This window comes from Vibrio sp. 1288 (genome assembly GCF_033344475.1).
On record NZ_JAWPOX010000032.1, the window covers coordinates 1 to 54,138 of the forward strand.

Sequence of the window (54,138 nt, forward strand, 5' to 3'; positions counted from 1 at the left end):
AGTAATGTTTGAATTGACTGTGCTGAATCTTTCGATTCAATGGTCACTTCGTTTCATTGAAACCTAATTTGATACCGAGGTATCGAATTGGATTATCATCAACGAGTGCCCACACAGATTGATAGGTTCTTATTTTTAAAGAGCTTTTCTAACATTTTCAGCAACTTAGTTGCTCGCCGTTAGGGGTGCGTATCTTACTTCACACCGTGAGAGAGTCAAGCATTTTTTTCAAATTTCTTTTCTCTCAATTCCGACTCGCTGTGTGACTTTCGTCTCACTCCGTGTCGGTGGATGCGCAGTATAGGGAGTTGAGAAATTAGTACAAGCGTTTTTTGCAAAAAAACTTTCAACAGGTCATTAGTTAGCCAAAAGCGTGATATTTGCATATTTCTTCGTCACATTTGAGACATATCACAGCAATTGGTTGGAAAAACACCAACCATATACGTAAGATTCATGTGTCTATTCTGTTAATGGACAATCGAACTCTTTATCACTATGTGTAGTAATTAAAATGACGTCTAAAAAAAATCTGATTTTATGTGTTGGGCTGGCCGTCGTTGGGGGAATCGTCTTCTCTCAAGTCACCATCCCACCAGCCTTGAGTTTTCTCATTGGTGTTATCGCTACTGCTTTTTTATTTTCATTTTCTAGCCAGACACCTTCTATTCAATCAACGGACTCGGATCCATCGACTAAAACTCTGTATGTCGGCAACCTTCCTTATAAGGCCAATGAGAGTCACGTTCGCGATTTGTTTGCTGAATATGGACAGGTCTATGCAGTACGCTTAATGAAAGATAAGCGCACTGGAAAAAGAAGAGGGTTTGGTTTTGTCGTGATGGCTGCGGCAGATGCCAAGCCAGCTATCGCTAAACTTAATGAAAAGGAATATATGGAAAGAACGCTAAAAGTTAGAATTGCGAACGATCCTAAACACCCGGATGGTGGTAAACCAGAACAGGATTAAAACCTAGCTTCTTTAAACAAATGTTCAGTGCATCTTCCTGCCAAGGAGTTGCACTGGCATAAATCGACTTACTTCCCTCTTCCGTATCCTCAATTTCATCACTTAATAGTAATGCTTTTACTCGACGTGCAATGGCTGCACCCGAATCAATTAAAGTAACGTCCCCACCCAAAGCTTGATGAATTTCCTCTTTGATTAAAGGGAAGTGAGTACAACCGAGCACCGCAACGTCTACTTTATCGCGAAGCGGAAGCAGGATTTTTGTCAGTTCGTCTAGAGAAACGCTGTTGCCTCGCAACTTCTCTTCGGCCATATCCACCAAGCGAGTTGATCCCAACAGCTCAACTGGTTTGCCTTGCGCAAAGTCTCGTATTAACTCGTGAGTATATTGGCGTGTTACTGTCGCCGGAGTGGCGATCAGCCCTACCCCTTTTGATGCTAAAAGCGATGCGGGTTTAATCGCAGGGACAACACCAACAACGGGAATCGATAAATTTTCGCGTAAGGAAGGAAGCACTATGGTGCTCGCCGTGTTGCAAGCAATGACGACAATGTCGACTTGGTGTTCTTCGACTAAAGAAGAGACCAGTTGGTTAACTCGTGAAACGAGTACAGCCTGATCGAGTTCACCATAAGGGTAAGCCTGATTATCGAATAAGTATAAGTAGTCTAGCTGGGGCAATAGGCGATGTATCTCTTGGAATACAGAAAGACCACCAACACCAGAGTCAAAAACTAGGACTTTTTTCTTACTTGCTACTCGCACGAGTCTTACCTAAAGAACAGAAACGTTGCGATCATACTGCGTAGATTTGTTTTGGCAATGCTTTAGCATGGTATCTTTGATGGCTGAATCTATCTCCAGATTCTACATCTCGCTTCGTCAACTCGATATGTCCTTGAAAAGATGGCGAAGACGTGACCAATGTGTGAAATTCACCATTTTCCCCACAGGGATCAATTTGACTTGGTAATGACTCTATTAGGGCTTTGTCATACCAGCGACCACACCATTCTGGAGGGAGAACTCTTCCGTCGATGGTGATTAACATAGTTTGAATACCACGCTCTATGATTTCCATCGCTAGTTTTTCGCTGCTCTCCCCTAATAGAGGAAAGACGCATTCCCAGCCAACAGGTTCAATATAGCTGCGTCGGTAATCGGCAATGCCATTACAAAACATATCACCAAATGCGACAGCTTCTATGTTCAGACCACTACTTTGTAATGCATTAACGATGGTCGATTGATAAATGTCGTTACTTGGAAAGATTTCAGGTAGCTCGATAGTAATGAGCGGAAGCGCAAGTAAGTCTGCTTGCATTTGTACGACTTCAAGCGGAGTTGCTTGGAAAGGGACTTCTTTCCCTACGTAAGTCGTGTACAAACCGACAACTTGATAATTTGGATTCTCGTTAAGGCGCTCAAGCGTTAATGTCGAATCTTTACCACTGGACCAACTGATCACCACTCGCTTGGGTTTCTTCATTCGATTTTCCACCACAAAATATTAAAAACCGCCCGAAGGCGGTTTGTGCTCATTCACGATTAGAATTCGTAGCCAACGTTGAGATAGTACGCTCGCTCTGCAGCAGGGTAACCTTTTGCCATCTCATACTCTTCATCAAGTAGATTATCGATACGAGCGCTAATAGAGGTCGACTCATTCGGATAGTAAGTCACCGCCGTATCAACCAACGAGTAAGAAGAAAGCGTAATATCTTGTGAAGGCCAAGTGCTGTAATCCACATCTGGACGCTTACCGACGTACTGATAGCTAACCGACCAATCCACTTTATCGAAGCTCACTAAAGCATTCCACTTATACATTTCTTTAGCGCGGCGCTGCAACTGATGCCCTTTATCGTCTTCAGCATCTTTGTAATCTGCACTCAACTGGTGCTGCACAATCCCTGTATCAAACTCAGCAACAAGCTCCACACCTTGGATATGTGTTTCACCATCGACATTCAAATATTTGTATGTGGTTGGATGGTAATCGATAAGATTCGTGATTTTATAGTCATAACCCGTGACGGACCAAAAAACGCCTTGGACATCACCGCTGAATGCTAGCTCCCAAGCATCTGACTCTTCCGGCTTCAGATCTTTCTCACCGTATGTTGGGTCATACTGTTGATATAGGTTTGGAGCCTTAAACGCAGTACCAAAAGAAGCTTTAACCCCAAACTCTGGCACAAATTGGTAACCAGCCGCTAAACTGTAAGTGAACTCACTACCGTATTCTTCGTTATCATCAAGGCGAGCACTGCCCTCAAGCATTGCTTTATCAATACTAGTCGTTGCCATACCAAACAGAGCGCCATTGGTACGATCAAACGTTTTATTCGCACTCTTGTCTTTATAAGACTCATTACGCCAATCAATACCACCAGCCAACGTCGTATTGTTGTTTAGCAAGTAACTGTTGGTCCACTGGACATTCTGCTGCTCAAGTTCATCTTTAGTACCTGAGTGTTTGCCTTTTGCTTGCTCATAGTTCCAAGACTTCTGTTTCTGTGCCGTTACTTGTAGTTCTGACATTACATTATCAGACTGATACTTACCGCCCAGAGTGACAGAAAGATCGTCTTTTTCTGCTTCGTAGTAACCGCGACTGCCGTAGCTGCTGTCATATTGATAAACATTTTCGTAAGCACGTAGGTTACCAAATGCAGACCACTGATCATTGAAGTTATGCACGTAACCTAGCAGACCATTCTTTGTATCAAAGCCATGGCGATCACCGTCATTAACTCCCGGTACAGGACGAACGTTATAACCATCATCACTTTCACTACCAAGCGCGATATTTAGCTGGCCGCTCTCTGTGACTTTAATACCAGATGCCACACTCAATTCCTGGTAATCTAAGCTGCCTAAACCCGCACTTAACTTCGTTCCTTCTTCGTCAGCACGCGCAATGGTGATGATATTGATCACGCCACCAATCGCTTCTGAGCCGTAAAGTGACGCACGCGCACCACGCACGTACTCAATACGTTGAACGTAAGTAAGTGGGATTTGGTTAAAGTCCACAGCGCCCTTCGCTGCTCGTGCAAAACGTACGCCATCAACCAGTACTAAAACTTGGTCGGAACTGGTTCCACGAACAAATAAAGACGCTAGCTGACCACGACCACCATTTTGTGAAACTTGAATCCCGGTAAGGCGACGCAATACATCTGGTAGGGTTTTCGCTTGAATGCGATCGATGTCTTGTCGAGTAACTACTTCGACATCTGCCAACGTACGGCTTTCGGCTTGCTCAAAACGGTTTGCCGTAACAACGATGGTTTCGTCAGTGGAGGTTTCTTGGGCCTGTAGATAAGAGACAGGTGAAAGCAGCGATGCCAAAGTGATCGCCAGTGCGGATTTTCTCATTGTATTGTCCTAAATCGCGTAATTCCTTCCGAGCCCTGTCATCATGACAGTCCAGTGCTGTGGCTCAGTTGTTGGCAGGTATTCGGACTCAAGAGCACGGGTGTACCGCCTACTTGCTCGACTTCCCACATAAACTAATGCAGTGTCTGATGAGCGTTCGTTCTCTTTTACCGCTGCGCGTCAGTTCTGGATTCACACCAGATTCCCATTTCAGCCATCTAGATTGCTAGATAGCACCAACTTGAGGCAAATATTATTCAGCTATTGATTATTTGTCCAGCCAATATTGCCCTTAGAAGTTGTAACGTTTTGATTGATTTTGCTTTCTACTCTGCCTGTACGCACTATCTTTAAATCAATTCCAGTACAAAACTGGACATCCTATTGAGATTGAATAAAATCTGCGCTCTTAAATTGAATGCACCATAAAAGGTAAGATCATGGCTACTCTTGATGTAAACCCACAACGCTACCAAGAACAACTGGCTGAAAAAGTCGAACGTCTCACGGATATGTTCGCGCCATACAACATGCCAGAACTGGAAGTGTTTGAATCACCAGAGCAGCACTACCGCATGCGTGCTGAGTTCCGTGTTTGGCATGAAGGCGAAGATCTTTACTACATCATGTTCAACCAAGAAACTCGTGAGAAGTACCGTGTTGACCAATTCCCTGCAGCAAGCCGTCTGATCAACGACCTGATGCCGCTATTGGTTGAAGCGATGAAAGACAACGACTCACTACGTCGTAAACTGTTCCAAGTGGATTTCCTATCGACGCTAAGTGGTGAGATTCTGGTCTCACTCCTTTACCATCGCCAACTTGATGAAGAGTGGATTGAAAACGCGAAAGCCCTTAAACAGCGTTTAAATGATGAAGGCTTTAACCTAAACATCATTGGTCGCGCTCGTAAGATGAAGATTGTCCTAGACCGAGACTACGTTATCGAGAAGCTCGATGTAAATGGTCAAAGCTACATCTACCAACAAGTAGAGAACAGCTTCACTCAGCCGAACGGCAAAGTCGCAGAGAAGATGCTGGAATGGGCGGTCGACTGTACCCAAGAAAGCACTGGCGACCTACTAGAGCTTTACTGTGGTAACGGTAACTTCTCGCTGGCGTTGGCACAGAATTTCGACCGCGTACTGGCAACTGAGCTAGCGAAGCCATCTGTGGTATCTGCACAGTACAACATCGCCGCCAATAAGATTGATAACGTACAAATCTTACGTCTATCGGCAGAGGAATTTACTCAAGCGATCGAAGGTAAGCGTGAATTCCGTCGTCTACAAGATGCAGGTGTGGATCTGAAGAGCTACAACTGCAACACGATTTTTGTCGATCCACCACGTGCTGGGATGGATGTCGATACTTGTAAAATGGTGCAAGGTTACGAGCGCATCATGTACATCTCTTGTAACCCTGAGACTCTAAAAGAGAACTTGGACATTCTATGCGAAACACACAACGTGACGCGTTTTGCTCTGTTTGACCAATTCCCTTATACCCACCACATGGAAGCTGGCGTGCTATTGGAACGTAAAGCTTAGTCCACCAGCTTCAGACAAAAAAAAGCGAGCTCAATGGCTCGCTTTTTTTAATTTGATTCGTTTGCTTATTCCGCAGAAGTCTTCTTGCTGACAAAACCTAGCTTCTTACCAATCCATGCGAGTAAGATCATTGAAACCATGATCGCGAAGAAGTTTGAGCCTGCTTCTGGGTATTGCGCTTTAATAAACGCAGAGTGACCAAACGCACCTACGAAGAAACACGCCAAGCCAACTAATGGGATATCTTCTGATACCGGATTATTTAGGTACTCTTGGTAAAGAGCTTGTACAGCCAGTACGAGTGCAATCAATGGGAAGATTGAAAAAGACACTTCACTCATGGTCAACCATGACAACAAAGCATCACCACACATACCTGCAACCAGTGCCAAAATCAGCGTTTTCTTTTCAGATTTATTTCCATTCGACATTATTCTATCCCGCCTTTTAATCGGTTACGTTCACGTTCTTTGCGATACCAATAGGCCCCTTTGGCTATCATTCGCAATTGCATGATCAATCGCTCGGCGAGTTCATCGCGCTCACGTCGATCTAAATCTAAAGCTTCAGCCCCCGAACTGAAAACCAAAGTCACAGACGCTTCTGCTTGAGTATACGCCTCTTCTCTGGTCACGCCGGTGCTCATTAAATACTCGGTTAATTCTGCCGCAAAATGCTGGATTTCTCGAGCAACAGCGGTACGAAATTCAGCAGAAGTGCCGGAGCGCTCACGCAACAACAAACGAAAAACGTTCGGACTACTTTCAATGAATTCCATAAAGGTTTCGACCGAGGTACGAATTACGCTACCTTCTTTCACAATACGTTGACGCGCCTGACGCATCAGTTGGCGTAGTAGCAAACCGCCTTCATCAACCATGGTTAAGCCTAGCTCATCCATATCTTTGAAGTGACGATAAAAAGAAGTCGGTGCAATCCCTGCCTCTCGGGCGACTTCTCGCAAGCTAAGGCTGGAAAAGCTGCGATCCGCACTTAACTGACTAAATGCCGCATCGATCAATGATCGACGTGTCTTCTCTTTTTGCTGTGCGCGGATTCCCATCGATTTCATTCTTAACTTGCTCTTTTTCTATAGGGTACAAGAGCCTCAATATAACGCAATTTGCTCCTACGGAGAAAGATATGTTGCTTCGCTCGCTCTGAGCGCCGAGAACGTTACTATTGGCATGCATCTAATTGCAATGTTCTCGATGCAATTTATAGACATACAACATACCAAATCACCCTTTTGGTCGATTCTGCGTGATCACTTCCACTCTCTAACAGGCATGACGTGTACCAATAGAGTAAATGAGTTAAAATCGCGCTAAAGCAATGTTAAGCAAATATAACAAGGAAGGCATCATGGCGCATGTTAATCACTATGACGTGATCGTAATCGGTAGTGGCCCTGGCGGAGAAGGGGCTGCAATGGGATTAACCAAAGCGGGACTGAATGTTGCCATTGTCGAGAAAGAAAGCAGTGTCGGCGGCGGTTGTACTCACTGGGGTACCATTCCATCAAAAGCACTGCGTCATGCCGTTAGCCGCATCATCGAATTTAATAGCAACCCGCTATTTTGTCGAAACAACACCAGCGTTCATGCAACATTTTCTGACATTTTAGATCATGCTAAATCGGTCATTGATAAGCAAACTCGACTTCGTCAGGGCTTTTATGACCGTAACTCATGCACACTTTTGTTCGGAACCGCGCGATTTATCGATAACTACTCAATTGCAGTGATGCAAAGCGACGGTACAGAAGAAATCTATTCTGCAGATAAGTTTGTCATCGCGACGGGTTCTCGTCCGTATCAGCCTAACGACGTAGATTTCTTGCATGAGCGCATCTACGACAGTGATTCCATTTTGAGCCTGAAACACGACCCTCGCCATATCATCATTTACGGTGCGGGCGTTATCGGTTGTGAATACGCTTCTATCTTCCGCGGACTTGGAGTGAAAACCGACCTTATCAATACCCGCGACCGCTTGTTGGAGTTTTTGGATAACGAAGTGTCAGATGCGCTGTCTTACCACTTCTGGAACAGCGGTGTGGTAATTCGTAATGATGAGACCTATGAAAAAATCGAAGGCACAGAAGATGGCGTGATTATTCACCTACAATCTGGCAAGAAGATGAAGGCAGACTGCTTGTTGTATGCGAATGGTCGAACAGGTAACACCGATAAGTTGAATTTGGGTGCAGTGGGTCTGGAAGCGGACTCTCGCGGACAACTAAAAGTAAACCGTAACTACCAAACCGATATCGAACACATTTACGCTGTAGGCGATGTCATCGGTTACCCTAGCCTTGCAAGCGCCGCTTATGACCAAGGGCGATTTGTCGCACAAGCCATTACGAAAGGTCAGGCAGAAAACTACCTGATTGATGATATTCCAACGGGTATCTACACCATCCCAGAGATTAGCTCTGTGGGTAAAACCGAGCAAGAGCTAACAGCTGCGAAAGTACCGTATGAAGTAGGACGCTCTTCGTTCAAGCATCTAGCTCGTGCACAGATCGCAGGGAAAGACATCGGTAGCTTGAAGATATTGTTCCATCGTGAAACCAAAGAAATTTTAGGGATTCACTGTTTTGGCGAACGTGCCGCGGAAATTATCCACATCGGTCAAGCCATTATGGAGCAAAAAGGCTCAGCGAATACCATCGAGTATTTCGTCAATACCACCTTCAACTATCCAACAATGGCCGAAGCGTATCGTGTCGCTGCGTTGAATGGTTTGAACCGCTTGTTCTAATCTATGCTTCTTGATAGCAGACAGAAAAACAGCAGGCTTGGACCTGCTGTTTTTTATATCAACATTGTGCTAGGAAGGTATCCTTGTGCCATTGGTAGAGAAAGATAACCCCTAAACCAATACCCCGCATCAACATAAAGCTCGTCATTGCAAACCACAGCGCGTGATTTTCCCACTCGGCGAATAAGTAAAAGACAACGAAGAAACTGCTGGTCGCGACAAACATACTATTGCGCATGTCTTTGCCTTTGGTTGCACCGACAAAAATGCCATCCAATAGAAAGCACCACATCGACGCAAGTGGCATCACCACCAGCCAAGGTAGATACACCGCTGCTTGCTGTTGGACCGTCTCAATTGAAGTGATCATGGCGATCAACTCCGATCCCGCCAAACCAAAGAGCGCGGTCAGTCCTAAGCAAATAACCAAACTCCAAAAGAAAGTGCCGACAAGCGATGCACTCAATTGTTGCCTATCTTTGGCACCAATCGCCTTCCCGACCATGGCCTCCATCGCATAAGCAAAGCCATCCATGCCATACGAGATAATCATCAGGAAGCTCATCAGAACCGCATTTGCAGCGACAACCTCATCACCCAAGCTCGCGCCTTGGAACGTCATAAAGCTAAAAGCCGCTTGCAGACACAAAGAGCGTAAGAAAATATCGCGATTCAATTTCACGAATCGCCCTAAACCGTGTTGAGTGCTGGCTAGCAACTTTTGAGGTGATGGTAATTGCCTCTCTCGCCAGGTTTTCCAGACACACATGAGACCAAAACCCATGCCAGAGTAGTCAGCAATCACCGATGCCAGCGCAGCGCCTTCTACTTTCCACCCCAAACCAATCACAAACAACAAATCGAGGGCAATATTAGTCACGTTGGTGATGATCACCATCCACATTGGTGCTTTGGAATTTTGCGTTCCGAGCAGCCACCCCAACAACACAAAGTTCATTAGCGCAGCGGGGGCACTCCACACACGGATAGAGAAATATTGCATACCGTAGTGTTTTACCTCTGCGCTGGCGTCACTCCAACCAAAGATCAAATCAGCTATCGGGGTATGGGCAATAAGGAAGACTAACGCAAACAGCAGCGCCATAAGTGAGCCTTGCATAAACACCAAGGCAAGTTGCTTTCGGTCTTCACCGCCATAGGACTGCGCCGCCAACCCAGTAGTCGACATACGCAAAAAACCAAGCAGCCAAAACGTCACGCTGATCATGGTGCTGCCCAACGCAACACCACCCAAATACCAAGCGTGGTCTAGATGACCAATCACCGCAGCATCGACCAAACCAAGCAATGGAACAGTAATATTCGACAGCACCATAGGTATAGCTAAAGCTAAGACTTGGCGATGAACTTTTGGGTTAGATAAAGGAGAGAAGATTGAATTTGTCACAGGCACCTCATCAGTAAGATCGACGAGTGTACCTGAGCGCTTAACGACTAGCCAATTACCACTTGATATGAACGAGTACTGGCGTGAGGCGATGCTTCAACATTGGAATCTTATTAAGCCAACGCTGCCAAGCTTTCCAACGAGAACAGAATCTATCGAATGGCGAGAAAGCTTTCACCCACTGTGCCCATGGTAACCATTGCAATATCTGTGCTGCAGGCGCTTCAAAGCCATGAGCATAACGATCAGAGCCAAGCTTTTGTCCCCACTTGGTTTCCGTTAAATCTCCTGCCAGCACCATACACAGTTCAGCAGAAACAAAATGTCGACCTAAGGTTTGAATAAATTTCGCGACTTGACGCTCTGTGTAATCGAGCAGTGCCATTTCACATAAAATGAGTACCGGTGCTTGCTCTGGAATGGCTAACGTCTCTAGCCACGACATTTCATCCACACTGCCACAGCGATGTTCATAACGTTCATTTTTGTGGAACAAACGCTGACGCCATACCAAATTTTCCGTCACATCCAGCTCTATCCAATGGCAGCGTCCATTATCCAAACGATAAAAGCGGGTATCCAACCCCGCTCCGACATTGATTATCCAGGCATCGGGATACTGCTGTAAGAAGTGACTAACCTGCTGGTCACAAAGCTGAGTCAGCGTCACGTGCAGCAATTGCTTCTGCGCAATATCACCACTCAAACAATCCGGCGCCATCTTACAGCTCAAACACGCTTTAGCAGCTATCGGATCGTACACCAAGCCATTGTCGACCATGCTTTCACGGCTACGCAATAACAGTGGCTTTAATAAATGGTTAGGAACTTGATGTTTAGACTGAGACATGGGCATTTCCTGCGCCAGAGAGAAAACATAGACATTAATAAAGATGATAATGAATATCAATTACATTATCAAGCTTATAAATTGGTCAAAACAAACAAGGTCAAGATGATGAGCAAGCTTTTGGAGGAAGTAGAAAAAGAGAAAAGACAAAACAGCCCAGATGAACTGGGCTGCTTAAACACACTTACATCCAATCGGTATTGCGAATAATACCAACGGCTAAGCCTTCAATCGTAAGGTGCTGAGACGTTAAGTCCACTTGGATTGGGGCAAACTCTTCATTCTCAGCATGCAGTAATATGGTTGAACCTTTGCGCTCCAAACGCTTCACAGTCACATCATCATCAACACGCGCAACGACAACTTGACCGTCTCTCACATCTTGGGTTTTATGCACCGCGAGCAAATCGCCATCCATAATCCCGATGTCTTTCATACTCTCGCCATTTACACGAAGTAAGAAATCCGCTTGCGGTTTGAACATCGCAGGATCGACTTGGTAGTGCGCCTCTACGTGCTCTTGAGCCAGAATTGGCTCACCCGCTGCGACTTGACCAATCAAAGGCAAACCCTGCTCATCATTGGCTGCGTCTTCAAGCAGGATACGAATCCCACGAGAAGCGCCTGGAATAATTTCAATTGCTTGCTTACGAGCAAGCGCTTTTAGGTGTTCCTCTGCGGCATTCGCAGAGCGGAAGCCAAGCTCACGCGCAATCTCTGCACGAGTTGGTGGCATTCCGGTGTCGTCGATTTTACTTTTAATCAAATCGAAGACTTGTTGTTGGCGTGGCGTTAACGGCTTCATGTCTCACCTGTCTTTTTATACAGTTAACTGTGAGTATATCCAGTAAATGCTCAAATGAAAACCCAATTGGTTGTTTTTTAATTTATTTGTGGGGAGCTTTCAGCTTACCAATTAAGTTCATTCTTTATTCGTTTAAAACACCGACTTTTCAGTTAATCAAGTCAAAGCAATAACTTAGGGGTTCGACTAATTTACAGCCAATAAAATTAAAAGGTTTGACCAGTTTCTGGTATCCTTGCAGCGCTTAAATTTTATCGCCTAGGCTTATTTCTATTGCCGTACTCATCTCTTTTTATAGAGAAGACATGCAAAGCGGAAACTGAAATAAGGTTAGGCCTGTTTGAATACCTATTGAGGCTGTGAACTTTATGTCTTCTGGACAATCATTTTCACGTTCATTACTAAAACTACCTTTATCGGTACTGGTAAAGGGCACCGCAATCCCGTCGAACCCGATTGAAGATCTGAACATCGACCTAACTAAACCGATTGTATATGCCCTGCCGTTCCGCTCGAACGTGGATTTGCTGACACTGCAAAAACAAGCCATGAGCCTTGGTCTACCCGACCCGCTCAGCCCGCTGGAAATCAATGGCAAAACGCTGAACCGTTTCGTCTTTATCGCTGCGCGTCCAACTGTGATGAACAACGATAATGATGTCCCAACCGATTCTGTTTCTCTGTTCACTGACTTACTGGAACTGCACAAGCTGGATAGTGAGTTGGATGTTCAAATGATCCCTGCAACCGTGCTTTGGGGTCGTAAGCCAGGTAAAGAAGAGAACCAAAAGCCTTACCTTCAACCGATGAATGGTCCGCAAAAAGCCAAAGCGGTAATGGCGGCGGGACGCGACTGCTTAGTTCGCTTTAGTCCCGTGGTATCTCTGCGTTATATGGCAGACTCCCACGGTACCGACAGCGCAATTGCGCACAAACTGGCTCGCGTGGCGCGTATCCACTTCTCACGCCAGAAACTGGCTGCTTCAGGCCCAAACCTGCCACAACGCCAAGTGTTGTTTGCTCGTTTACTAAAATCTCCAGCTATTGAACTGGCGATTGCTGACGAAGCCAAGAGCAAAAACATCTCGATTGATAAGGCACGTAAAGAAGCCCACGACATCATGGATGAAATCGCTGCCGACTTCTCCTATAGTCTGGTGAAAAACGGCGACCGCATCCTGAGTTGGTTATGGACAAAACTATACCAAGGTTTGCACATCAATAACGCCTCGACTGTGCGTCGTTTAGCGCAAGACGGCCACGAAATTGTGTACGTTCCTTGTCACCGTAGTCATATGGACTACCTGCTGTTGTCTTATGTTTTATACCATGAAGGCATGGTGCCTCCGCACATTGCGGCAGGCATTAACTTGAACTTCTTCCCGGCCGGTCCCCTTTTCCGTCGTGGTGGGGCGTTCTTTATTCGTCGTAGTTTTAAAGGCAACAAACTGTACTCAACCATTTTCCGTGAGTATCTAGCTGAGCTGTTTGCCAAAGGCTATTCAGTCGAGTACTTCAGTGAGGGTGGTCGTTCACGTACAGGTCGCTTACTGCAAGCGAAAACGGGTATGCTGGCTATGACCATCCAAGCAATGCTACGTGGTTTAAACCGCCCAGTAACGCTAGTGCCGGTCTACATAGGCTACGAGCACGTAATGGAAGTGGGCACTTACGCGAAAGAGCTGCGTGGCAAACGCAAAGAGAAAGAAAACGCAGGGCTTGTACTGCGTACTCTGCGTAAACTGCGTAACTTTGGTTTGGGCTATGTGAACTTCGGTGAGCCAATTCAGCTCAACCAATACTTGAACGAGCATGCTCCTGAGTGGACGAAAGACATCGACAGCATGGGTGGTAACAAACCACAATGGATGAATCCTGTGGTGAACGACCTTGCTAATAAGATGATGACGCACATCAACGATGCGGCGGCGGCAAACGCGTTGACCTTGTGTGCAACCGCACTGCTTGCTTCTCGTCAACGTGCACTTTCTCGTGACTCGCTGATCAATCAGATTGAGTGTTACTTAAAGCTACTCAAAAATAACCCGTACTCAAGCACCTCCACTATCCCTACCGAAAGTGCTGAGGAGTTGGTCGATCATGCAATTTCGCTTGATAAGTTCGTGATTGAAACCGATAGCATGGGTGACATCATTTCGCTGGACCGTAGCCAATCGATCCTGATGACCTACTATCGCAACAACATCATCCACTTGTTCGCTCTGCCGTCATTAATTGCCCAAATGCTCATTCGTCAGCGCAACCTTTCGGTAGCCAAGATTCAAGCGAATGTCGCGCAAATCTACCCATTCTTGAAGAAAGAGCTGTTCTTAAGTTACCAAGAAGACGAATTAGATGAATTGGTCGTTAAAACACTGCATGAATTTGCCGATCAGAAAATGATTAGTCTGGATGGTGATAAGCTAGAGATCAATCAATCGAACAACCAGCCTTTGGTTCTGTTAGGTCGAACGATAACTGAAACGCTGCAACGCTACTCTATCGCGATGAACTTGCTTGTTGCTTACCCTGAGCTGGGTAAATCGGACCTAGAGCAGAAGAGCCAAGATATTGCTCAGCGCCTAGGGCGTTTGCACGGTATTAATGCGCCAGAATTCTTCGATAAAGGTGTGTTTACCGCCATGTTCAATACGCTCAAACAGCAAAAATACCTCGATAACGATGGTAACTGTGACACGAAGAAAACGCAGCAATTTGCACGGCTACTGTTCACTCTGCTTTATCCAGAAGTGAAACTGACGATCGAAGAGAGTATTCACCAACTTCGGTCGTAACCGTTTTACCTTCTTCCAATAAGAAAAAAGGCATCCAATCGGATGCCTTTTTCTATTTCTTCGCTTACCAAAATGCGACCAGTAACCCTATCGCTATCACCATGCCAACATAATTGTTGTTAAGGAAAGCCTTAAAGCACAACTCACGCTCACGGTGACGAATTAAGTGCTGCTGATAAACAAACAACGACGCTGCAATCAAAAGGGTCCAGTAGTAACTTTGTCCCAATTGGTAGAACTGCCCTAACCAAACCAACATCGCGAGTGTAATCAGTTGCAACACACCAATAATAAGCTTGTCATGACGACCAAACAGAATTGCCGTCGATTTAATGCCAATCTTTAGATCATCATCTCGGTCTACCATCGCATATTGAGTGTCGTACGCAATGGTCCACAAAGCGTTAATGAGGAACAAAAACCAAACAATCAATGGTAATTCCCCAGTTTGTGCAGCCCACGCCATTGGAATCGCCCAGCTAAAAGCCAAGCCTAAAAATAGCTGTGGAATATGAGTGTAACGCTTCATAAATGGATAGATGAACGCCAACACAATGCCAGCGAAGGATAGCTGAATCGTCAGCGGGTTCATGGTCAGCACTAACAAAAACGAGCTGATACCCAAAACCAAAAATAATCCAATCGCTTCTTTTGCTGTCACTTTCCCTGATGGCAGTGGACGTTGCTTAGTACGCTTTACATGGCCGTCGACTTTGCGATCTGCAAAATCATTAATCACGCACCCCGCACTACGCATTAGGAAAACACCCAATACAAACACGATGAATACATCCCAACTTGGCATCCCTTGGGCTGAGATAATTAGCGCCCAAATCGTTGGCCACATCAGTAACAGTGAACCAATCGGGCGATCCATGCGCATCAGTTGCCAATATGCTTTGGCTTTTTCTGCGGACATTTACACTGTCTCCTTAGCGTAAACTGGTGAATTAGATAAGAATAACTCGGCGACTAGCATCGGTTTGTGATTCATCCACAACCTTGAGCGTCGTGCTAACAAACGTCCTTCTGGTACGGCTACCCATCCCATTTGCAAAGAGTCCCGCTCAACGTTATCTGCGCTAAACACAGTTAGTCCTAATGGGATATCCCCTTGTTGAGCCAAATCATACTGCTGATCAACTAAGGTTGAACGAGGAATCAATGTCCGCCCAATAACCCAGTTATTATTGTCACCGCACAAAATTACCTCTCTCAGTAAGCAATCTTGTTCGGACAATAACTGGCTTTCGTCCTGTTTTAATGTCGCTGCAGTGACGATCTGATTTTGTAGCAATTCTACCGTTAACGCTTGGCAGTGCTGTTTTAAACGACGTGACAAAGACCCTTGCTCTTCAAGCCAATGCTTGGCAAATTCATTTGGAAATTCGAATTCTTCGGGGTTTTGCCACTCTACTTCCAATAAAGAAGCAAGATAGAGTGATGTTGGCTGATTCATACTAGTATTCAATTGGAGGCTTTATGCGTACAATAAAGCAACAACTTACCGTCCATAGTAATGTATGTAACCGTAAGTTCCGTTATTTGTTATAGACGGCCCATTGTATCAAGACTGAAGCGATTCGAATATCGCGATCCAGAGAAAGAAAAGTTAGAAATATGTACAAACGTTATATAGCCCAAATTATTTTTGCGTTAACCATACTATTCGCCGCACCAAGTTGGGCTGAAACGGAAGAAGCTGGACCTAAGTTGGCATACTTTACCCTAGAGCCTGACCTCACTACTAACTTTTACACCAAAGGCAAAAAGTTAGGTTATGTGCAAGTGCGCATCGACATCATGGTAATGAGTCAACAAGATTTATCAGTTGTTGAGCATCACCAACCTTTGATTCGCGATGCAGTGATTGAATTATTGGGTAAGCAAACAGAAGATACGATTAAGTCCCTGTCTGGCCGAGAAGATCTGCGCAAAACCTTAGTGACGACCCTCAACGAAACGCTTTTGCCTGAAACAGGTAAAACCATCATTGCCGATTTGTTGTTTACAAAATACCTTTATCAATAAACCCAAATCCGTTTTGAACATAAAAAAAGACCGCTCTTGAGCGGTCTTTTCATTTCATCTGCTTTAGGCTTGCTGTTGGTATTTCATCTTGCCTGAATCAAACAGCGCAATCGCCATCCCCGACAGTAGCCCAACTAAGTGAGCGGTGTTTGCAATCGCCATAAATGGCTGCACAAACCCAAGAACTAACCATACCAACATAAAGACGATAATTGGCTTGGGTAACGTAAGGCCTAAATGTGGCAAGCGGTAACCCAGTATCCACAAATAACCAAGCAGTGCATAGACCACGCCAGACAAGCCGCCGAAGTTAGCCCCTTCAACATAGAACTGGCCTGCCCCTGAAAACGCTGCCGACACCACAAAGAGTTGCAATAGCTTACCGGAACCGAGACGACGTTCGATGTCGCCACCCAACTGCCACCACCATAGTAAGTTAAACACGATGTGAGTTACTGAAAAGTGCAGTAACGCATGACTTAGCCATCGCCACACTTGCCATTGTTGCCCCTCAAAAGCCGGGAAGTGCAACAACTTAAACACGCCATTGCCAAAGCCAAACATTTGTAACAAGTAGATGATGATACAGACTGTCATGATCAGCAAAGTCATGGGGCCAGCTTTCGCTTTGACCATGCTTATGATACTCGGGCTGGAATAATGAAATGTGCTCTTACGAGTATCGGCAACGTCCCACGAGGCGGCGCTGTATTTTGAATCAGACGGGTTAGCAAGGAACAGCTTAAGTTCGGCTTCCGCTTCTATTTCATGCTGGCTATCAGTCAGCCACAGCGCAAATTGCCCATCCCCTTCTGGCATCATTTCGATGTCAATTTGGCGAGAGGCCATATAATCAATAAAGGCTTGCGCCATACGTGGATTATTTAACGTTACCAATCTCTTCATTAACTTCTCACTATCGGTAGTTCTGCTCGATGCCAGGCTTCAAAGCCACCATCTACACTGTACACCTGTTCAAAGCCTTGGTTAACCAAATATTGCGCCGCACCTTGGCTACTAATGCCGTGGTAACACATCACTAGAATAGGTTGTTCGAACTCCACTTCATCCATAAACGCAACGATCGTATCGTTAGTTAAGTGATACGCGGACTCCGCATGCGCAACGGCAAACGATTGAGGGTCACGGATATCTACAAGCTTCGCATCACCCTGCTCGAGCAGCGCTTGCGCACCTTGTACATCGATATGCTTAAACTGATCCATTTACTTTCTCATTGTCTTATTAATATACCCAAGCAACCTCGAACCTAACGTACTAATCAGCACCCATGGTACAGCATAAAATCCATATTTGAAGCTGCTTGGGTATACTGCCGCTATTGTAACCTATCCAACGGCAAACTTAGACACATGGATAATCAGGGTTTTCAAAAGTGTACACATTCCAACCATTTGTGGATAAAGCTGTGAATTGCGTTGATAAAGTGTATTTGGATCTTTTGATCCACAATATGTAGTGATGATCCTGATCTAACTGTGTGTATATCTATAACTATCCCCAGATGGAAAAGTGCTTGAATCCCTTATTTTGTCCGGGTTTCGAACAGTTGATAAATAATTACTTCACAGAGTTATACACAGGTAGCACATAAAATCCGGATCGCAAACGCTATCGATTTTCGATCGACAATAAAAAAGCCGAGATCACATGATCTCGGCTTTCTATGAAAATCTTACTTTCAATTAGCAGTGAAATTAAAATTCACCCACAGCCAATTTTAGTTTCTTCATTGCATTTTTTTCTAGCTGGCGAATACGCTCGGCAGAAACACCGAACTCATCAGCTAAGTCTTGCAATGTTGCTTTCTCATCATCTAACCAACGAGAACGCACGATGCGCTGACTACGCTCATCCAAACTCGCTAATGCATGACCCAAGCGATTGTTGGTATGCATTTCCCAGTTGGCGGCTTCAATGTTGTCGGCCACATCAGACGATTTGTCTTCTAGGTATAGCATCGGCGCTGTGTAAGCGTTTGAGCTGTCGTCTTCATCAGTTGGCATATCAAAGGTTGAATCCACCGCCGCTAAGCGTGATTCCATCTCGCGAACTTCAGAAGGCTCAACACCTAACTCGCGCGCAACGGTTTCTACTTCACCGTTGTTAAACCAACCCAAGCGCTTTTTCGACTTACGCAGGTTGAAGAACAATTTACGTTGCGCTTTAGTGGTCGCAATTTTCACGATACGCCAGTTACGTAGCACGTATTCGTGGATCTCTGCTTTGATCCAGTGGACAGCAAAAGAAACCAAGCGAACCCCTACTTCTGGGTTAAAACGCTTAACGGCTTTCATTAGACCGATGTTACCCTCTTGCACAAGATCTGCCATTGGCAAACCGTAGCCAGAGTAACCACGAGCAACGTGAACAACGAATCGTAGGTGCGAAAGAATTAGACCTTTTGCAGCCTCAATCTCACCTTTATAGTGTAATCGTTCTGCCAGCTCACGCTCTTCGTCTGCAGTCAGCATTGGGTAGCTGTTTACTGAGCGAATATAGCTATCAAGGCTATCTTGCGTGACTAGAGCCATCGGATACGCTTCTTTTGTCATTCAATTCCTCATCAATCTCTGATCTGGAGCATTACATTGCAATTTAGCTTCGATATCTTGAACTCAAAATGAACAAGTTTCAAGAAGGGGAAGCAATTATCCATAAACATTTGGTCTAAGCAAGGGTTCAAAATTAGCTAGTGCTAATAAAATCCAAGTAATAAGACCGCCATCACTTAAACTGGTTCAATTTCTTTTAAATGTCGTTGCGCAGAAAAGCGCGCCGCAATACATCCCAAAAGACTCCCAATGATGATTAGTAACAAAGACTCATCCCAACTTAGACCAATCAGGCGGAACTGGCTATCGTACAACGCAGCAAGATCTTCCACCGCACTGTTCATGACAATGGTCACTAAAGCCGTTACCAACCACGCAATAGTGGCACCTAACACGCCAAACCACATACCTGTGTACAAGTAAGGGCGCAGAATAAAACTGTCCGTCGCACCGATCAGTTTCATGGTTTGAATCTCTTCTTTATTCGCCAACACATTAAATCGCAATGTATTGCCAACGATTAAAAATACCGCACCGAGCATCAGCACTGTCAGGGTAATGACAATAATACTCGCGAGAGTTTTGATGGCATCAAGACGCGCCAGCCAGTCTTCGTCAAGTCTCACGTCGGTCACATCTTGTTGCTCTCGAACGTCTTTGGCTAATGACTGAATATCACTTTTTAGCTCCGAATCTGGCGTAATCACCAACACACCAGGAAGCGCATAGCCACTTAAAAGACTGATAGCTTGGTCGAACCCTGCATATTGGCTTAAATCAGATAGACCTTGTTGCGGTGAAATATATTCTACCTCTTTTACCAAAGGCCAAGTTTCAATTTGATCTTTGAGAACCATCACTCGCGCATCCGGCATGCCTTCAACTAAGTAAGCACTAACTTGTGAAGGAGAAGCGACATCTTCCGCTGCCCCTGCAACGTTTTTCCCCAATAGATACAAACAAGCTGGCATGGCAAGTGCCATGGAGATGACCGCTAGGGTCAGAATGTTGCCTAGTGGTCGTTGCCATAAGGCGCTAAAAGAGGATTTAGCTTGTTTTGCGTGGACAGAGAAAAAACCATCGGTATTCGCACGCTTGGCACTACGGCCTTTCCCCTTCTTTTGGGAGTGCTTGTTACCTGCCATAGTCTTCTACCTCACTTAGGAAGCCTTGATTCAATTCAAAATGACGATACTGTGGGCGAGTGTTTACTAACCCCACATCGTGCGTGGCAAGTAAGATTGTCACGCCCGCACGGTTAAATTCTTCGAATAGACGCAACACACGGTTGGATAATTCTGGGTCAAGGTTACCCGTAGGCTCATCAGCCACCAGCAACGTTGGTCGATTAACCACAGCACGGGCAATACCGACGCGCTGTTGTTCACCACCAGAAAGTTGACTAGGTAGACAACGAGCTTTATCGAGTAAGCCCGTTTTATCTAACGCCGCAGAAACACGGCGTTTGATTTCGTTTTCAGAAATCGATTCGATACGCATTGGCAGAGCGACATTGTCGTACACACTGCGATCCATCAATAGGCGATGATCTTGAAAAACAATCCCAATATTGCGGCGCAAAAAAGGGATGTCTTTGCCTGGAATACGCGTGATGTCGTGGCCATTAAAATGGATTTTGCCATCGGTTGGTCGCTCTATCGCGCAGATCAATTTCAGCAAGGTACTTTTACCAGCCCCGGAATGTCCGCCTAAAAACGCCATTTCACCGCGCCTCAGGTGAAAATCGACTTTTTGCAGTGCTTGTCGACCACCTCGGTAAGCTTTGCTTACTTGCTGAAATTTGATCACCGTTGATTTCCTCTAACTCTTTTTATTCTTCACGACTAAACAGTGCGTCAATAAACTCTTGAGTTTCAAATGGACGCAAGTCTTCGATACCTTCACCCACACCAATGTAACGAATTGGAATACCGAACTGATCAGCAATAGCGAAAATTACGCCGCCCTTGGCTGTACCATCCAGCTTAGTCAAAGTAATCCCGGTTAGAGGGGCAACATCACTGAAAAGTTTCGCTTGGCTAATGGCATTTTGTCCTGTACCTGCATCAAGCGTTAGCATGATCTCATGTGGTGCAGAGTCATCAATTTTCTTCATCACACGTACAATCTTACGCAGCTCTTCCATTAGGTTCGCTTTGTTCTGTAGACGACCTGCTGTATCAGCAATCACCACATCCACACCACGTGCTTTTGCCGCTTCAATCGCATCATAGATAACAGAGGCACTGTCTGCGCCAGTATGTTGAGCAATCACAGGAACATTATTACGTTCACCCCACACTTGTAGCTGCTCAACCGCTGCGGCACGGAAAGTATCGCCCGCTGCAAGCATCACTTTTTTGCCTTGAGTTTGGAACTGCTTCGCTAGCTTACCGATGGTCGTGGTTTTACCCACGCCATTTACACCCACCATCAAGATGACGTAAGGCGTTTTGTTGCTATCGATTTCTAGTGGCTGTTCGACTTTAGAAAGAATTTCAGCCATTTCTTCTTTCAACAAACCATAAAGGGCTTCGCCGTCTTTCAGATCGCCACGTGTGGCTTTTTCTGTCAGGTTGTTGATAATTTTTGTTGTGGTATTCATGCCCACATCAGCAATAAGCAGTTGCTCTTCTAGCTCTTCAAATAAGTCTTCATCGATTTTCTTACCACTGAACAGACCGAAGAAGCCAGCACCAATATTTGCTTTTGTTCGGCTTAGGCTGCGTTTAAGACGAGCAAAAAAGCTTTCTGTTGGCTTTTCTTGTTCTTGAACACGAGGCGCGGCCGATACGACTTCTGGCTCCTCTGCCTCTGCTTCTGCTTCTGCTTCTGCTTCTGCTTCTGCTTCTGCTTCTGCTTCTGCTGGGGCAGCCTCTGATTGTTTCGCTTCTTCTTCAAGTTCTGGCGTTGCTTCCGCTTGCTCAGCAACCGCTTCGGTTTGCTGCTCTTCAGAAGGCGCTTCCACTGCTTCTTCTTTTACTGTTTCTTCAGTTTTTGGTTTTGGGCTTTGTTCTTCGTCACCAAAACCTAGCCACGAAAGTAATCCGCGCTTCTTTTTTTCCGTCATCTGGGGCTATCCTAGATTGTTCTTTTATCTATTAATGACTCTTTTTTGACAAGATTATTATCTGTCTAAAAAAGGCTAATGACAAAGTTCTGAAAACTTTCCGATTAGGTAATTCTAATCTTATTAGTGTTACACTCTGTCATCTTGAATATTCTGGGCTGTATCCAAGCTCCAAGCTTATTGCTTGGGCGATTAGATATAGTATCACTTTATTAGCGGTCAAAAAATCTATGGTAAGACGTCGCCAGCAAAACTCATCACAAAAAAAGCCAACAACGGGCTTTGTTCGCATTATTAGTGGCTTATGGAGAGGCAGAAAACTTCCTGTACACGATGCTGAAGGCTTACGCCCCACGACAGATCGCGTCAAAGAAACGCTGTTTAACTGGTTAGCTCAAGATGTACCACAGGCAAAATGTCTCGACTTGTTTGCTGGCTCTGGCGGCTTGGGATTTGAGTCAGCTTCGCGCCAAGCAGAGCAAGTGACCATGGTTGAGCTAAACCCACAAGCTTTCCAACAGTTACAAAAGAATGTTGCCTCTCTTAACGCGAACAACATCCAAGTGGTAAATACCGACGCACTGAGTTTTTTGAAGCAACCGGGTTCTGCTCACCATGTGGTGTTTATTGACCCACCGTTTCGCAAAGGTCTATTGGATGAGACCGTGGCTCTGCTAGAACAAAATGGCTGGCTCGCGGAAGATGCGATGATTTATATTGAAACAGAAAAAGAACTCAATATTGCCGACTTACCAGAAAACTGGCAATTACATCGAGAAAAAACAGCAGGCCAAGTGAGCTATCGTCTTTACGAACGTACCTCCGCATAACGCCTCGATTTAAAAGGATACTTAAATGAAAGCACTAATTATGCTGGCCAAAGCGGCTATCGCCTTTGTTTGGTTAGTATTAATCCTAAATATTTTTATGCCCTTTCCCGGCAATGCCGCGATTGCGCTTTACATCATGACCGCTTTTTTGTTCATCATGCACGGTTTACAAATGGCCATCTTCATTGGTGCATTTGGCGACAAAATAAAAATGAGCAGTTGGGAAAAATATTCAATCCTGATTTTTGGTATTTTTGCCCTACTCGATATTCGTCGTAAACACATGATGTAATCGCTAAGATACGAAAAAGCCGCTCTTGTGAGCGGCTTTTTTTCTGCGTTTCGTTCGTCACCCAATGTAACTTTTTACACCATCCAAGAACATTTGAGTGGAGATCATCACCAGTAACAAGCCCATTAAGCGTTCTACCGCCTTCAAGCCACGTTCACCCAACAAGCGATTAAAGAAGCCATAAAACATCAGTATTAAAAATGTTGCGCCCCACGCAATTACGACTGATGCTGACATTTCCAACATTTTCTCTGGATGTTGCGAAGACAGTAAAAGCAAGGCTGCAATCACTGAAGGGCCCGCGATCATAGGAATGGCCATCGGAACAATAAAGGGCTCCTCGCCTGCTGCCAGTCCAGTGATGCTGCCAGCACTCGGGAAAATCATCTTAATCGCAATAATGAAGAGAATAATGCCACCTGAAATGCTGAGCGTTTCTGGCTGGACATGCAAAAAACTTAAGATGCTTTGTCCTGCAAACAGAAACAACATCAAAATCAGTAAGGCAAACAGTAGTTCACGAATCAATACCTTACGACGACGCTTGGGATCGATATGTTTGAGAATAGACAACACAATCGGCAAGTTACCGAGAGGGTCCATGATTAGAAACAGCATGGTCGCTGCAGAAAGAATGTCCATATTCTGGCCTCACCTCAAAAATGGCGGCCAGTGTATAGCAAACTGACAACATGAGTATATGACTGAGGGCGAAAACACCATAGTCACCCTCGATCTTAGCCGCCGTTTAGTGATTGCAAACTCGCGCCATATTGACCACAAACTTACCTTCAAGCTCACGAATTTTGTCGCGCTTGAGCAAAAATGCTAGTAATGCATCTAAGTCTAGATCATTCAGTTTACAGGTGTGAAAGCGAACGCTAGCACCAAAGTGCTGTGTGAGGGCTTCGCGATCCATTGGTGTTTCTCTAAGTAGGTTTAGCAGCTCGTGAGCATGGATTTCACTCATTATTGACTCCAGTTATTAAGAACAATGCGTTCAGTTTACTGAAATCCTCAAGAGCTGCTTTGACTTAAATTAGTAAATGATTGAGGCAACAATGAGGGCATGAGCAAAAAAGTAACTGCCACTCACCCACAAATAGGCGTGTTTCATCGGTTTTCGATAACCGTGTATCGCGTATGCCAGCGCCGAATAGATGAGAACTAAGGTTCCGCTAAAGCCGATAGCATTGGCGTAACTCGGCACTTGTAACCAAACTTCACCGGCTGCCCAAGCAAGTTGAACCAGCATCATCCCCATGATCACAACAGGGAATACTAGAGAGTCGAGTTGAGGTAGCAACAAAAAGAACGCCACGATACTCGCTGCAAGCAACAGGGCCAACAGCCACCAGACAATCTCACCATTAAGCTGCACCCAAAATGACTTGCTGTAGCATACCTGGGCAACCAGATAAGCCGTAAAATAGATTAGCTTACGAGTTTTAAACGAGTGCAGCGTATCTGCCACCATAGACACAATAAGCCCACCCGCAATCCAGTAGGTATATGTTGCGGATGCACCTTGAGTTAACACCAACACAAGAAGAAGTAGCAGAGTAAAGATTTTAAACACGAGGGATTGTGTCGGGTTAGCTTGCTTTGCTCCCAACACGGAATACACACCTGATAGCCCTATCGCCAGCCAACTCCACATGCAGTATACACCTTTTACTTAAACTCGCCGCTAGTCTAGGTAGACCAGTTTTGATGTAAAGACACAATCTACGAAAGTTGGATCTCGCTAGCGATTCGAAACATTTTGTAACCCTCAGCCTACGTAATAATAAAGCCGATGAGCCTGAATGATGCCACTAAACATTGGGGCCAAGCTTTGCTCATCAGCCGAACCCATCAAATCACACGACACAATAACCAACGCTTTCTAAAACTATTTAACTGAAAAACAGATAAGTGCTCCAGGTAAGCCGCCATTTCACAAACTGACGATTAAACCACCAGGATGTATGTAATGCAGGCAACAAGAATAAATAACAGACACAAAATAGAAAATAGTCTTAGTAGCGCTCTAAGAGAGGAGAAACCACTGATGACTAGGGGTAAAAACTAAGAAAACCGACCTTAATTCAGTAAAAAAAACATCAGACAATAAAAGTAAGTCAATGATAAATAAAACCATAATTTCAATAACAGATAAAAGTGCGGACTTCATAAACCATAAAATCACTAAACACTTTTGAAGCCCATATTTTCTCATAAGGTAAGAAAATCTCACTCCATGCTTTCGATTTGACGATGCAACCTCATAGCACATTTTTTAATTTTCTCAATTTTTGAGAAATACAGACAAAATAAACACCCAACATACCATTCGAAACAAAAAACAATTACAAAGCCAACACCACAAACCATTTAACATTATAAAATCATATACTTAAAACAAAAAAGGATAGAAATAAAACAATGTGAACACTTTAAATACAGCACAAAAAACATAGTTTCATTAGTCAGAATCACGTAAAACCAGACAAGTTAAGTGTGGTTTTTGAAAAGATTAACGAGCATATGTTGATCAAACCCCAAAAACAGTGCTATATTAAATTCATCGAGTTCATCAAAGATTAAGGGGTAGTGTTATGATTTCATCTTCTCAAAAACAAGGGCTGGTTATGATTGCAGTGGTTGTGGGTTTAATGACACTGCCAATGATGTACTAACCCAATGATTTAAAATAAAAAAGGACGTAAATGCGTCCTTTTTTATTTATCTGTATAGCTCTACTGAATATGCTTAGACAAAATATCCCAGTGCATATAGTAGAAACCAAGAGCGGCCAGCGTAATCAACGTCATTAGCAAAATTGCTGTACGCCAAATAAAGCGAGAGCTTCTTGGTGTCAGCTCTTTTTCACAAGCATCACATGCCGCCATAAAGCCTTTACGATCATCCAGCTTGTAATCGTCTTCGTGCACCACTTTGTTACGCACGGTTGCGATGAATCGAAGCTTTGCTATTACGTCATGCGGTAAACGTTCTTCACAACTATTAATAAGTTGGTGCAACCCTTTCCCTTCTGCATGGTACTGAGTACGCAAAAGTTTTTCGATCGTTCGGGTACGCATGACTACTTTTTCAATATCTGACATCGTAACCCTCCTTACCAGACCCTTCCTATGTTCATTATTTTTATTCTTCTATAAATTTAGAGCTTTTTCGAGCCGTTAAGTGCAATTTTACTTTCAATTTGTGCCCTTGAGCTCATATAGCCAGACAAGTGAAAGCTGCTTAGTTCAGCTTTAGTGACGTAGCTTACAGATGAAGCAACAATTTCATCGCGTCCCCATTGAGATAAACCGTGAAGTGCGCCGAATAAAATTCATGTCCCTTTCCTTAGATTATGAATAAGTTACCTCAACTCATCGTTTCGTCAGCGAGTTCTGTAGAATGGGACCCGATAAAACATTGGAGGTTAATATGCCAATCTCACTTATTTTCGCCCTATTCGCCCTTATTGCCTTGGGCGCGTGGGTGTTTTTCCGTTTTTATAGTAAGCACTATGTGGGCGAAGACGCTCCAGAGCAAAGCGCGCAGGTAACGGTTTTAGATAAACAAGCGATAGACATACCAAACGCACCACCAGGTCAAGACGATCAAGAGTATTGGATTTACGTTCAACGTGGTTCTATCGGTCCAAAGCGTGAATTCCAAATTGGAGTGCATTACTACCATGCACTCAACCCTGGAGATAAGGGAACACTGACCTATCGCGGCAACAAGTTCCTTCACTTCGCTATCAAACGTTAAGGCAGTAACCAACGAGTCTTGGCAGAACGAGAAAAGAGATAGCTCATCGCCAAGGCTCCAGATCCACTTAGAACGATCCAGACTGGAATCACCCAAGCAGGATGTCCTGTGTACCAACCGAACTCTTTCATCGGCCATAAGAAAATAGGGTGAAGTAAGTAAATCCCCAAGCTGTGCTGACTGATCACACTGACCGCTTTTTGTACTTTTGGTGATAAGCCTTCACCAAAGTAACGCCCGATCATAAAAATCATCGAAGCCGCTAGAATCACATTCAGTGTTTTATAAGAGAGCCAGCGCCCAACCGTATACTTCTCCGCCTCTAAGCTATTTGTCACAACCATCGTAAAGGTCACTGCCAACGCCACGAGTCCTAGCCCAACAAATAAGGTCACCATAGAGCGATTCAAAGGTACCTTTTGAAATAAAGCATACCCCAGTGGAAGGTAACCCATATAAAGCCACATCTGATTACTCCAAGGGCCATCAATCTTGAACAAGAACAGAGTGCTGGTGAAAAGCCAAAATGCGAGATAGGTATACAAGACGTTGTCATCCACGTTGCGTACCATCCATTGAAACAGCGGAATCACAAAATACAGTGGTATAAAGTAATAGAAAAAGCCGAGATGGTAATACGTTGCGTGGAATGGGCTATTGCTTAATACCTCTTTTACGGTTTCAAAATCAAAGCCTTGAGAAGTCCAGCCTGAAAGGTATGCATAAAACATCGACCAAATAAGAAATGGAACTAAAACTTTGCCCAAACGCCTTTTGATATAATACTTACCGTCAAATGGTCGAGTGTCACTGAGCATTAGCGCTCCGGTGATCAAAATAAAAACTGGCACTGCCCAGCGGGTTACGCTATTCACGCCTACCGCTGTCAGCCATTGGTCAAATGGAATCACTCCTAACTCATTTCGATACGGTGCCAAGACGTGAATGGCGATCACTGCTACCGCTGCGAAGCAGCGCAATAAATCAAAAAACAGAACCCTTTCTCTCATACCTTTCCCTACTTTGAGTCGCTTATCGTTTATAGCATAGGGTAAATCTCAACCAGTGAAATAGTTAACAATCTGTTTTTGCTTATTTTTAACTCAACAATGACCTACAACGGGGATTTCATCACCACTCTAATCACTTAACGAGAACCAAAAACCAAGCATCAGTATTCACTCTCGATGCCAAACCGAAACAATCTGATTACAGCAAACGGCGCATAAGAAACAAAAATGGCTCCGATTTGGAGCCATTTATACCATCTACAGATAGCGATACTGGGGGTAGTTACGCAGTAGCAACATTAGCTTTTGGCAACTTAATTGAAATCAGCGTCGTCAGTGCCAAGAAAGCAAAAGAAACCCATAAGCACGCTGCAAGACCAGCCTCTTGGTAGATCCAACCCGATAATACCGTGCCAATCAAACGTCCCATCGCATTGGCCATGTAGTAAAAACCGACATCCAACGAGACGCCATCGCCTTTAGCGTAGCTCACTATCAAGTACGAGTGCAGCGAAGAGTTAATGGCAAACACAGCGCCAAAAATCATCAAACCTACCACAATCACCAATTCAGGCTGCCAACCGATTTGCACACCATAAGCAATACCAGCCGTAATTAACGCAAGAATTCCTGCCCATACTAATGCTGCACTACCATCAGGCACGCGACCTTGCGCTTTTCCAGTAATACGCGGCGCAAAGCCTTGCACAAACCCATAAGCAATGACCCACGTAGCGAGAAAGCTACCAACCCACAAGTGATCCCAGCCAAACACGCTACCAAGATAAATAGGCAAAGCAACGACAAACCACACATCACGCGCCCCAAACAAGAACATGCGTGCTGCGGATAAAATGTTTATCGATTCAGACTTGGAGAATATTTGGCGAAACTTAGGTTTGCTCTTTGCTTTACCCATGTCCGCTTCTAGCCAGATCATGCTGCAAACAAACACTAATGTAAGTACACCCGCCATAATAAACATCGAGTTTTGAAAACCCACCCAAGACAGCAGCAAGCCACCAACAAAAAAGCCCGCTCCTTTGAGTGCATTCTTCGAGCCAGTCAAAATCGCTACCCATTTGTAGAGCGCACCTTGCTGTTCGTCTGGTACTAGCGTTTTAATCGCGCTCTTAGCACTCATTTTGTTCAGATCTTTGGCAATCCCCGACAGAGCTTGCGCTGCCATCACCCAAGGAATGGTCAGCCATGCATTTGGTACTGCGAGCATCAGCAACGCAAACACTTGCATCGCTAAACCAATGTTCATGGTTTTATTTAGGCCTAACCTTGCGCCCAACCAACCACCAACCAGGTTTGTCACCACACCAAAAAATTCATAGAAAAGAAACAGTGAGGCAATAGCTAACGTGGAATAACCTAAGTCATGAAAATAGAGCACCACCAGCATACGCAGTGCGCCATCGGTCACCGTAAAGTTCCAATAGTTAAACGTCACTAACATGTACTGACGAATACTTTTGCTTAATTGAGAAATCATATTGACCTCATATGTACAGCGATAGAAGCATTTAGATCATCATGTTCTAAATACTTCCTAACCTGTACAGCAACATTGACCAATACAATGTTGCTGTGATTTTCAAAAAATGCCCCAACATCAATAAAAAGCAAAATACAACTTAAAAACAATGCATTAGTTAATATTAATGGCTTTTTTTGTAAACAGTCGTATCCTGAAGAAGCTCGAATTTAGCTTTTGGATCATAATGAACCAAAAGCTATTTAAGCTGATCAAGCGTCTTGAGCCACGCGTTCGATGTACTCAACTTGCACAGGTTTTGTAAATGCACCAGGGCGCAATGCCTGCACTTCTCGCACGATATCTTCTAACTGCCATTCCTTTTCTAGGAGTAGGTGAGCAGCGAACAAACCTGTGCGCCCCGAACCACCCATGCAATGCATCGCAACTTTGCCACCTTGAGCAAGAATCGCGTGCAGTTCCGGACTGGCTTGTTGCCACTTCGTCGCAAACTCTTCATTTGGTGCGCAGTCGTCTTCAATCTCGATCTGGAACCATTTCATTCCCAGTTGCTGAGTGGCTTCACCCAATGCAGAGACATTCTTCGCAGCTAATTCACTATCATCTAATGCAGTAACGACCGCTTGAACACCCTGCTCTTTCAACTGTTCTAACGACGCATGCAAATCGACACCTTTCGTTCCTGGGCACGGTGTTAAGATTAAAGCACCGGAGTCCAAATCTAATTGCCATGTAGGATGAGACATTGTGACCCCCTTTTAAGCCAAACCAACGTTACGAACCAGCTCTGCTGTGCGCGTTGCATAACCCATTTCGTTATCGTACCAAGCGTAAATCTTAACCATACGAGAACCCACAACCATGGTTGATTGCGCATCAACGATGGTTGAACGTTGGTCGCCTTTATAATCGATAGAAACTAAAGGACGCTCTTCGAAGCCAAGGATGCCTTTCAAATCACCTTCAGATGCTTCTTTTAACAGTGCATTCACTTCTTCTGCCGTGGTATCACGCTTCACATCAAAAATGATGTCTGTTAACGATGCGTTTGCTAGAGGTACGCGAACCGCATGACCATTAATTTTGTCTTTTAATTCTGGGAAAATTTCGACAATCGCCTTCGCGCTACCCGTAGTGGTTGGGATAAGGCTCATGCCGCATGCTCTTGCACGGCGTAGATCTTTGTGTGGCGCATCCAAAATAGTTTGCGTATTCGTCAGGTCGTGAATGGTCGTAAAAGAAGATTGTTCGATACCCAATTTCTCATGAATGACTTTAACCACAGGTGCGATACAGTTAGTCGTACACGAAGCCGCTGTCACGATACGATGTTTTTCAGGGTCGAAAATATGGTCGTTCACGCCCACCACAATGTTCGCGATACCTTCTTCTTTCACAGGTGCGCTTACCACGACACGTTTCACGCCTTGCTCTAGGTATTTATTCAGGAATGATGTTTTGCGATGTACGCCTGTCGCTTCAATCACAACATCACAATCAGACCAGTTCACCGCATCGATATCGCGTTGTTGAGTCGTGGCGACACGCTTGCCGTTGATGACGAGCTCACTGCCTTCGACCTGAACTCCATGATGCCAACGACCTTGCACTGAATCGAATTCTAATAAGTGACCAAGCGTAGCGGCGTCACCTGCGACATCGTTGATTAACACAAACTCCAATTCTGGCCAATCAAATGCCGCTCGCAGCGCTAAGCGACCAATTCGGCCAAAGCCATTAATTCCTACTTTAATTGTCATAGTTTTACCCTCTAATCTTCTACCTTGAATCTCTATTCGCTGTTAACAGCAAGCCTCACGACTTTTATCGTGTAAGCGTGTGATGTCGTCTTGGTATTCCTGCTTCAAACAGTTTGATGCCACTAAGTCTTCAATTAACTTTCGCATCCAACCTGGTAATTGCTGTGATAACTCGTAATACACCCATTGCCCTTGGCGTTTATCCACCAAGATGCCACTGGATCGTAACTGAGCAAGATGACGAGAAACTTTCGGCTGACTCTCTTGTAGAGCAAACGCCAAATCGCCAACGCAAGTTTCACCTTCACGGGCCACGAGCATTAAACAACGTACGCGTGTTTCATCGGATAACAGCTTAAAAAACTGATGTGGAAGCATAATGAACATACCTATATATGGATATGCGTATATGTTTATTTAATTAAGATATATCGTCAAGAGGAAACCGTCCATCGTCATAAAAGTTTCACATCTAACGAACAGCTTGATTGTAAAGAGAGAGATTCAAAGAGATAAAAGATAAGACAAGAAATTATGCAGTCGCGATGCTTTGACTCCAGCGAGCCGCTTCACCTAAGGAGAGCTTCACTTCCTCTAAAGGCAACCCCAATTGCATCGTGATTTTTTCAACCCCTGACCAATCGGCACGCTCGTAGCACTCTTCGAGGGAAATAAGTGCACCATAAACCCCTTTGCGATGTAATAGCGCTTGTTGTACTGAATGACTAAGCGGTAACTGCCTAACTAAAGATTCCACCGAAAGATCCAGCAGCGCATCTAGAATCGACAGCAAACCAACCATGAAACCTTGCTCGTTGAGGTGAGAGAATGGCTGATAGCGCGACATCAATTGGCAAAATTGAGCTCGTTGCAATGAAAGGTGATACAGCTCTCGAGGCTTGTTACTGGAGATATACGATGCCACAACCAAAGAGACAAACTGCTTAAGGTTATCCTGGCCAAGATAAATCAATGCCTGACGAAAAGAGCTGATTTCGACAGCCAAATTCGGCGCTTGCGTATTTACAAAACGCAATAATTTATATGACAACGCGACATCTTGCGTAATGATGGACTCGATACGAGTAAAGTCAGGCTCAGGAGCACAAACTTCACGAAACAGTTGCAATGCCAACACTTGCTCAGGACTGACGTATTTAGTCTGCGAGACGAGTGGCTTGCTAAAAAAATAACCTTGGAAAAATTTAAAGCCAGCCGCTTTCGCTTGCTCAAACTCTTCTGCGGTTTCAACACGTTCTGCTAAAAAGTGGTATTTGACGCGTTTGGCAAGGTGTGTTTTGACCAGTTCACAGGCCTTTTCGAGCCCCATCGCCATAATGTCGAGCTTCACAATATGCACATATGGCAAAAAACGACGCCATTCTGGTGTTAGGGTGAAGTCATCCAAAGCGATCAAGTAACCTTCTCGATAAAACTCACGAATCGCATCAAGAAGCTCATCCGTAGGTTGGCACGTTTCCAACACTTCGATGACAATTTTGTTTTTCGGCAAACTGCGCGGCAAACGTCGCACCAAGCTTTGATGAGGAAAGTTAATAAAGCATCTTGAAGAGGCAATCACTGGGTTAGTACCCAGTGATAGGAAGTTTTCGACGATCAGTCGGTATGTCGCTCGATTTGAATCAATATGTGAAGGGTATGCGTTACTCTCCCCGTCTCGAAACAACAATTCATAACCCAGCGTCTGTCTTTTTCGGTTAAAGATCGGCTGGCGAGCGACATACGTTGTATTCATGCTAAAGAAGGACCTATAAATGGCTTATGACTTTGCAGCTGCTAATAATGCACCACAACCCATGAACATTGAACCGAATACTTTGTTTATTTTTCCCATGATTTTATCGGAGCGAATAAAGCGTCCCATTTGTGCTGCCAAGCTCGTGTAACCCAACATTACACACGCATCAATCACGACCGTAGTGACGCCAAGCACCAACAGTTGCGTGATTTGGTCTTTTGCCGGGTCAATAAACTGCGGGAACAACGCCACCAGAAAAACAATCGATTTAGGGTTGGTGAGGTTAATTAACACTGCCTTGTACAACAGCGCCGTGCCTGACATCTCGTTGTGGTTTTCAGCTGCGACTAAGCTTGATGTATCGCGCCATTTCTGAATCCCCAACCAAACCAGATAAGCGGCACCAACCCATTTAATGACAGAAAATGCGGTTGCTGACTGCGCGACAAGCGCACCAATACCCGCCCCCACCAGCGCGATGTGGATAACTAAACCAATTTGTAAGCCAATAATGGCACCCAGTGATTTACGGGTACCGTAACTCAAACCATTACTGATTGAGTTCACCGTGCCAGAGCCCGGAGCCAAACTAAAAACGATTGCTGTTACTACATAAGCTAACCAGACATGGGTATCCATTGCATTTCCTCACTAATTCTTCGATGATACATCGCGTAAACAACGTATCTTCAGGTAATCAACTAATGGCGACTAACCATTCACCTTTGACTTATACTCAAGAGACATTATTTGAGCAAGCAATTGGTGGTCCGATCGCAGCACTTTGGCAAACTCGCCAAGAGGGCTTTGTTAAAGGGACTGAGAAAAAGAACATTTACTGGTGCAAGCTAACCAACCCAGAGCATAAAAAAGCCGTGCTCATCGTAAATGGACGCATTGAGTCTTCCTGGAAATACCAAGAGCTGTTTTACGATCTCTACCGCCAAGGTTTCGATGTCTATTCCTTTGACCACCGCGGACAAGGTTTATCAGATCGTTTATTATCTGACTCAGATATGGGTCACGTCTATGACTTTACTGATTATATTGATGATATGGACATCGTCGTAAAAAAACACGACCTTAGCGAATATCAACAATGCTTCATCATCGCGCACTCTATGGGCGGCGCGATCGCCACACGTTACCTGCAAACTCACCCAGAACACCCTTTTACTGGTTTGATTCTAAGTGCGCCCATGTTTGGCATTAACCTGCCATGGTACCTCTCACCAATAGCGATTCCGGTCACACAAATTATGTCAGCGGTATCGACTTTGCCACGCTATGCACCAGGACATCAGGCCTACTTCCCTAAGCCCTTTGAAGATAACCCACTTAGCCAAAGTTACGGCCGCTACCAATGGTTCCGAAACCTATATACGGAAAAACCGGAACTGCAAGTCGGTGGGCCAAGCACTCGCTGGGTTTGGCAAGGGCTCATGGCCGCTAAGCAGTGCTTTTTATTAACTCGCCAAGTCAAAATACCAGTAATCCTAATCCAAGCCGGAAACGATCGGATTGTTAGCAACCTCGCGCAAAAGCGTTTTATTGATAAATTGCGGAAAACCAACCCGCACGCGGAGCTGCTTTCTATCGAAGGCGCACAGCATGAAATCTTGTTCGAGACCGACAAGTATCGTAATCAAGCGCTCGATGCGATTTTCCGCTTTATGAATGACCCTAAATCGCCATCAAACGAACAAGCACAATAAGAACTCTAGGCGACCATTTCACGACTAAGATTAAAGAGGAAATGTCTACACATCGATTTACCCTCTTTTTCATCCTCATTTTGGCGTACACTGCTTGAACTTGGCTACTTTGACACAGTGTTTAACCGCATAGTGCTACGGGCCCAAGTTCCCCCGCATTCGGAGCAGTACGATCTAGTCAGTCTGCTGTACTCCGTTTGCAATTCACCTGTTCCACACTATCCAAACCGTTTACGAGGACTTCATGAGCACATCGCTACCTTGCAAAGAGATCACCAAAATCGTTGCCTCTGATCTGGATGGCACGTTACTCGCACCTAACCATCAGCTCAGTGCTTACTCAAAAGAGACGCTAAAAGCGCTGCATGAAAAGGGTTATACCTTTGTCTTTGCAACCGGCCGTCACCACGTAGACGTTGCGAGCATCCGTCGCCAAGTTGGCATTCCAGCTTATATGATCACGTCGAATGGTGCCCGAGTGCATGACCAGGAAGATCAGCTAATGTACAGCGAGAATGTCCCTGCGGAACTGGTACAAGGCGTGATCGACACGATCAAACATGATCAAGAAATACTTATTCACATGTATCAAAATGATAGCTGGTTGATGAACAAGGATGATGAAACGTTACGTGACTTCCACGATGAATTCACTTACGTCTTATTTGATGAAGACCACGCCCCAACTGACGGTATTGCGAAAGTTTTCTTTACTCATCCAGGAGAAGACCACGAACGTTTGGTCGTATTTGAAAACAAACTACGTGAGCAGTTTGGTGATAAGCTGAACATCGCATTTTCAACGCCTTGGTGTTTGGAAGTAATGAGCGCTGGCGTGTCTAAAGGTCATGCTCTTGAAGCGGTAGCGAAAAAACTCGACCTCACGTTAGAAAACTGCGTAGCATTTGGTGATGGCATGAATGACGTAGAAATGCTGTCGATGGCAGGTAAAGGGCTAGTTATGGGTACATCACACGAAAAAGTGATGAAAGCTCTACCAAATAATGAAGTAATTGGCAGCAATGCAGAAGATGCGGTTGCACACTACCTACAAGAACACTTGCTGTAAGCTTCAATACTCCAAATAATGAAGGGCTGCACATTCGCAGCCCTTTTCTTTTATCGCTGACTTGGCAGCTTCTCTTTGCCAAGAATCGCGTCCCATTCTTCTTCTGTCACGGGCATAATCGACAAGCGATTTCCACGTTTCACCAACGGCATGTTCTCAAGTTCTGGCATCGCTTTCATCACCGACAACGGAATCACTCGCGCCGTTTTACGTACAAACTCTACATCCACCATAATCCAACGCGGGTTGTCTGGGTCTGACTTTGGATCGTAATAATCGCTTTCGGGATCGAATTGGAAATGATCGGGATAGGCTTCTCTCACAACTTTAGCAATACCTGCCACGCCAACATGTTTACAAGAAGAGTGGTAAATCAGGACTAAATCGTCCACCTTCACTTGGTCACGCATCATATTGCGCGCCTGATAATTACGAACTCCCTCCCAACATGAAACCTTTTGGGTTCGAAGCGTGTCAATAGAAAAGGTATCTGGTTCAGTTTTAAATAACCAATATGCCATAATGCCATCCGATGCCGATTGAGTAACAATAATGAGGAAGATATAACATGAAGGCTTTGAAAAACCCAGTGGCGCTTGCCACCCTGCTGGTTCTGCAAGCATGTAGTTCACAGCCGCCACAATCTGGTGCTGCTGACCCAACCTCTCCACCAGCAACCTTAGATAAGCCTGAAACCATTCAACCTCAAACTTTTATGCTACGCGGAAAAGTGATCGTCGGTCACGAGAGCCAATACATCATGCCTTGTGGCAGCGACAAGCAATATTGGTTGCAATTATCACCACAGCAAATGCAACGAGCAATTCAGTTAAATAACGAGCCTTACCAGACTATGTATGGCGAGGTTATCGGCCACCTCAACCCACCGGGCATCGATGGGTTTTCTGCTGATTTCGATGCTAACTTTGTCGTGGAACAAGTGAACTTCCTCACAACGGAAAACCCAAACCGTTGTCAGCAACCAAACAAACCAACTCGCGTGTTTGGTAATGAGCCTTCTTGGTCGGCAAGCTTTGAGGCTAATGGACTAACATTCCAGCAAATCGGCAAACAAACCACAAAATTAGCGATTAAAAGCAGTCAGCTTCAACCTCGCCAGCGCACTTATCAACTACAAGATGGTGAGCTTCGCTTAACAGAAAACCTCTGCTCAGACACAATGAGCGATTCTTTGTATGGCTGGAAAGCAACACTAAAACATGATGGCGAGACGTATCAAGGTTGTGGTATGGCTGCAAACGTCGATGCAACGCTTGGCTGGGCTAATACCTATGTCGCGACCTCAACCCAATCACAAGGCTTTGAAGTACAAATGACCTTAAACCCAGACCACAGCGCCACAACAAAATACCGTTACGCCAATGGACAAGCACCATTAATCGAGCGTGGTTACTGGCAACAGTTAAGTCCGTCTCAGGTTCAAGTTGTTATGACGCATCATCAACAGCAAAGGCTAATGTCAGAGCGACTGTTTACTCGAGAAGGCAATCAGCTCAAAGCGACCAAAGAAAAAGTCGGTAACTTGGTCTACCCAATCGCCGATGGTGGTTTAGTCCTTTATCCTGCCACCGTTCGTGATGAAGGCATCATGCAACCAGCCGAAAAACGCACCAACAACCCCATCGGTAGTGCTGACGTACCTTCTAGTGCAGAGTTTGATTCAAAAGTAGATGCCGCGGTGCGCAACTACTTCTTTATCCATCAAACCAACCCCAACAATAACCAATACCGTTGGCTAACTTACGACCTCAACAGCGATGGTAACGAAGAGCTATTGGTACAGTTGGATTGGTGTGGTTCCGGTGGCTGTACATTGCTAATATTTGAACATCACGAAAAGGAATGGCGCTTTAATAGCCGCATTACACTAGTGCAAAGCCCGATTATGCTCGGCCAACAAACCTCTCATGGTTGGCGAGATCTGATTTTTAATGTCAGCGGTGGCGGAGCTAAAGCGGCTCAACATGTTATGCAATACACTGGGGTTAGCTACCCACTCAACCCAAGCATGGCGCCAACGGCAACGCCAAACCAAGTCAGTGGTGTGCGTCTGTTCTCTGATGGGATAAGCCCGGTGCGAGAAGGAGTTCGTCTTTAATGTCTCAACCGTGTCCAACCTGCGGTTTTCAATTCAATTGTATGTGCTCGCTGATGCCGAAACTTACCAGTGAGCACAACATCCTGCTGTTAATGCATCCGAATGAACTGAAGCGTGATACTAATACCGGCCAGCTACTAGAGCAGTGCCAACTCAACATTGAGCGAGTAATCTGGGATCGCAAACAGCCACCAGCAGAATTACTCTCTCTATTAGCTGATCCGTCGCGGTATCCGGTGTTGCTCTTCCCCTGTGAAGAAAGTATCACACTCGAAGATGTGGTACTCCAAAGCCAGCAACAAACCAAAACTCCGCTGTTTATTATTTTGGATGCCACCTGGCAAGAGGCGCGCAAGATGATCAATAAGAGCCGTTGGTTAGAAGGTATCCCTACTATGGGATTGTCCGCGTCGGCGGACTCACAATATCAGCTGCGACGCAACCAACAACAAGGTAATTTGTGTACGTTTGAAGTCGCTGCACATTTGCTCGGGCAACTTGGAGAACAAAACAACCAACAACAAATGCAGCGCTTTTTTGCCCATTACCTCGCTCTGTTCCAAGCTGAAAAGAGTGGACACGCTCTTAAGCGTTAAACATTAAGCTCAGTAGAAGGACCAAACACAAAACGCAGCCTACGCTGCGTTTTTTACGACAAGAAGTTTCACGTGAAACATCATTAAAACAGTCGAGTCGGCTCGCCAAGATAGTAACCCTGCAAATAATCCACCCCCATGTCTTGTGCGATGGTACACACCTCCTGATTGTGGACGAACTCCGCCACCGTCTCCGCGTTAAACACCTGGCACAAACGCACCAACTGGGAAGCGATCTTGCGCTGTTTTAAGTCTTTATCAATATCACGAATCAAGCTGCCATCGAGCTTTATGACTTCTGGCTCCAACTTTAGGATTTCATCGATATTCGAATAACCGGACCCAAAGTCATCAACAATGATACGCGCCCCTAAGCTTCTAAAATGACTGCACACTTCTATCATTCGGCCGTAGTCTTTGATCTGCTCAGATTCCAGCACTTCTAAACCAATTCGCCTTGGGTCATTTAGCTGGCTAATTTCATGCTCTAAAAGCATTAAAGTTTTATCACTGAGCAAATCTTGCGGCGATAAGTTTATAGAAAAGTCACCTTGCTTATCTCGCATATAATGCAACGTAGAATGAATCATGTGCCGACTTAGTCGAGTGTAAAGATGCGTATCAGAGATAATTGGCAGAAAACGCCCTGGCGCAATCACCGTTCCATCGGCTTCCAGAATACGAACCAAACATTCTTGGCTTGCCAATTTGTGGCTACCCGCATGCACAATGGGTTGGCTATAAGTGATGATGTTCTGTTTGAGAATGGCTCTACTAACGCAACTTAGCCATCCAAGTTGCTCTTTACGCACATCCTCACTGACTTCAATATCTTTCGCATTACAGATATGGGTATTACTGCGTACACCGGAGCGCCTCGCTTCGATGCCTTTGAGTAAGAGCTCATCTACTGAAGCGGATGGAAAATCTCGACGACTCACTAAGCCGCCGCATAGCGAGATAGAAAGATAATCTATTTCACGTAGGCCAATTGGCTCAAAATTAGTTTGTTCTACCGCGTCAGCAAAACGCGCAAAGTGCTGTTTGATGGTCTCGCTGCTTTGATCAGCTTTAAATATGAACGCCCATTCACCAACCCCAATACTATAAAGCTGCAAAGCCGTTGGCATGCCGAAACGCTTTCGTAGTCGATTCGTAAAGTGCATTGAGAGATCTTTGAGTAATTGATCTCCCACTCGGTAGCCGTATTTTTCGTTGATATGACTAAAGTTAAGTAGCTTTAGAGTCAACAAATGCTCATCCAAATCGATGTTACTCAGCCGCTCTTGCAATGCGACCCGGTTTTGTAATCCCGTGCGACTGTCGCGTCGATAGCTTTCTTGTAACTTGCGCGTTTGGCGATCGAGTTGATATCCCATATGCGCGTTCATATGGTTGAGATCGCCGATCGCATTTCGAATCAAGCTAAACAGCGGTGAAATAGAGGAGCTAACGGGCGACTTAGGCAAGTTCAATGTTTGCACTTCGTCTCCCTCTCGCATCGCTAAATACGTCAGGCTGTGATGAAGAATTTCGGGCTGACCAATACCACCATGCAGCTCCCCCATACAGTAACTACCAAACGTCGTCGCAATATCTTTGAATGCTTGGACTTCGTCGCTGCTGTCAATAAAGTCTAACCGTGACGCGCAGTTAAAAATCATCACGACTTCAGGTTGGTGCGTGGCTAACTCAACCACACCATGCCGCACTTGCTCGAGCGTTAACGAGGGATGGTTATAGCAAAATTGCACTTCGTCACCAAGACACCAGGGCCTGTCGAAGCTCATACTGCCATCAGCGTGTAGCTCCGTTACCGTACAAACTTCCTTTCGCCCTAAGCTTTCTCGATATAAAGGAAAGCTGAGCAGTTGACTCAGCGTCACGTCATGGCCATCCGCCAAGTAACGCTTGTATACGTCCAGCGCTTTCTTCTCACCTAAACAATACAAGCGCGTTCCTTTTGCATGAGTGACTTTGTGTGGCATGCCAATCGGGTTCCATTCCGAATACGCATCAGTCCATAGCTTCAAAGTATCACTGTGCAAAGCTACGGCAACCACGGCATTATCGTAAACTCGGTTTTGATATAGCACCCAGCAGCCATCGTCAATACTCTGCGCCAACCCTCCAGAAATCACTACTTCTTCACTGGCGAAGGTTTGAAACAAGGGATAGTCACGTCGTTCAATTTGCACAGCAAAGCTGAGGATCACCTGTGAATTATGCTGCATTAGAAGAGAGCGCTTGAGCTCCCCGCCATCAATGTCAGGGGAGTAAGAGTATGTTTGTACCGCAGAAGTCAGCGTGGTTTGCTCAAATTCAATCACACTCACTAGGCAACCAGAGGTAAATATCTCCCCTTCCAGAATCACATTACGCGTACTATGCCCCATAACATGAGCATTCGGCAGCGACGACAAAACGGCGTCTGCAAGTGTGGTCGTAATTTCGCGCGATTGCGTCGACAATATTTGTACTAAATATTGTTTATCTGAGGAAGTCGGAAAAGTGACTAAAAAGTCATTCAGTTGACTGACATCGTGAACCAGTTTTGAAAAAGCTCGCATGGACCTACCACTGCCGTAACACTATCTTCACCACGACGTGTGGCGTTACTATTTTTATTTAATAGAGAATAATTTACGTGGCTTTGCGCTGCTTTTCTAGACACAAAATGAGATTAGAATGGATTAATGCGAAAGCAATTAAAAAAGTGTGAGTAACGGCTGCAAACTATTGATTTCAATATCAGGTAAAGTACGTGTTTTTGAATGGTTAATGACATTTTTATTCATATCATTAAACCAACAGGCTGCAAAACCAGCCAACTTTGCACCATGCACATCCGTGGTTAGATGATCACCGACATGCAGAATATTCTCCGCAGGAATATCCAAGAATCGCTTCGCTTTAGTAAACATATCGGTTGCGGGTTTCGCCAATCCATCTGGTCCTGCTTTAAGTACCTGTTGGAAATAAGGCGTAAGACCGATGCGGTCTAAATCCACATTACCGTTGGTGATTGCCACCAACGGGATGTGCTGCGCGAGTTCCTCCAATACATCGAGGCTTTGCTGCGGCACTTCAAAACGGTTACGCCAGTCCAACGCAATGTCTACTGCGGCTTTCGCGGCGGCATGTGCTGCGTCTTCGTCGTAGCCTACTTGGGAGAAGGCTTGCTGAAGTTGCACTAAACGCCATAAAGTGACATCGCTCTTCAGCTCGGGTTGTTGCTGCACAACACGCTGCTTGAGAGCAAACCAATCCGCTTTGTTCATATGAGCAACCGCTGGATGATGGTGCTTGAGCCAAGATAGCAACTCACGCTCCATGCGAACTATCACAGGATAGTTGTCATAGAGGGTATCATCTAGGTCAAAGGTCATTGCCTTAATAGGCTCGATACGGCGATAAAATTTCATACTTCGGCTCACTCCCCGTTCTTTTTACGTGCGCGTGGGTGGGCTTGGTCGTAGGCTTGCGCCAAATGTTGGAAATCCAAGTGCGTGTAGATTTGGGTCGTCGAAATATTCTCGTGCCCTAAAAGCTCCTGCACCGCACGTAAGTTATTGCTTGATTCGAGCATATGTGTCGCAAATGAGTGACGCAATTTATGCGGACTAATATGGCTTGCGACAGACTGTTTCTGCCCCCATTCAGCCATGCGCTTTTGCACGCTACGATGCGAAATACGCGTTCCAAGCTTAGATACAAACAAGGCGGGCTCACCTGGAGCGGCTAAATCACCACGAACGCGTAACCACTTCCCGACCCACTCGGTTGCCATCCCAGAGAACGGCACTTTACGTTCTTTATCGCCTTTACCAATAACACGAAGCTCACCACTACGCAGTTGTACGTCACGTACATCCACACCCACCAGTTCAGCCAAACGTAAGCCGGCGCCATACATCAGCTCCATCATGGCGCGATCGCGCACAGCCAACGGGTCGTCCTCGTTGACTTCAAGTAATTGGCTCACTTCGTCAACATCGAGGTTTTTGGGCAACGGGCGTTTTTTGCGAGGTGCTGAAACCCCTTTGGCTGGGTTAGCAGAAATCTCGCCACGCAGAATAAGGAAATCGAAAAAGCTACGCAGCGATGAGAGTCGCGTTGCCAAACTGCTGGCTTTCATGCCTTCTCGCATGCCCTTACCTGCTAATTGGCGCACCCAACCAGCATCCACTTGAGACCAATCTTTGAGCCCCATTTCAGCTAGGTGCTGCGCCATTGTTTCTAGCTGCTGTTTGTAATTGCGCTGAGTATGTAGGCTAAGCCCCTTTTCGCTTCGTAAGAATTCATAGAAGCGCTCAAGAGGCTTTTGCAGACTATTTGGCAGAGGAGTGTTGGGAGTTGTCGTCATCGTAACTTTGCCATACCAGTGTTTGAGCGAGATGTGCCACTACTAATGATAGGTGACGCAAAAACAAGGTATCCATATCTGGCTGAAAATGGCCGCCATCTTCACTAGAAAAAGCAAGCACGCCCAGAGTTTGCTGTTTCACGAGCGGCAGTACCACATAGGACCCCATTTCCGGCACTTCCATGTTGCCAAACAAAGCTTCACGATCCACTTTGCGAAGACGTCCTAAGTACGCATCTTTGCCATTTAAGTGTGTGGTCGCAAAGCGTTGATAACTTTCCTTACTCAATTGAATCGATGCGTCGCATTGACTAAACAATCGAACAAACGCACGTAAGCCCAATGTTTTGGCTTTCTCTTCGATAGAATGAATGACTTGTTTAAAGTCACCACACTTTAGAATCTGCCCCTGCAAATCCATAAATTCGTAAAAGGTGCGATCATTGTTCGCCGCAAGCGACATTAGTGTAGTGATCTCTTCCTCTAACTCTTCAATGCGCTGACGTTGGCGATTCATTTGGATGTGTACCAAAGATACCGCGCCTAAGTCTGAGTGTGGGAAAGATAAACGATCCACAAGCTCCGGACGTTGCACAAAAAAGTCTGGATGATCTTTGAGGTACTCTGCCACTACTTCAGCCGTTAAGGCATCTGCTTCTACTTGAGACAAAGCGTTTCCTTTTTCTTCAACTAGCAAGACAATTGACCATCAAATACATGCGTTGTAGGTCCGGTCATAAACAACGGCTTGCCAGGGCCTTGCCATGCAATTCGCAATTCACCACCAGGTAGAGAAACCTTAACGTTTTCATCCAACAAGCCCTGCAGAATCCCAACCGCGACTGCCGCGCATGCACCACTACCACAAGCTTGTGTCTCTCCTGCGCCTCGCTCGTAAACTCGAAGACGAATATGGTCACGACTCATCACCTGCATAAAGCCAGCGTTGACGCGCTCTGGGAAACGCTCATGCGACTCGAGCAGCGGACCGAGAGTTTCCACTTCTGCCGTATCCACATCGTCGACCACGGTCACTACGTGCGGGTTACCCATGCTCACAGCACCACAAAACAAGGTATTGTCGCCTGCTCGCATGATGTAAGTTTTCTCTTTTTGCTTCGCTTTGAAAGGAATTTTGTTCGGTTCAAACTCTGGTACGCCCATGTTGACCGTCACTTCCCCATCATCTTCGATGTTGAGAATCATCTTTCCTTTCTTGGTGCTCACGCTGATGCTGTATTTATTGGTCAGCCCCTTCAAGCGAACAAAGCGGGCAAAACAGCGTGCACCGTTACCACACTGTTCAACTTCACTACCATCGGCATTAAAAATCCGATAATGGAAGTCGGTTTCAGGGTCGTAAGGGGCCTCTACCACAAGCAATTGGTCAAAACCAACGCCAGTATGACGATCCGCCAAGCGGCGGATCAGGTCTTGCGAGAAAAACACGTTCTGGGTAATACAGTCGACGACCATGAAGTCGTTGCCCAAACCGTGCATTTTGGAAAAGTGGAAATGCATTTGTTGTGTGTTACTCCGGTAGAATCTGTTCCAGCTGCCACAAACTGGTCAGCTCCTCACGCTGGCGAACTAAGTGGCTTTGTTTACCGTCCACCATCACTTCTGCCGCTCGGGTACGAGTATTGTAGTTCGAAGACATCACAAAACCATAGGCACCTGCTGAACGAACCGCGAGTAGATCACCTTCTTGCAAAACGAGTGCGCGATCTTTACCCAAGAAGTCGCCGGTTTCACAAATAGGACCAACCAAGTCGTAAGTCTGAGCTTCACCCTTTCGCGGTGAAACTGGCACAATATCTTGCCATGCTTGGTATAGCGCAGGACGCATCAAGTCGTTCATTGCAGCGTCGATAATCGCAAAGTTTTTATGCTCAGTATGTTTTAAAAACTCAACACGCGTTAGCAAGATACCTGCGTTCGCAGCAATTGCACGGCCTGGCTCAAAGATCAGCTCCAAGTCTTGGTGATTTTCAAGACGACCAAGTAACGCTTTGGCGTAATCAGAAGGCTGAGGTGGTAATTCATCACGATAGACCACACCCAAACCGCCGCCGACATCAAGGTGACGAATGTTAATGCCTTGCGCTTTTAAATCATCAATCAGGGCTAATAAACGGTCTGTCGCGTCGATAAATGGGTCTATATTGGTCAGCTGAGAACCAATGTGGCAGTCGATGCCTTGCACATTCAAGTTCGGCAGGCTTTGCGCGAATTTATAAACATCTGGCGCACGATCAAACGCAATGCCGAATTTATTGTCGCGAAGACCAGTCGAAATGTAAGGGTGTGTTTTCGCGTCGACATCTGGATTGATACGCAGAGAAATTGGCGCAATCACACCAAGCTCACCCGCAACCTTGTTCAAACGTTCTAGCTCTGGCTCAGATTCAACGTTGAAACATTTGATACCTAGCTCAAGAGCGCGCTTCATCTCTGCCGATGTTTTACCAACACCAGAGAAAACGACTTTTTTCGGATCACCGCCTGCGGCAATCACACGCTCAAGTTCACCACCCGACACGATATCAAAACCCGATCCCAAACGCGCTAGCGTGTTCAATACGCCTAAGTTTGAGTTGGCTTTCACCGCGTAGCAAACCAGGTGAGGATGCTGACCCACAGCACTATCAAACGCCTTCCAATGGCGCTCTAGCGTGGCTCGAGAATATACGTAAAGAGGAGTGCCATATTGCTCTGCAAGAGCTTGAAGTGGGACGTCTTCGGCCCAAAGCTGGCCATCATCCTGATAGTTGAAGTAATCCAAAATTCGCTTCCCTTATTTTATTCGACTGCTGAACCCTAATTTCACCCTAAGGTGCGGTTATTTATTGTGATTGCTCATTCTGTTGAGTGTCATCTGGAATGTATAGTGAGCCAGACTGACCACACCCCGCTAAGGTCGCGGCAACCATCACAAACAACACAGTAACTAATTTTTTCATTTCGCATATCGTGATTATTGAATCAATGCCCCCTATAATCGCACCACACTCAGGAAAAGCAATAGGATAGACGGATGAACGATACTGAATTTCATCAACTGGTGGATGCGCAGATGCAAATCATCGAAGAATCCATCGATGATTCAGGCGCAGACATTGATTACGAAGTCACTGGCAACGTAATGACATTGGAATTTGAAGACCGCAGCCAAATCATCATTAATCGCCAAGAGCCGATGCATGAGATCTGGCTAGCGTCCAAATCTGGTGGTTTCCACTTCAAGCTTATTGAAGGTAAATGGACCTGCTCAAAAACGGGTATGGAGCTATTTGAAATGGTGAAGAAAGAGTGTGAAAAGCACGCAGGCGAAGCCATTGATTGGGCATAATTCTGGTCAATCGTCACCAAAACAAAAAGAGCACCGAAGTGCTCTTTTTGTTTATTGATACGGGTTTAATTACGCGTTCACAGTTTTGGTCGGGCGACTCGGTGAACAACCGTCATTACGGTAAGGAATGATATACGCATTCCCCTCTTCAGGGTGAATAATTTGATAGTACTGAGGCAGGTTAAAGTTAATAAACTTCGACGCGACGCGACTATCGTCTTTTACCGACGTGTAGAAGCTGTTTACAGACGAAATCATTTCATCTTTGGAGCCACTAAATTGGTGATACACTTCCACTTGATTTGACTCATCCAAAACATAAATATTGAAGCCATCTTCGTTATCTTCAAAGAAGAACTGCACCAGACCTTCACTGGCAAACCCATCCACCGCTTCCGGCATTTGATATTCTTGCTCACGATCGAGCATTAACAGCGGCGAGCCTTTGAGTTTGTTAGTGGAAATGCTGCGGTAGAAATCGATGGAATTTTCTAGCTTCTGCACCGACACACCACGACGTTCAAAGAACAACCCATAAGTCTGGTTACCAAGACGCATCGCTTTAAAGCGGCGACGTTTCTCTTGCTCTACTGGTTTCAAGCGTAAGTCGATACATTCAGCTAAAAGCTGGTAAACCATATTACGCATCACACCACGCATGTTCTTCGCATAGCAGAACACATCCACTGATTCTGGTGGCAACGCATCTTGGTGCATTTTGCCCAAAATGGTTTTCAGTGCATCCAGCATCGCCGTTTCCCCTTTGAAATGCAGCGTACGCACTTCATGCCAAGAATTACGGTAAACAAGGTCAACACTGCCGACTAAATTTTTATGTTCTGGACCAAAGCTAAAAATATCGGTGTTCTTAACATCCACTTTCAACGAACGACCAGAAAGTTCAGACGTCGGATCATTTTCAAAGTTGATGAACATCGCAAGCTGGCTTATTTCACAAGGACTCGCTAGCGCCTGCATAGATGGACGACGCTTACGTAACGCAAAAGTATTTCGTAAGTCACTCACCATTTGGTAAAACTTATCAATATCTAGCTGCGCTTCACGTACCACGGCATGTAAACGAGTCGATTCAGTAATCAAGCCATTGAAGAATGCCCAAGCAACCAACTTACTCAAGTATTCATGATGCTCTAGATATGGTTGCCCCAAAATGCGGTGCGCAATAAGTGGTTGTTTATAGAGGTACCAACCAGACTTGTTCACTCCCCCTTTTTTCACTTCGATAAAGCTCAAGTCAGGCTCGTGCAGATCAGGTGAAATCTGTGGGTTTAGTAACGTTACTTTGCCCGGCAATACTTCAAAAGCTGCGTAAAGTTTACGGGCCAAAATACTGATGTCTTGCGGACTGATAGCAGAAGTGATGTCGTTACGACGCGCAAATTGAATCAAGTTACGGTAGCTTTGCATCAACGCATCCAGCAATGCATGATGTACCACCTTTACTTGTTCAACCTTCCAATTACGGCGGTCATCGAGCTCTGCAACGACACTGGCATCCCAATTCCATTTTGCAATCATATCGCTCAGCGCTTCACGACGCCAAGCTACTGAGCCAACATTCGGCTCACGAGATAGTTTTTCATGGGTTTTGAGATAGAAACAGCGACGCACTAAATCCAAACGTGTATCGTCTTGAATTCGCTCTAAGTAACGGGTTACTTTTTCCAACATTAAGTAGTACGCATCCATGCCATAGAGATCAGGCTCATGGGCAAAGAAACGACGTTTAGTGTCGATGCTTAACAATTGAGTATGCGGGTATTCCCACGAGTAAGCTTCTAGCAAGATGGCTTTTAATACCGATTTGTAGGGAGAGTCGATGCTTTTGTATAACTGCCACAAGTTCGAGCCGAAGTATTCTTCAGCAGGAATGCAGTTCAATTTACCAAAGTCGATCCATTCACTACAGTCGATGTAACCATCACTGCACAGTTGAGAAACGTACTCGTCGTAACACTCTTCCATTTCTGGTGGCACGATTTGCCATAACAAACGCTGTCCGGCAATACGCACCGCACTACGATAGAATTCATCTAGCAAAAGTAAGTGCTGAGATGAACCACAGTTATCACCCGTCATCTCTTCAGAATGATTGCTTCTAAAGCGCTCTTTATCCATTAAGAAAAAGTTCGCTTCCACGCCTTTGCTTTGTGCCCAATCCGTGATGAGTAAGCATTTATTGGTCAATAACTCGCGTTCGTCACAATCCATCTCTGGTGAGATACACACCCAAATATCCAAATCACTGGAAGTACTTTGACCAATCGAGGAGGTACTGCCCATGGTGTACAAACCCAATATAGCGGGCTTTTCTACCGTCTTGAGCGGCTGACCAATGGCAAGTTGAATATCATCTATGAATTGTTGCTGAATGCTATTTAGTTCAAGCCCATGCACACCAAACGGGACATCGGCATCATAATAGCCAGGAATTACAGGATGGTTGTAGTTCAACAAGGCAGGAATCAAATGGAAGACTTGCTGGCTTTGCGAATCCATAAGCGCCAGCGCGCGATCAACTCGCTGCTGATTCAAATTATCTAGTCGCTGGATGATTTTTTGGGTGTAAGCCTGCAAGGGGAATTCCTTGGTTGAACAATCACGAAAATCTGCTGACGTTTTAAACCAAAATGGCTTAAAAACGTGATCAATTTAACACTTTTATTGGTGCGGGTAAAGCTTCACGCCCGCGTATCACTCTGGATACAAAACCATACTTTAGTCACAAAATTAATCGCGCGGTAGTGTCGCTCTTATTACCTATTACTAATAATAGTCCTTAGTCTAATTGAGAATCCAGTCACACTATTTTCATAACGTCATGTAATTCCATTCATAGCCTTCAGAGATAACGAACTAACAGTAAGCATTTCTTGATGAGAATGGTAGGATAAACCCAAATCCAAACAGCATTGAGAAGATCATGACACAATCCACACCGATTCGCATTGCAACTCGAAAAAGCCCTCTTGCTTTATGGCAAGCTTACTTTGTTAAAGACGCCCTTCAAGCCGCTCACCCTGGCTTGGAAGTCGAGTTAGTAACCATGGTGACCAAAGGTGACGTGATTTTAGATACACCACTAGCAAAAGTTGGCGGCAAAGGCTTGTTCGTAAAAGAGCTTGAAATCGCGATGCTAGAAGGACGTGCAGACCTCGCCGTTCACTCAATGAAAGACGTACCCGTCGATTTCCCAGAAGGCCTTGGCCTCGTGACCATTTGTGAGCGTGAAGATCCTCGTGATGCCTTCGTCTCTAATACCTATAGCCACATTGATGATCTCCCTCAAGGTGCCGTGGTTGGTACTTGCAGTTTGCGCCGTCAATGCCAACTGAAAGAATATCGTCCGGACATCATCATCAAAGAGCTTCGCGGTAATGTGGGCACTCGCCTTGGTAAGTTAGATGCGGGTGAGTATGATGCAATCATTCTTGCTGCGGCTGGCCTCAAACGATTGAAGCTTGAAGAGCGCATTCGTAGCTTTATCGAACCAGAGCAATCACTACCAGCGGTAGGCCAAGGTGCTGTCGGTATTGAGTGCCGCCTTGACGATGAAAGACTGCTTAAGCTGCTTGAGCCACTTAACCACCAAGACACCGTAGACCGCGTTTTGTGTGAGCGCGCAATGAATCTGACCCTAGAAGGCGGCTGTCAGGTACCAATCGGCAGCTATGCCCTACTAGACGGCGACAACATTTGGTTACGCGCATTAGTTGGCGAACCAGATGGCAGCGTAATTGTTCGTGGTGAAATTCGTGGCCATCGTAAAGATGGCGAAGCATTAGGAGTGCAGCTAGCCAATGAGCTGCTAGATAACGGCGCTCGTGAAATCCTAACTAAGCTGTACGCAGATCACGAATAACCATGGCAGTGTTGGTCACTCGGCCGGGAGAGCAAGGCAACGCGCTTTGCTCTCTGCTCGAAAGGCACGGCATTTCCGCATATCACCATCCTCTGATCGACATTGTCGCCGATCTCACGGACACGCACCTCTCTAAACATCTACATCAAGCTCAAATTGTTATCGCTGTTAGTCGACATGCAGTGCAATGTGCACAGCAAATCTTAGCCAGCAACGGGATGTCATGGCCGAAACAAGCTATTTACCTTGCCGTTGGTCAAAAAACAGCACACTATTTAAGCAAATGTACCCAACAGAAAGTACACTATCCCCAAGTCAGTGATAGTGAACACTTATTGCGACTGCCAGAGCTCAACAATGTGGCACAACAACAAGTTCTTATCCTTCGTGGTAACGGCGGAAGAGAGCTGATCAAAGATGCATTGGTGAGGCGTGGCGCAAAAGTTCACTATAGTGAGACTTACAAGAGAGAATTCATCCCATTCGATCCAGTAAGCTGTATCTCACTATGGAAAAACCTACAAATTAACCAGATTATTGTCACCAGTGGTGAACAACTGGATTATTTGTGCAGCCAATTGACGTCGGAGCAATTGACTTGGCTTAATCAACAAGAGTTGTATATCCCCAGTCAGCGTATCGCTGACATCGCAATTCAAAGGGGGTTCACTCGCGTGAGATGCACGGGAAGCGCATCCAACCAAGAATTACTGGCGGCTCTCCAGCCCTAGCTACACAGGATATAGGCATGACAAGTAAAAATAACGACCAAAAAAATAACGATAAAAACCTTTCCGAAGAAACCTCATCGGCACCGCTAGTCGAAAAAACCACATCGCAGCAGGATGCGGACCTTAAAAAAGAGCAACCACAAGCGGCCGAGCCCCCAAAAACAGCAGAGCCAACCAAAGTCGAGTTTGAAGAAAAACAAGGTAAACGCGGTGTCAAACTAGGCACGGTCGCTATCATCTTATCGATTATTTTTGGCGGTGGCCTCGCGTACAAGCTGCATCAACAGCAAGCCGATTACCAAGCGCAGATCGCCCAACTAAAAAGTCAGCTAGAAAGCACTCAAGCTTCCATGAAGCAAGAGCTCAGCCGGGTACTAGAAGAAACCATCGAGAAAGCAACAACCGTGACACACAAAGCGGAAGTGGTACTTGGACAGCAACAGAAGAGCATTGAAAGCTTACAGCTCGCCGTTGCCGATGTGAAAGGTCGTCGACCAAACGACTGGCTATTGGCGGAAGCCGATTACCTCGTCAAATTAGCCGGCCGTAAATTGTTCTTAGAGCACGATGTAGAAAGCGCGACTCAACTGATGGAAAGTGCAGACCAACGCATTGCAGCGCTGAATGACCCTAGTCTCGTCAAACTACGTAAAGCAATGGCAAACGATATCACCAAACTTCGCACTATCCCGCTAATTGACCGTGATGGATTGGTACTACGCTTAACTGCCCTGCAACAGCAAGTAGACAAGCTCCCTCTCGCCAATGCACTGCTACCTGAAGCTGAAGCCGTAGAAAACACTGAAGTGTCTGAAGATATCGCAAACTGGCAAGATAACTTAATGACCTCTTTGAAGGACTTTTCGGAAAACTTCATTACCTTCCGCACGCGCGATGGTAACGTCATTCCACTGCTCTCTCCTGAGCAACACTTTTACCTGAAAGAAAACATCAAAGCCAAATTGGAAACGGCAATAAAAGCGGTGTACCAAGAACAAGGTGAAATTTACACCACATCTCTAAAAACAGCCGACAAATGGGCATTAGCTTTCTTCAACCAAGACGATAATTCTGTTAAAGAGTTCAACAAAACGGTTAACCTACTAAGTCAGCAAAATATTCAAGTGGAATACCCAACAAAACTGCAAAGTCAGTCTCAACTATCAGATGTCATCCGTGAACGCCTACGTCGTGAAGTCACAACGATGACAGGCATGGAGGATAAGTAATGTTTCGTCTTATTTTCCTATTTGTTGTACTAGGCGCAGGACTATTTGTTGGCACCCAGTTTTCTGGTCAGCAAGGCTATGTACTCATCTCCATTGCCGAGAAAACGATCGAGATGAGCGTAACGACATTAGTGGTTTTTGTTATCGCAGCACTCGCAGGTCTTTTTCTGCTTGAGTACCTGATTAAGAAGTTAGTTTATGCTAGTTCTACAACATGGAACTACTTCAGTGTTCGCAAAATGCGCCATTCCCGCCGATACACCAATGAAGGCATTATTAAACTTCTAGAAGGTGACTGGAAAGGTGCTGAGAAGAAAGTAACTCGCTGGGCAAATCATCACGATATGCCGCTGCTTTGCTACTTGGTTGCGTCTGAAGCCGCACAAGGCCAAGGTGATAAAGCAAAACGAGATCACTATCTAGAGCTAGCGAGCCAACAAGAGAACGCCCATCTCGCAGTAGAACTGACTCGAGCGAAACAATTTATCCGCGACAACGAGTTCGAGTCCGCTTTCGATACCTTGCAATCGTTAAAAAATCAGTATGCAAGTAACTCTATTGTATTGAACTTGCTGAAAACAACGTACATGCAGCTAAAGTTGTGGCAACCTCTTATTGACCTCTTGCCACAACTAACCAAAGCAAAACTCATCACGGAAGAAGAACATGCAGAGCTGATTCAAAAGGCGCAGTGCGGCTTACTCCATGAAGTAGCGCAACAACAAGGTAGCGAAGGGCTAATCTCCCATTGGAATAGTCTCTCACGTAAAGTGAAACAAGACACAAACCTCGTTGCCTGTTTTGCTCGAGAACTCATCACACGAAAAGCTGATGCAGAAGCCTTTACCGTGCTAAAAGAAGCATTAAAAAAACAACCTGCCCCAGAGCTTTATCAACTTCTGCCAGATCTAAACCTGCCAGATACCCACCCTGTCGTGGTCTTCTTAGAGGGAGTAGTGAAGAAAGAACCGGATAACGCCGCTGCCCATAGCGCATTAGCGCACTTCTATTTCCGTCAAGAGAAGTGGCAAGAAGCCCAGGATCACTTTGAGATCGCCTTAAAGCTTCGCTCTGACGTCTCTGACTATGCATTCCTAGCAGACACACTAGAGAAGCAAAATCTAACCAAAGCTGCTCACGAAGTCTCTCGTAAAGCTCTCACGCTCGTACAGAATGACTAACTTAAGATGACCTAACCAAGCCGACAGCTTACCTGTCGGCTTTTTTATTGCCTGCTATTAACCCTTCAGTCCTTAGTCATCAATATGTTTATCCAATTCATTGGCTCCCAAGTAGTTCTCAACTTCCTAGCAACTCACTATCGTTTCACTTTCCTCTTCTCTTTGACTACTCTGATCCTGTCATTCCAGCAGAATCCAAAACAATTTTAAAAAATGCAGGAATACGTAACTTTAGCCTGTTGATGTATGGTTTTAAGACGTAGCTAGATTTAGGCAATAGAGCACACGCGTCGCTAGACTGAGTAAAACAAAAAGATACATCAGTGAAACAGTGGCTATTTGAGTATGCTTATTTGTTCGGTCTATCCGGTAAAAGGGGCTAGAGAAGCAATGGTAGTGCTTTAAGAGAACGATAAGGCAATAGATGGTTCAACACCTTAACAAAGCATCTCCAACAACCTTATCGGGACAGCATGCAGTGATGAGGATGAACAGCTTTAGAGGCAACTGCACTTCTTAGCAAAAATCAAAACGTCACAACCAATACCAATACCAATACCGATACCGATACCGATGTTACTTAGTCCAAAAGTAGATCGCATATGGAATTGATTTTTGGCAAGCACAGATAGAGTAATAAAGATGTGCGGAAATGAAAAAAGCCTCGCTATTTCTAGCGAGGCTTCTTATTAGTGGCGGAGAGATAGGGATTTGAACCCTAGATACGCTATTAACGTATGCCGGTTTTCAAGACCGGTGCTTTCAACC

General features: G+C 45.3%; 53 protein-coding genes and 1 riboswitch. Of the genes, 17 read left to right on the forward strand and 36 right to left on the reverse strand.

Features of this window, described 5'->3' with window-relative positions; all coding sequences use genetic code 11:
- Nucleotides 1-514: 514 nt before the first annotated feature.
- A complete protein-coding gene (locus R8O11_RS19420; protein WP_064354401.1) occupies nucleotides 515-970 on the forward strand; it encodes an RNA-binding protein in 456 nt (151 codons plus the stop codon).
- On the opposite strand, the gene murI is transcribed toward R8O11_RS19420, so the two are convergent.
- From murI to btuB, 3 genes are read right to left on the reverse strand one after another with little or no spacing between them, the layout of a single operon-like run.
- Nucleotides 933-1,736, reverse strand: a complete 804-nt coding sequence (gene murI / locus R8O11_RS19425; protein ID WP_064354402.1) for a glutamate racemase — start codon at nucleotides 1,734-1,736, stop codon at nucleotides 933-935. The genes R8O11_RS19420 and murI overlap by 38 nt on opposite strands.
- 31 nt (nucleotides 1,737-1,767) lie before the next feature.
- Entirely contained in the window at nucleotides 1,768-2,460 is a 693-nt protein-coding gene (locus R8O11_RS19430) for an ATPase (RefSeq protein WP_005378675.1), read from the reverse strand.
- Nucleotides 2,461-2,519: 59 nt separating this feature from the next.
- Nucleotides 2,520-4,355: a TonB-dependent vitamin B12 receptor gene (btuB, locus tag R8O11_RS19435; protein WP_033907262.1), complete on the reverse strand. Its 1,836-nt coding sequence runs from the start codon at nucleotides 4,353-4,355 to the stop codon at nucleotides 2,520-2,522.
- Nucleotides 4,356-4,410: 55 nt separating this feature from the next.
- Nucleotides 4,411-4,611, reverse strand: a riboswitch (cobalamin riboswitch).
- Nucleotides 4,612-4,795: 184 nt separating this feature from the next.
- Between btuB and trmA the strand changes: the two genes are divergently transcribed.
- Nucleotides 4,796-5,905, forward strand: a complete 1,110-nt coding sequence (trmA, locus tag R8O11_RS19440) for a tRNA (uridine(54)-C5)-methyltransferase TrmA (RefSeq protein ID WP_033907263.1) — start codon at nucleotides 4,796-4,798, stop codon at nucleotides 5,903-5,905.
- A gap of 65 nt (nucleotides 5,906-5,970) precedes the next feature.
- Here the strand turns inward: trmA and R8O11_RS19445 are convergent, their stop codons facing one another.
- Entirely contained in the window at nucleotides 5,971-6,336 is a 366-nt protein-coding gene (locus tag R8O11_RS19445) for a YijD family membrane protein (RefSeq protein ID WP_005378634.1), read from the reverse strand.
- Nucleotides 6,336-6,977, reverse strand: coding sequence for an HTH-type transcriptional repressor FabR (gene fabR / locus R8O11_RS19450; RefSeq protein WP_005378632.1), 642 nt, complete (start codon nucleotides 6,975-6,977; stop codon nucleotides 6,336-6,338). The genes R8O11_RS19445 and fabR overlap by 1 nt, the downstream gene beginning before the upstream one ends.
- 263 nt (nucleotides 6,978-7,240) lie before the next feature.
- Between fabR and sthA the strand changes: the two genes are divergently transcribed.
- The gene (sthA, locus tag R8O11_RS19455) at nucleotides 7,241-8,671 is read left to right on the forward strand and encodes a Si-specific NAD(P)(+) transhydrogenase (protein WP_006742759.1); all 1,431 of its coding nucleotides are present in this window, start codon (nucleotides 7,241-7,243) and stop codon (nucleotides 8,669-8,671) included.
- A gap of 58 nt (nucleotides 8,672-8,729) precedes the next feature.
- Here sthA and dinF read toward each other — a convergent pair whose 3' ends face one another.
- From dinF to lexA, 3 genes are all read right to left on the reverse strand, one after another.
- Nucleotides 8,730-10,079, reverse strand: a complete 1,350-nt coding sequence (gene dinF, locus R8O11_RS19460) for an MATE family efflux transporter DinF (protein ID WP_017636071.1) — start codon at nucleotides 10,077-10,079, stop codon at nucleotides 8,730-8,732.
- A 55-nt stretch (nucleotides 10,080-10,134) separates the two neighbouring features.
- Entirely contained in the window at nucleotides 10,135-10,929 is a 795-nt protein-coding gene (locus tag R8O11_RS19465) for a class I SAM-dependent methyltransferase (RefSeq protein ID WP_318194352.1), read from the reverse strand.
- A 184-nt stretch (nucleotides 10,930-11,113) separates the two neighbouring features.
- Nucleotides 11,114-11,734: a transcriptional repressor LexA gene (gene lexA, locus R8O11_RS19470; RefSeq protein WP_005378682.1), complete on the reverse strand. Its 621-nt coding sequence runs from the start codon at nucleotides 11,732-11,734 to the stop codon at nucleotides 11,114-11,116.
- 368 nt (nucleotides 11,735-12,102) lie between these two features.
- Here lexA and plsB point away from each other — a divergent pair, with 368 nt between their 5' ends.
- On the forward strand, nucleotides 12,103-14,529 hold the full coding sequence (gene plsB, locus R8O11_RS19475; protein WP_033907264.1) for a glycerol-3-phosphate 1-O-acyltransferase PlsB: 2,427 nt from the start codon (nucleotides 12,103-12,105) through the stop codon (nucleotides 14,527-14,529).
- 64 nt (nucleotides 14,530-14,593) lie between these two features.
- On the opposite strand, the gene ubiA is transcribed toward plsB, so the two are convergent.
- Nucleotides 14,594-15,448: a 4-hydroxybenzoate octaprenyltransferase gene (ubiA, locus tag R8O11_RS19480; RefSeq protein WP_005378684.1), complete on the reverse strand. Its 855-nt coding sequence runs from the start codon at nucleotides 15,446-15,448 to the stop codon at nucleotides 14,594-14,596.
- Nucleotides 15,449-15,988 carry a chorismate lyase gene (locus R8O11_RS19485; RefSeq protein ID WP_005378686.1) on the reverse strand — a complete coding sequence of 180 codons (540 nt, stop codon included), beginning with the start codon at nucleotides 15,986-15,988 and terminating at the stop codon, nucleotides 15,449-15,451.
- Between the two features lie 161 nt (nucleotides 15,989-16,149).
- Here R8O11_RS19485 and R8O11_RS19490 point away from each other — a divergent pair, with 161 nt between their 5' ends.
- Complete coding sequence (locus R8O11_RS19490; RefSeq protein ID WP_005378687.1) at nucleotides 16,150-16,560, forward strand: flagellar basal body-associated protein FliL; 411 nt, start codon at nucleotides 16,150-16,152, stop codon at nucleotides 16,558-16,560.
- Between the two features lie 63 nt (nucleotides 16,561-16,623).
- Here the strand turns inward: R8O11_RS19490 and glpG are convergent, their stop codons facing one another.
- From glpG to ftsY, 6 genes are all read right to left on the reverse strand, one after another.
- The gene (gene glpG / locus R8O11_RS19495; protein WP_047103977.1) at nucleotides 16,624-17,466 is read right to left on the reverse strand and encodes a rhomboid family intramembrane serine protease GlpG; all 843 of its coding nucleotides are present in this window, start codon (nucleotides 17,464-17,466) and stop codon (nucleotides 16,624-16,626) included.
- Nucleotides 17,466-17,786 carry a thiosulfate sulfurtransferase GlpE gene (gene glpE / locus R8O11_RS19500; RefSeq protein ID WP_005378691.1) on the reverse strand — a complete coding sequence of 107 codons (321 nt, stop codon included), beginning with the start codon at nucleotides 17,784-17,786 and terminating at the stop codon, nucleotides 17,466-17,468. Before glpE ends, glpG begins: the two co-directional genes overlap by 1 nt.
- A 492-nt stretch (nucleotides 17,787-18,278) precedes the next feature.
- Nucleotides 18,279-19,136: an RNA polymerase sigma factor RpoH gene (rpoH, locus tag R8O11_RS19505; protein WP_005378693.1), complete on the reverse strand. Its 858-nt coding sequence runs from the start codon at nucleotides 19,134-19,136 to the stop codon at nucleotides 18,279-18,281.
- A gap of 176 nt (nucleotides 19,137-19,312) precedes the next feature.
- Nucleotides 19,313-20,281, reverse strand: coding sequence for a permease-like cell division protein FtsX (gene ftsX, locus R8O11_RS19510; protein WP_005378695.1), 969 nt, complete (start codon nucleotides 20,279-20,281; stop codon nucleotides 19,313-19,315).
- Entirely contained in the window at nucleotides 20,271-20,945 is a 675-nt protein-coding gene (gene ftsE, locus R8O11_RS19515) for a cell division ATP-binding protein FtsE (RefSeq protein ID WP_005378697.1), read from the reverse strand. The genes ftsX and ftsE overlap by 11 nt, the downstream gene beginning before the upstream one ends.
- A 22-nt stretch (nucleotides 20,946-20,967) precedes the next feature.
- Complete coding sequence (gene ftsY / locus R8O11_RS19520) at nucleotides 20,968-22,206, reverse strand: signal recognition particle-docking protein FtsY (RefSeq protein WP_086047095.1); 1,239 nt, start codon at nucleotides 22,204-22,206, stop codon at nucleotides 20,968-20,970.
- Nucleotides 22,207-22,436: 230 nt separating this feature from the next.
- Here ftsY and rsmD point away from each other — a divergent pair, with 230 nt between their 5' ends.
- The gene (rsmD, locus tag R8O11_RS19525; RefSeq protein WP_005378702.1) at nucleotides 22,437-23,036 is read left to right on the forward strand and encodes a 16S rRNA (guanine(966)-N(2))-methyltransferase RsmD; all 600 of its coding nucleotides are present in this window, start codon (nucleotides 22,437-22,439) and stop codon (nucleotides 23,034-23,036) included.
- 25 nt (nucleotides 23,037-23,061) lie between these two features.
- Nucleotides 23,062-23,328: a DUF1145 domain-containing protein gene (locus R8O11_RS19530; RefSeq protein ID WP_005378704.1), complete on the forward strand. Its 267-nt coding sequence runs from the start codon at nucleotides 23,062-23,064 to the stop codon at nucleotides 23,326-23,328.
- A gap of 57 nt (nucleotides 23,329-23,385) precedes the next feature.
- Here the strand turns inward: R8O11_RS19530 and R8O11_RS19535 are convergent, their stop codons facing one another.
- From R8O11_RS19535 to R8O11_RS19550, 4 genes are all read right to left on the reverse strand, one after another.
- On the reverse strand, nucleotides 23,386-23,970 hold the full coding sequence (locus R8O11_RS19535; RefSeq protein WP_258497446.1) for a YhgN family NAAT transporter: 585 nt from the start codon (nucleotides 23,968-23,970) through the stop codon (nucleotides 23,386-23,388).
- 106 nt (nucleotides 23,971-24,076) lie between these two features.
- On the reverse strand, nucleotides 24,077-24,298 hold the full coding sequence (locus R8O11_RS19540) for a YecH family metal-binding protein (RefSeq protein ID WP_005378711.1): 222 nt from the start codon (nucleotides 24,296-24,298) through the stop codon (nucleotides 24,077-24,079).
- A gap of 69 nt (nucleotides 24,299-24,367) precedes the next feature.
- Nucleotides 24,368-24,988, reverse strand: a complete 621-nt coding sequence (locus R8O11_RS19545; RefSeq protein WP_005389670.1) for a lysoplasmalogenase — start codon at nucleotides 24,986-24,988, stop codon at nucleotides 24,368-24,370.
- Between the two features lie 1,081 nt (nucleotides 24,989-26,069).
- Nucleotides 26,070-26,438, reverse strand: coding sequence for a hypothetical protein (locus tag R8O11_RS19550; RefSeq protein WP_005378717.1), 369 nt, complete (start codon nucleotides 26,436-26,438; stop codon nucleotides 26,070-26,072).
- A gap of 328 nt (nucleotides 26,439-26,766) precedes the next feature.
- Between R8O11_RS19550 and R8O11_RS19555 the strand changes: the two genes are divergently transcribed.
- Entirely contained in the window at nucleotides 26,767-27,096 is a 330-nt protein-coding gene (locus R8O11_RS19555) for a DUF2500 domain-containing protein (RefSeq protein ID WP_005378719.1), read from the forward strand.
- On the opposite strand, the gene R8O11_RS19560 is transcribed toward R8O11_RS19555, so the two are convergent.
- From R8O11_RS19560 to rhtB, 7 genes are all read right to left on the reverse strand, one after another.
- Nucleotides 27,093-28,106: an acyltransferase gene (locus R8O11_RS19560; RefSeq protein ID WP_258669000.1), complete on the reverse strand. Its 1,014-nt coding sequence runs from the start codon at nucleotides 28,104-28,106 to the stop codon at nucleotides 27,093-27,095. The two genes, R8O11_RS19555 and R8O11_RS19560, sit on opposite strands and share 4 nt — an antisense overlap.
- 283 nt (nucleotides 28,107-28,389) lie before the next feature.
- Nucleotides 28,390-29,607, reverse strand: a complete 1,218-nt coding sequence (arsJ, locus tag R8O11_RS19565; protein ID WP_137282442.1) for an organoarsenical effux MFS transporter ArsJ — start codon at nucleotides 29,605-29,607, stop codon at nucleotides 28,390-28,392.
- A gap of 254 nt (nucleotides 29,608-29,861) precedes the next feature.
- Nucleotides 29,862-30,356, reverse strand: a complete 495-nt coding sequence (locus R8O11_RS19570; RefSeq protein ID WP_005383629.1) for a cyclin-dependent kinase inhibitor 3 family protein — start codon at nucleotides 30,354-30,356, stop codon at nucleotides 29,862-29,864.
- A gap of 12 nt (nucleotides 30,357-30,368) precedes the next feature.
- A complete protein-coding gene (locus R8O11_RS19575; RefSeq protein ID WP_005383630.1) occupies nucleotides 30,369-31,370 on the reverse strand; it encodes an ArsJ-associated glyceraldehyde-3-phosphate dehydrogenase in 1,002 nt (333 codons plus the stop codon).
- Between the two features lie 42 nt (nucleotides 31,371-31,412).
- The gene (locus R8O11_RS19580) at nucleotides 31,413-31,748 is read right to left on the reverse strand and encodes a metalloregulator ArsR/SmtB family transcription factor (protein WP_005378730.1); all 336 of its coding nucleotides are present in this window, start codon (nucleotides 31,746-31,748) and stop codon (nucleotides 31,413-31,415) included.
- A 154-nt stretch (nucleotides 31,749-31,902) separates the two neighbouring features.
- On the reverse strand, nucleotides 31,903-33,126 hold the full coding sequence (locus tag R8O11_RS19585; protein ID WP_005378731.1) for an EAL and HDOD domain-containing protein: 1,224 nt from the start codon (nucleotides 33,124-33,126) through the stop codon (nucleotides 31,903-31,905).
- A 24-nt stretch (nucleotides 33,127-33,150) separates the two neighbouring features.
- On the reverse strand, nucleotides 33,151-33,768 hold the full coding sequence (gene rhtB / locus R8O11_RS19590; protein ID WP_005378732.1) for a homoserine/homoserine lactone efflux protein: 618 nt from the start codon (nucleotides 33,766-33,768) through the stop codon (nucleotides 33,151-33,153).
- Nucleotides 33,769-33,833: 65 nt separating this feature from the next.
- Here rhtB and R8O11_RS19595 point away from each other — a divergent pair, with 65 nt between their 5' ends.
- On the forward strand, nucleotides 33,834-34,844 hold the full coding sequence (locus R8O11_RS19595; protein WP_005378733.1) for an alpha/beta fold hydrolase: 1,011 nt from the start codon (nucleotides 33,834-33,836) through the stop codon (nucleotides 34,842-34,844).
- 244 nt (nucleotides 34,845-35,088) lie between these two features.
- Nucleotides 35,089-35,913: a Cof-type HAD-IIB family hydrolase gene (locus R8O11_RS19600; protein WP_017636084.1), complete on the forward strand. Its 825-nt coding sequence runs from the start codon at nucleotides 35,089-35,091 to the stop codon at nucleotides 35,911-35,913.
- A 50-nt stretch (nucleotides 35,914-35,963) separates the two neighbouring features.
- Here the strand turns inward: R8O11_RS19600 and R8O11_RS19605 are convergent, their stop codons facing one another.
- Nucleotides 35,964-36,434, reverse strand: coding sequence for an EVE domain-containing protein (locus tag R8O11_RS19605; RefSeq protein WP_054575537.1), 471 nt, complete (start codon nucleotides 36,432-36,434; stop codon nucleotides 35,964-35,966).
- Nucleotides 36,435-36,481: 47 nt separating this feature from the next.
- On the opposite strand from R8O11_RS19605, the gene R8O11_RS19610 reads away from it, so the two are divergent.
- Together R8O11_RS19610 and R8O11_RS19615 are read left to right on the forward strand one after the other, a co-directional pair.
- Nucleotides 36,482-38,032, forward strand: a complete 1,551-nt coding sequence (locus tag R8O11_RS19610; protein ID WP_054575536.1) for a COG3650 family protein — start codon at nucleotides 36,482-36,484, stop codon at nucleotides 38,030-38,032.
- Nucleotides 38,032-38,628, forward strand: coding sequence for a tRNA-uridine aminocarboxypropyltransferase (locus tag R8O11_RS19615; RefSeq protein WP_054575535.1), 597 nt, complete (start codon nucleotides 38,032-38,034; stop codon nucleotides 38,626-38,628). The genes R8O11_RS19610 and R8O11_RS19615 overlap by 1 nt, the downstream gene beginning before the upstream one ends.
- Before the next feature lie 83 nt (nucleotides 38,629-38,711).
- Here R8O11_RS19615 and R8O11_RS19620 read toward each other — a convergent pair whose 3' ends face one another.
- The 7 genes from R8O11_RS19620 to lptM all read right to left on the reverse strand — a co-directional run bounded on the left by R8O11_RS19620 (nucleotide 38,712) and on the right by lptM (nucleotide 45,957).
- Nucleotides 38,712-41,198, reverse strand: a complete 2,487-nt coding sequence (locus R8O11_RS19620) for an EAL domain-containing protein (protein WP_318194353.1) — start codon at nucleotides 41,196-41,198, stop codon at nucleotides 38,712-38,714.
- Between the two features lie 138 nt (nucleotides 41,199-41,336).
- Nucleotides 41,337-42,053, reverse strand: coding sequence for a 5-amino-6-(5-phospho-D-ribitylamino)uracil phosphatase YigB (yigB, locus tag R8O11_RS19625; RefSeq protein ID WP_318194354.1), 717 nt, complete (start codon nucleotides 42,051-42,053; stop codon nucleotides 41,337-41,339).
- A gap of 8 nt (nucleotides 42,054-42,061) precedes the next feature.
- Nucleotides 42,062-42,994, reverse strand: coding sequence for a tyrosine recombinase XerC (gene xerC, locus R8O11_RS19630; RefSeq protein WP_064368853.1), 933 nt, complete (start codon nucleotides 42,992-42,994; stop codon nucleotides 42,062-42,064).
- The gene (locus tag R8O11_RS19635) at nucleotides 42,960-43,691 is read right to left on the reverse strand and encodes a DUF484 family protein (RefSeq protein WP_213892659.1); all 732 of its coding nucleotides are present in this window, start codon (nucleotides 43,689-43,691) and stop codon (nucleotides 42,960-42,962) included. The genes xerC and R8O11_RS19635 overlap by 35 nt, the downstream gene beginning before the upstream one ends.
- Nucleotides 43,685-44,515 carry a diaminopimelate epimerase gene (gene dapF, locus R8O11_RS19640; RefSeq protein ID WP_005378744.1) on the reverse strand — a complete coding sequence of 277 codons (831 nt, stop codon included), beginning with the start codon at nucleotides 44,513-44,515 and terminating at the stop codon, nucleotides 43,685-43,687. The genes R8O11_RS19635 and dapF overlap by 7 nt, the downstream gene beginning before the upstream one ends.
- A 10-nt stretch (nucleotides 44,516-44,525) precedes the next feature.
- Entirely contained in the window at nucleotides 44,526-45,779 is a 1,254-nt protein-coding gene (gene lysA / locus R8O11_RS19645; RefSeq protein ID WP_033907276.1) for a diaminopimelate decarboxylase, read from the reverse strand.
- 61 nt (nucleotides 45,780-45,840) lie between these two features.
- Nucleotides 45,841-45,957, reverse strand: a complete 117-nt coding sequence (gene lptM / locus R8O11_RS31835) for an LPS translocon maturation chaperone LptM (RefSeq protein ID WP_005378746.1) — start codon at nucleotides 45,955-45,957, stop codon at nucleotides 45,841-45,843.
- Nucleotides 45,958-46,031: 74 nt separating this feature from the next.
- Here lptM and cyaY point away from each other — a divergent pair, with 74 nt between their 5' ends.
- Nucleotides 46,032-46,346: an iron donor protein CyaY gene (gene cyaY, locus R8O11_RS19655; RefSeq protein WP_005378747.1), complete on the forward strand. Its 315-nt coding sequence runs from the start codon at nucleotides 46,032-46,034 to the stop codon at nucleotides 46,344-46,346.
- A gap of 69 nt (nucleotides 46,347-46,415) precedes the next feature.
- Here cyaY and R8O11_RS19660 read toward each other — a convergent pair whose 3' ends face one another.
- Nucleotides 46,416-48,944 (reverse strand): class I adenylate cyclase, encoded by a 2,529-nt coding sequence (locus R8O11_RS19660; RefSeq protein ID WP_053350817.1) that lies wholly within the window; start codon nucleotides 48,942-48,944, stop codon nucleotides 46,416-46,418.
- Between the two features lie 346 nt (nucleotides 48,945-49,290).
- Between R8O11_RS19660 and hemC the strand changes: the two genes are divergently transcribed.
- Genes hemC through R8O11_RS19680 form a run of 4 tightly spaced genes read left to right on the forward strand, consistent with a single transcriptional unit; the run spans nucleotide 49,291 to nucleotide 53,370 of the window.
- Nucleotides 49,291-50,229, forward strand: coding sequence for a hydroxymethylbilane synthase (gene hemC, locus R8O11_RS19665; RefSeq protein WP_025768158.1), 939 nt, complete (start codon nucleotides 49,291-49,293; stop codon nucleotides 50,227-50,229).
- Between the two features lie 2 nt (nucleotides 50,230-50,231).
- Entirely contained in the window at nucleotides 50,232-50,960 is a 729-nt protein-coding gene (locus R8O11_RS19670; RefSeq protein WP_005383386.1) for a uroporphyrinogen-III synthase, read from the forward strand.
- A gap of 17 nt (nucleotides 50,961-50,977) precedes the next feature.
- Nucleotides 50,978-52,189, forward strand: a complete 1,212-nt coding sequence (locus tag R8O11_RS19675) for a uroporphyrinogen-III C-methyltransferase (protein WP_318194355.1) — start codon at nucleotides 50,978-50,980, stop codon at nucleotides 52,187-52,189.
- The gene (locus R8O11_RS19680; protein WP_318194356.1) at nucleotides 52,189-53,370 is read left to right on the forward strand and encodes a heme biosynthesis protein HemY; all 1,182 of its coding nucleotides are present in this window, start codon (nucleotides 52,189-52,191) and stop codon (nucleotides 53,368-53,370) included. The genes R8O11_RS19675 and R8O11_RS19680 overlap by 1 nt, the downstream gene beginning before the upstream one ends.
- Nucleotides 53,371-54,138 lie beyond the last annotated feature (768 nt).

Excerpts from the sequence above, each read along its gene's own strand:
- R8O11_RS19550 (WP_005378717.1), bottom strand. The coding sequence starts at position 26,438 with ATGTCAGATATTGAAAAAGTAGTCATGCGTACCCGAACGATCGAAAAA.
- R8O11_RS19585 (WP_005378731.1), bottom strand. The coding sequence starts at position 33,126 with ATGAATACAACGTATGTCGCTCGCCAGCCGATCTTTAACCGAAAAAGA.
- R8O11_RS19580 (WP_005378730.1), bottom strand. The coding sequence starts at position 31,748 with ATGCTTCCACATCAGTTTTTTAAGCTGTTATCCGATGAAACACGCGTA.
- xerC (WP_064368853.1), bottom strand. The coding sequence starts at position 42,994 with ATGACGACAACTCCCAACACTCCTCTGCCAAATAGTCTGCAAAAGCCT.
- R8O11_RS19620 (WP_318194353.1), bottom strand. The coding sequence starts at position 41,198 with ATGCGAGCTTTTTCAAAACTGGTTCACGATGTCAGTCAACTGAATGAC.
- R8O11_RS19675 (WP_318194355.1), top strand. The coding sequence starts at position 50,978 with ATGACAAGTAAAAATAACGACCAAAAAAATAACGATAAAAACCTTTCC.
- lexA (WP_005378682.1), bottom strand. The coding sequence starts at position 11,734 with ATGAAGCCGTTAACGCCACGCCAACAACAAGTCTTCGATTTGATTAAA.
- cyaY (WP_005378747.1), top strand. The coding sequence starts at position 46,032 with ATGAACGATACTGAATTTCATCAACTGGTGGATGCGCAGATGCAAATC.
- R8O11_RS19615 (WP_054575535.1), top strand. The coding sequence starts at position 38,032 with ATGTCTCAACCGTGTCCAACCTGCGGTTTTCAATTCAATTGTATGTGC.
- R8O11_RS19445 (WP_005378634.1), bottom strand. The coding sequence starts at position 6,336 with ATGTCGAATGGAAATAAATCTGAAAAGAAAACGCTGATTTTGGCACTG.
- ftsX (WP_005378695.1), bottom strand. The coding sequence starts at position 20,281 with ATGGCAGGTAACAAGCACTCCCAAAAGAAGGGGAAAGGCCGTAGTGCC.
- hemC (WP_025768158.1), top strand. The coding sequence starts at position 49,291 with ATGACACAATCCACACCGATTCGCATTGCAACTCGAAAAAGCCCTCTT.
- R8O11_RS19600 (WP_017636084.1), top strand. The coding sequence starts at position 35,089 with ATGAGCACATCGCTACCTTGCAAAGAGATCACCAAAATCGTTGCCTCT.
- yigB (WP_318194354.1), bottom strand. The coding sequence starts at position 42,053 with ATGAAATTTTATCGCCGTATCGAGCCTATTAAGGCAATGACCTTTGAC.
- plsB (WP_033907264.1), top strand. The coding sequence starts at position 12,103 with ATGTCTTCTGGACAATCATTTTCACGTTCATTACTAAAACTACCTTTA.
- R8O11_RS19680 (WP_318194356.1), top strand. The coding sequence starts at position 52,189 with ATGTTTCGTCTTATTTTCCTATTTGTTGTACTAGGCGCAGGACTATTT.
- R8O11_RS19545 (WP_005389670.1), bottom strand. The coding sequence starts at position 24,988 with ATGTGGAGTTGGCTGGCGATAGGGCTATCAGGTGTGTATTCCGTGTTG.
- R8O11_RS19605 (WP_054575537.1), bottom strand. The coding sequence starts at position 36,434 with ATGGCATATTGGTTATTTAAAACTGAACCAGATACCTTTTCTATTGAC.
- R8O11_RS19420 (WP_064354401.1), top strand. The coding sequence starts at position 515 with ATGACGTCTAAAAAAAATCTGATTTTATGTGTTGGGCTGGCCGTCGTT.
- glpE (WP_005378691.1), bottom strand. The coding sequence starts at position 17,786 with ATGGATCAGTTTAAGCATATCGATGTACAAGGTGCGCAAGCGCTGCTC.
- R8O11_RS19670 (WP_005383386.1), top strand. The coding sequence starts at position 50,232 with ATGGCAGTGTTGGTCACTCGGCCGGGAGAGCAAGGCAACGCGCTTTGC.
- dapF (WP_005378744.1), bottom strand. The coding sequence starts at position 44,515 with ATGCATTTCCACTTTTCCAAAATGCACGGTTTGGGCAACGACTTCATG.
- glpG (WP_047103977.1), bottom strand. The coding sequence starts at position 17,466 with ATGAAGAGATTGGTAACGTTAAATAATCCACGTATGGCGCAAGCCTTT.
- sthA (WP_006742759.1), top strand. The coding sequence starts at position 7,241 with ATGTTAAGCAAATATAACAAGGAAGGCATCATGGCGCATGTTAATCAC.
- fabR (WP_005378632.1), bottom strand. The coding sequence starts at position 6,977 with ATGAAATCGATGGGAATCCGCGCACAGCAAAAAGAGAAGACACGTCGA.
- rpoH (WP_005378693.1), bottom strand. The coding sequence starts at position 19,136 with ATGACAAAAGAAGCGTATCCGATGGCTCTAGTCACGCAAGATAGCCTT.
- R8O11_RS19490 (WP_005378687.1), top strand. The coding sequence starts at position 16,150 with ATGTACAAACGTTATATAGCCCAAATTATTTTTGCGTTAACCATACTA.
- rhtB (WP_005378732.1), bottom strand. The coding sequence starts at position 33,768 with ATGGATACCCATGTCTGGTTAGCTTATGTAGTAACAGCAATCGTTTTT.
- R8O11_RS19555 (WP_005378719.1), top strand. The coding sequence starts at position 26,767 with ATGCCAATCTCACTTATTTTCGCCCTATTCGCCCTTATTGCCTTGGGC.
- R8O11_RS19540 (WP_005378711.1), bottom strand. The coding sequence starts at position 24,298 with ATGAGTGAAATCCATGCTCACGAGCTGCTAAACCTACTTAGAGAAACA.
- R8O11_RS19485 (WP_005378686.1), bottom strand. The coding sequence starts at position 15,988 with ATGAATCAGCCAACATCACTCTATCTTGCTTCTTTATTGGAAGTAGAG.
- R8O11_RS19530 (WP_005378704.1), top strand. The coding sequence starts at position 23,062 with ATGAAAGCACTAATTATGCTGGCCAAAGCGGCTATCGCCTTTGTTTGG.
- R8O11_RS19570 (WP_005383629.1), bottom strand. The coding sequence starts at position 30,356 with ATGTCTCATCCTACATGGCAATTAGATTTGGACTCCGGTGCTTTAATC.
- R8O11_RS19465 (WP_318194352.1), bottom strand. The coding sequence starts at position 10,929 with ATGTCTCAGTCTAAACATCAAGTTCCTAACCATTTATTAAAGCCACTG.
- R8O11_RS19575 (WP_005383630.1), bottom strand. The coding sequence starts at position 31,370 with ATGACAATTAAAGTAGGAATTAATGGCTTTGGCCGAATTGGTCGCTTA.
- btuB (WP_033907262.1), bottom strand. The coding sequence starts at position 4,355 with ATGAGAAAATCCGCACTGGCGATCACTTTGGCATCGCTGCTTTCACCT.
- trmA (WP_033907263.1), top strand. The coding sequence starts at position 4,796 with ATGGCTACTCTTGATGTAAACCCACAACGCTACCAAGAACAACTGGCT.
- R8O11_RS19610 (WP_054575536.1), top strand. The coding sequence starts at position 36,482 with ATGAAGGCTTTGAAAAACCCAGTGGCGCTTGCCACCCTGCTGGTTCTG.
- R8O11_RS19560 (WP_258669000.1), bottom strand. The coding sequence starts at position 28,106 with ATGAGAGAAAGGGTTCTGTTTTTTGATTTATTGCGCTGCTTCGCAGCG.
- R8O11_RS19430 (WP_005378675.1), bottom strand. The coding sequence starts at position 2,460 with ATGAAGAAACCCAAGCGAGTGGTGATCAGTTGGTCCAGTGGTAAAGAT.
- R8O11_RS19595 (WP_005378733.1), top strand. The coding sequence starts at position 33,834 with ATGGCGACTAACCATTCACCTTTGACTTATACTCAAGAGACATTATTT.
- rsmD (WP_005378702.1), top strand. The coding sequence starts at position 22,437 with ATGGTAAGACGTCGCCAGCAAAACTCATCACAAAAAAAGCCAACAACG.
- R8O11_RS19535 (WP_258497446.1), bottom strand. The coding sequence starts at position 23,970 with ATGGACATTCTTTCTGCAGCGACCATGCTGTTTCTAATCATGGACCCT.
- ftsY (WP_086047095.1), bottom strand. The coding sequence starts at position 22,206 with ATGACGGAAAAAAAGAAGCGCGGATTACTTTCGTGGCTAGGTTTTGGT.
- lptM (WP_005378746.1), bottom strand. The coding sequence starts at position 45,957 with ATGAAAAAATTAGTTACTGTGTTGTTTGTGATGGTTGCCGCGACCTTA.
- arsJ (WP_137282442.1), bottom strand. The coding sequence starts at position 29,607 with ATGATTTCTCAATTAAGCAAAAGTATTCGTCAGTACATGTTAGTGACG.
- ubiA (WP_005378684.1), bottom strand. The coding sequence starts at position 15,448 with ATGTCCGCAGAAAAAGCCAAAGCATATTGGCAACTGATGCGCATGGAT.